This is a genomic window from Erwinia sp. OLFS4 (genome assembly GCF_002752165.1).
GTDB lineage: Bacteria > Pseudomonadota > Gammaproteobacteria > Enterobacterales > Enterobacteriaceae > Izhakiella.
Window position 1 is genome coordinate 57,672 of sequence record NZ_MOMB01000049.1, and the last position, 57,671, is coordinate 115,342.

General features: G+C 53.1%; 44 protein-coding genes, 4 tRNA genes and 1 pseudogene (2 of these 49 cut by a window edge). 31 read left to right on the forward strand and 18 right to left on the reverse strand.

Annotated features, from left to right (window positions below; genetic code table 11):
- Nucleotides 1-101: the beginning of a ShlB/FhaC/HecB family hemolysin secretion/activation protein gene (locus tag BL249_RS10620; protein WP_446717693.1), read on the reverse strand. Its footprint begins 1,636 nt before the window's first position; 101 of the gene's 1,737 nt are visible here — the first part of the coding sequence; its start codon is at nt 99-101; the stop codon falls past the left edge of the window.
- 590 nt (nt 102-691) lie between these two features.
- On the opposite strand from BL249_RS10620, the gene BL249_RS10625 reads away from it, so the two are divergent.
- The 7 genes from BL249_RS10625 (at nt 692) to bcsD (ending at nt 12,515) form a co-directional block, all read left to right on the forward strand.
- Nucleotides 692-1,687 (forward strand): glycosyl hydrolase family 8, encoded by a 996-nt coding sequence (locus BL249_RS10625; RefSeq protein ID WP_099705762.1) that lies wholly within the window; start codon nt 692-694, stop codon nt 1,685-1,687.
- Between the two features lie 399 nt (nt 1,688-2,086).
- Nucleotides 2,087-2,815 carry a cellulose biosynthesis protein BcsO gene (gene bcsO / locus BL249_RS10630; RefSeq protein WP_099705763.1) on the forward strand — a complete coding sequence of 243 codons (729 nt, stop codon included), beginning with the start codon at nt 2,087-2,089 and terminating at the stop codon, nt 2,813-2,815.
- Nucleotides 2,806-3,594: a cellulose biosynthesis protein BcsQ gene (bcsQ, locus tag BL249_RS10635; protein WP_099705764.1), complete on the forward strand. Its 789-nt coding sequence runs from the start codon at nt 2,806-2,808 to the stop codon at nt 3,592-3,594. Before bcsO ends, bcsQ begins: the two co-directional genes overlap by 10 nt.
- A 70-nt stretch (nt 3,595-3,664) precedes the next feature.
- The gene (gene bcsA / locus BL249_RS10640; protein ID WP_099705765.1) at nt 3,665-5,764 is read left to right on the forward strand and encodes a UDP-forming cellulose synthase catalytic subunit; all 2,100 of its coding nucleotides are present in this window, start codon (nt 3,665-3,667) and stop codon (nt 5,762-5,764) included.
- Entirely contained in the window at nt 5,764-8,244 is a 2,481-nt protein-coding gene (gene bcsB, locus BL249_RS10645) for a cellulose biosynthesis cyclic di-GMP-binding regulatory protein BcsB (protein WP_099705766.1), read from the forward strand. The genes bcsA and bcsB overlap by 1 nt, the downstream gene beginning before the upstream one ends.
- On the forward strand, nt 8,222-12,046 hold the full coding sequence (locus BL249_RS10650) for a cellulose synthase subunit BcsC-related outer membrane protein (RefSeq protein ID WP_446717694.1): 3,825 nt from the start codon (nt 8,222-8,224) through the stop codon (nt 12,044-12,046). The genes bcsB and BL249_RS10650 overlap by 23 nt, the downstream gene beginning before the upstream one ends.
- A 1-nt stretch (nt 12,047) precedes the next feature.
- Entirely contained in the window at nt 12,048-12,515 is a 468-nt protein-coding gene (bcsD, locus tag BL249_RS10655) for a cellulose biosynthesis protein BcsD (RefSeq protein ID WP_099705768.1), read from the forward strand.
- Between the two features lie 79 nt (nt 12,516-12,594).
- On the opposite strand, the gene mntP is transcribed toward bcsD, so the two are convergent.
- Together mntP and BL249_RS10665 are read right to left on the reverse strand one after the other, a co-directional pair.
- Complete coding sequence (gene mntP, locus BL249_RS10660) at nt 12,595-13,170, reverse strand: manganese efflux pump MntP (RefSeq protein ID WP_099705769.1); 576 nt, start codon at nt 13,168-13,170, stop codon at nt 12,595-12,597.
- Between the two features lie 461 nt (nt 13,171-13,631).
- Nucleotides 13,632-14,228, reverse strand: a complete 597-nt coding sequence (locus tag BL249_RS10665) for a short chain dehydrogenase (protein ID WP_099705844.1) — start codon at nt 14,226-14,228, stop codon at nt 13,632-13,634.
- A gap of 98 nt (nt 14,229-14,326) precedes the next feature.
- Between BL249_RS10665 and BL249_RS10670 the strand changes: the two genes are divergently transcribed.
- Both BL249_RS10670 and BL249_RS10675 read left to right on the forward strand, forming a co-directional pair.
- Nucleotides 14,327-15,214, forward strand: a complete 888-nt coding sequence (locus tag BL249_RS10670; protein ID WP_099705770.1) for a LysR family transcriptional regulator — start codon at nt 14,327-14,329, stop codon at nt 15,212-15,214.
- Between the two features lie 61 nt (nt 15,215-15,275).
- Complete coding sequence (locus BL249_RS10675) at nt 15,276-15,518, forward strand: DUF1158 family protein (RefSeq protein ID WP_099705771.1); 243 nt, start codon at nt 15,276-15,278, stop codon at nt 15,516-15,518.
- Between the two features lie 122 nt (nt 15,519-15,640).
- On the opposite strand, the gene mgtA is transcribed toward BL249_RS10675, so the two are convergent.
- The gene (gene mgtA, locus BL249_RS10680; protein WP_099705845.1) at nt 15,641-18,304 is read right to left on the reverse strand and encodes a magnesium-translocating P-type ATPase; all 2,664 of its coding nucleotides are present in this window, start codon (nt 18,302-18,304) and stop codon (nt 15,641-15,643) included.
- An 874-nt stretch (nt 18,305-19,178) separates the two neighbouring features.
- Here mgtA and BL249_RS10690 point away from each other — a divergent pair.
- A complete protein-coding gene (locus tag BL249_RS10690; RefSeq protein ID WP_099705773.1) occupies nt 19,179-20,504 on the forward strand; it encodes an MFS transporter in 1,326 nt (441 codons plus the stop codon).
- 52 nt (nt 20,505-20,556) lie between these two features.
- On the opposite strand, the gene BL249_RS10695 is transcribed toward BL249_RS10690, so the two are convergent.
- Nucleotides 20,557-22,623, reverse strand: a complete 2,067-nt coding sequence (locus BL249_RS10695) for an AsmA family protein (RefSeq protein WP_099705774.1) — start codon at nt 22,621-22,623, stop codon at nt 20,557-20,559.
- A gap of 319 nt (nt 22,624-22,942) precedes the next feature.
- Here BL249_RS10695 and BL249_RS10700 point away from each other — a divergent pair, with 319 nt between their 5' ends.
- Both BL249_RS10700 and BL249_RS10705 read left to right on the forward strand, forming a co-directional pair.
- On the forward strand, nt 22,943-23,887 hold the full coding sequence (locus BL249_RS10700) for a sugar kinase (RefSeq protein WP_099705775.1): 945 nt from the start codon (nt 22,943-22,945) through the stop codon (nt 23,885-23,887).
- 69 nt (nt 23,888-23,956) lie between these two features.
- Nucleotides 23,957-24,595, forward strand: coding sequence for a glutathione S-transferase family protein (locus BL249_RS10705; protein WP_099705776.1), 639 nt, complete (start codon nt 23,957-23,959; stop codon nt 24,593-24,595).
- A 68-nt stretch (nt 24,596-24,663) separates the two neighbouring features.
- Here BL249_RS10705 and BL249_RS10710 read toward each other — a convergent pair whose 3' ends face one another.
- From BL249_RS10710 to hmsP, 3 genes and pseudogenes are all read right to left on the reverse strand, one after another.
- Nucleotides 24,664-26,154, reverse strand: coding sequence for a M16 family metallopeptidase (locus tag BL249_RS10710; RefSeq protein WP_099705777.1), 1,491 nt, complete (start codon nt 26,152-26,154; stop codon nt 24,664-24,666).
- Nucleotides 26,155-26,394: 240 nt separating this feature from the next.
- A pseudogene (locus BL249_RS10715) lies at nt 26,395-27,682 on the reverse strand (dicarboxylate/amino acid:cation symporter).
- Between the two features lie 193 nt (nt 27,683-27,875).
- Nucleotides 27,876-29,891: a biofilm formation regulator HmsP gene (hmsP, locus tag BL249_RS10720; RefSeq protein WP_099705778.1), complete on the reverse strand. Its 2,016-nt coding sequence runs from the start codon at nt 29,889-29,891 to the stop codon at nt 27,876-27,878.
- 254 nt (nt 29,892-30,145) lie between these two features.
- Here hmsP and azuC point away from each other — a divergent pair, with 254 nt between their 5' ends.
- Nucleotides 30,146-30,223, forward strand: a complete 78-nt coding sequence (gene azuC / locus BL249_RS19495; RefSeq protein ID WP_446717695.1) for a stress response protein AzuC — start codon at nt 30,146-30,148, stop codon at nt 30,221-30,223.
- Here azuC and BL249_RS10725 read toward each other — a convergent pair.
- Complete coding sequence (locus BL249_RS10725) at nt 30,213-31,130, reverse strand: LysR family transcriptional regulator (protein ID WP_099705779.1); 918 nt, start codon at nt 31,128-31,130, stop codon at nt 30,213-30,215. The genes azuC and BL249_RS10725 overlap by 11 nt on opposite strands.
- 111 nt (nt 31,131-31,241) lie before the next feature.
- Here BL249_RS10725 and BL249_RS10730 point away from each other — a divergent pair, with 111 nt between their 5' ends.
- Complete coding sequence (locus BL249_RS10730) at nt 31,242-31,979, forward strand: SDR family oxidoreductase (protein WP_099705780.1); 738 nt, start codon at nt 31,242-31,244, stop codon at nt 31,977-31,979.
- Between the two features lie 69 nt (nt 31,980-32,048).
- Here BL249_RS10730 and BL249_RS10735 read toward each other — a convergent pair whose 3' ends face one another.
- The 4 genes from BL249_RS10735 to rhlB form a co-directional block, all read right to left on the reverse strand.
- Nucleotides 32,049-32,444 carry a polyketide cyclase gene (locus tag BL249_RS10735; protein ID WP_099705781.1) on the reverse strand — a complete coding sequence of 132 codons (396 nt, stop codon included), beginning with the start codon at nt 32,442-32,444 and terminating at the stop codon, nt 32,049-32,051.
- A gap of 75 nt (nt 32,445-32,519) precedes the next feature.
- A complete protein-coding gene (locus BL249_RS10740; protein ID WP_446717696.1) occupies nt 32,520-33,455 on the reverse strand; it encodes an acyltransferase family protein in 936 nt (311 codons plus the stop codon).
- A 226-nt stretch (nt 33,456-33,681) separates the two neighbouring features.
- On the reverse strand, nt 33,682-35,169 hold the full coding sequence (gene gppA, locus BL249_RS10745) for a guanosine-5'-triphosphate,3'-diphosphate diphosphatase (RefSeq protein WP_099705783.1): 1,488 nt from the start codon (nt 35,167-35,169) through the stop codon (nt 33,682-33,684).
- A 7-nt stretch (nt 35,170-35,176) separates the two neighbouring features.
- Nucleotides 35,177-36,466 carry an ATP-dependent RNA helicase RhlB gene (gene rhlB / locus BL249_RS10750; RefSeq protein WP_099705784.1) on the reverse strand — a complete coding sequence of 430 codons (1,290 nt, stop codon included), beginning with the start codon at nt 36,464-36,466 and terminating at the stop codon, nt 35,177-35,179.
- 117 nt (nt 36,467-36,583) lie between these two features.
- Between rhlB and trxA the strand changes: the two genes are divergently transcribed.
- Nucleotides 36,584-36,916, forward strand: coding sequence for a thioredoxin TrxA (gene trxA / locus BL249_RS10755; RefSeq protein WP_099705785.1), 333 nt, complete (start codon nt 36,584-36,586; stop codon nt 36,914-36,916).
- A 119-nt stretch (nt 36,917-37,035) separates the two neighbouring features.
- Here trxA and BL249_RS19000 read toward each other — a convergent pair whose 3' ends face one another.
- The gene (locus tag BL249_RS19000; RefSeq protein WP_158233095.1) at nt 37,036-37,197 is read right to left on the reverse strand and encodes a hypothetical protein; all 162 of its coding nucleotides are present in this window, start codon (nt 37,195-37,197) and stop codon (nt 37,036-37,038) included.
- A gap of 79 nt (nt 37,198-37,276) precedes the next feature.
- Between BL249_RS19000 and rho the strand changes: the two genes are divergently transcribed.
- The 15 genes from rho to BL249_RS10830 all read left to right on the forward strand — a co-directional run bounded on the left by rho (nt 37,277) and on the right by BL249_RS10830 (nt 50,288).
- Entirely contained in the window at nt 37,277-38,536 is a 1,260-nt protein-coding gene (rho, locus tag BL249_RS10760; RefSeq protein ID WP_078004063.1) for a transcription termination factor Rho, read from the forward strand.
- Between the two features lie 290 nt (nt 38,537-38,826).
- Complete coding sequence (wecA, locus tag BL249_RS10765; protein WP_099705786.1) at nt 38,827-39,918, forward strand: UDP-N-acetylglucosamine--undecaprenyl-phosphate N-acetylglucosaminephosphotransferase; 1,092 nt, start codon at nt 38,827-38,829, stop codon at nt 39,916-39,918.
- Between the two features lie 9 nt (nt 39,919-39,927).
- Nucleotides 39,928-40,983 (forward strand): ECA polysaccharide chain length modulation protein, encoded by a 1,056-nt coding sequence (gene wzzE, locus BL249_RS10770; RefSeq protein ID WP_099705787.1) that lies wholly within the window; start codon nt 39,928-39,930, stop codon nt 40,981-40,983.
- Nucleotides 40,980-42,110: a non-hydrolyzing UDP-N-acetylglucosamine 2-epimerase gene (gene wecB / locus BL249_RS10775; RefSeq protein WP_099705788.1), complete on the forward strand. Its 1,131-nt coding sequence runs from the start codon at nt 40,980-40,982 to the stop codon at nt 42,108-42,110. Before wzzE ends, wecB begins: the two co-directional genes overlap by 4 nt.
- Nucleotides 42,107-43,369, forward strand: a complete 1,263-nt coding sequence (gene wecC, locus BL249_RS10780; protein WP_099705789.1) for a UDP-N-acetyl-D-mannosamine dehydrogenase — start codon at nt 42,107-42,109, stop codon at nt 43,367-43,369. Before wecB ends, wecC begins: the two co-directional genes overlap by 4 nt.
- 19 nt (nt 43,370-43,388) lie before the next feature.
- Nucleotides 43,389-44,075, forward strand: a complete 687-nt coding sequence (gene rffC / locus BL249_RS10785; RefSeq protein ID WP_099705790.1) for a dTDP-4-amino-4,6-dideoxy-D-galactose acyltransferase — start codon at nt 43,389-43,391, stop codon at nt 44,073-44,075.
- A 4-nt stretch (nt 44,076-44,079) separates the two neighbouring features.
- Nucleotides 44,080-45,210, forward strand: a complete 1,131-nt coding sequence (gene rffA, locus BL249_RS10790) for a dTDP-4-amino-4,6-dideoxygalactose transaminase (RefSeq protein WP_099705791.1) — start codon at nt 44,080-44,082, stop codon at nt 45,208-45,210.
- On the forward strand, nt 45,210-46,460 hold the full coding sequence (gene wzxE, locus BL249_RS10795; RefSeq protein ID WP_099705792.1) for a lipid III flippase WzxE: 1,251 nt from the start codon (nt 45,210-45,212) through the stop codon (nt 46,458-46,460). Before rffA ends, wzxE begins: the two co-directional genes overlap by 1 nt.
- Nucleotides 46,457-47,530, forward strand: a complete 1,074-nt coding sequence (locus BL249_RS10800) for a TDP-N-acetylfucosamine:lipid II N-acetylfucosaminyltransferase (protein WP_099705793.1) — start codon at nt 46,457-46,459, stop codon at nt 47,528-47,530. The genes wzxE and BL249_RS10800 overlap by 4 nt, the downstream gene beginning before the upstream one ends.
- Nucleotides 47,527-48,879, forward strand: a complete 1,353-nt coding sequence (gene wzyE, locus BL249_RS10805) for an ECA oligosaccharide polymerase (RefSeq protein ID WP_099705794.1) — start codon at nt 47,527-47,529, stop codon at nt 48,877-48,879. Before BL249_RS10800 ends, wzyE begins: the two co-directional genes overlap by 4 nt.
- Nucleotides 48,880-48,904: 25 nt before the next feature.
- Nucleotides 48,905-49,645 carry a lipopolysaccharide N-acetylmannosaminouronosyltransferase gene (wecG, locus tag BL249_RS10810; RefSeq protein ID WP_099705846.1) on the forward strand — a complete coding sequence of 247 codons (741 nt, stop codon included), beginning with the start codon at nt 48,905-48,907 and terminating at the stop codon, nt 49,643-49,645.
- A 175-nt stretch (nt 49,646-49,820) separates the two neighbouring features.
- Nucleotides 49,821-49,897 (forward strand) — tRNA-Arg (locus BL249_RS10815).
- Nucleotides 49,898-50,009: 112 nt separating this feature from the next.
- A tRNA-His gene (locus BL249_RS10820) sits at nt 50,010-50,085 on the forward strand.
- A 13-nt stretch (nt 50,086-50,098) separates the two neighbouring features.
- Nucleotides 50,099-50,185, forward strand: a tRNA-Leu gene (locus tag BL249_RS10825).
- A 26-nt stretch (nt 50,186-50,211) separates the two neighbouring features.
- Nucleotides 50,212-50,288, forward strand: a tRNA-Pro gene (locus BL249_RS10830).
- A 556-nt stretch (nt 50,289-50,844) separates the two neighbouring features.
- Here BL249_RS10830 and hemY read toward each other — a convergent pair.
- The 4 genes from hemY to hemC are packed head-to-tail and all read right to left on the reverse strand — an operon-like array spanning nt 50,845 to nt 54,876.
- Entirely contained in the window at nt 50,845-52,035 is a 1,191-nt protein-coding gene (gene hemY, locus BL249_RS10835) for a protoheme IX biogenesis protein HemY (RefSeq protein WP_099705795.1), read from the reverse strand.
- Between the two features lie 2 nt (nt 52,036-52,037).
- On the reverse strand, nt 52,038-53,174 hold the full coding sequence (hemX, locus tag BL249_RS10840) for a uroporphyrinogen-III C-methyltransferase (protein WP_099705796.1): 1,137 nt from the start codon (nt 53,172-53,174) through the stop codon (nt 52,038-52,040).
- Between the two features lie 23 nt (nt 53,175-53,197).
- Nucleotides 53,198-53,938 carry a uroporphyrinogen-III synthase gene (hemD, locus tag BL249_RS10845; protein ID WP_099705797.1) on the reverse strand — a complete coding sequence of 247 codons (741 nt, stop codon included), beginning with the start codon at nt 53,936-53,938 and terminating at the stop codon, nt 53,198-53,200.
- Nucleotides 53,935-54,876 (reverse strand): hydroxymethylbilane synthase, encoded by a 942-nt coding sequence (hemC, locus tag BL249_RS10850; protein WP_099705798.1) that lies wholly within the window; start codon nt 54,874-54,876, stop codon nt 53,935-53,937. The genes hemD and hemC overlap by 4 nt, the downstream gene beginning before the upstream one ends.
- A gap of 298 nt (nt 54,877-55,174) precedes the next feature.
- Here hemC and BL249_RS10855 point away from each other — a divergent pair, with 298 nt between their 5' ends.
- Nucleotides 55,175-57,671, forward strand: the 5' portion of a protein-coding gene (locus tag BL249_RS10855; protein ID WP_099705799.1) for a class I adenylate cyclase. It continues 56 nt past the right edge of the window; only the first 2,497 of its 2,553 coding nucleotides appear in the window; the start codon lies at nt 55,175-55,177; the stop codon falls past the right edge of the window.

Consider the following 57,671-nt stretch of genomic DNA (forward strand, 5'->3'; position numbering starts at 1 on the left):
GGTGGTGCGACAGGGGGAGCCGCCAATGCCAGCGCAAAAGGAGAAATAAGCAGCATCGCACAGACGATGCGCCCGACTTTTCGGTAATTCATCAATGACATTCCTTTGTAAGTTAAACTGGCCATCCTGGCCTGTCTGGTTGGGGAAGCTTAATGATTTGTCACGAAAAGATAAATAATATCCGATGATAAAAAAATATTTAAATCGATATAACAGCTTACTTAAGGTCATTTTTTTCATTGGCAGCCGTCTCAGGTTAGTCGGTTGCCGGTCAGGTCCGGTCTTGTGACCCGGCAACAGCAGCAATCTTATTTTCTTTTAATTTTTTTGCCGGTTGTGAAATGGCACTACGCCTGTTAATGAGGGCGGCGATGTCACTTTGCTGCCGGTCAGCGTTATTGGGCGCCCGACGGCCGATCTGTTGCTAAATAAACCGGTTGAAATAGCCGAAAATAAACGGCGGAGAATCGCTAACATATTCATCAGCACAGTCTGGCGTGTATTACTCCGCTCACCGACGGTTAGCCTGAAGGGGCTATTATTGTTCACTGTGCCGTTTTTTCGCCATCAGGGCTGGAAGCGAAATATAGGGTTGCCCGCGGCCGGTTTTTTTCACGTGCGACGGTAGACATTGCGCCTGTGGCGGGCGATGATCAAATCAGGCTGTGCTCACACGATTAGAGATAAATTAATGCGAAAAAACATCCTGTCCGGTTTTTTGTTAATGGTGGTCATGGTCAGTACAGCGCAGGCGGCAGAGGGATGGAGTGCCTTTAAAGCCCGTTTTATGTCAACCGAAGGCCGCATTATTGACAGCGGTAATAACAATGTCAGCCACACTGAAGGGCAGGGGTATGGCATGCTGATGGCGGTGGCATGGAACGATCGTGCCAGCTTCAGCTTACTGTGGAACTGGACGCAGAAGAACCTGAAAAATAATGACAACGGATTGTTTTACTGGCGATATGTTCCCAACGCTACGCCGCCGGTAAGCGATAAGAACAACGCCTCTGATGGTGATGTTTTGATCGCCTGGGCATTGCAGAAAGCCGGTGAAAAATGGCATGTCGATGCCTGGCTGCAGGCATCTGATGCTATTCAGCGCGCGATTATTGCGCAGAACGTTACCCGCTTTGCCGGTTATACCGTTATGTTGCCGGCGGCCCGGGGGTTTAATAAAAACAGTTATATGGTGTTAAACCCGTCCTATTTTCTGTTTTCTGCCTGGCGAGATTTTGCCCGTCGCAGCCATCTGGGCGTGTGGAATACACTGATTGCCGATGGCATGACGTTACTGGAAAAAATGCGTTTTGGTGATGCCGGCCTGCCGGTGGACTGGGTGGCACTGAATGCTGACGGCAGCGTCGCACCCGCGAGCGGTTGGCCACCTCGCTTCAGTTATGATGCCGTGCGTATTCCTTTGAATCTTTATGCTTATGATGCCAGCAGCCTGCGCCTGGTGCCGTTTCAGCACTTCTGGATGCAGTTTCCACGTCAGCAAACTCCGGCCTGGATCGACGTACTTAACAACAATAAGTCACCCTATAATATGAATGCCGGTTTACTGGCTGTGCGTGACCTGACGCTGGGTGATAATGGCCAGCTCAGTGGCGTATTGAGTGAGGGCCAGGATTATTACACCTCCAGCCTGCAGTTGCTGGTATTAATGACACAACGTGGCCTGTGAATTTTAATGCCGGCCAGGCTGTAAAAGCCAGTGACTAACAGGCGGAGATTTAACCCCGTGATGGCAGTCATCCTGGCATGGACATATTTTTGGCTCTAATTTGCATCAATGAGCGGTGACAGTGAGATATTGCCGGGATAATATTTAATTAATGTACCTTGCTTTTTTAGGAAAAATCTTAAAAAATCGCAGTGACACCGCGCGAGGCCAAGTATTTATCCTGATAATAAAACGGATTATTTTTCACTTAGTGGGTATATCACGGCTATTATTATTGAAAATAACTATAAAGAAAAATAGCGGTAAAAAGTGAGTTTTTCCCTTAAGTTACCAGCAGACAGGCGGGATACACATGGGCCTATTACCATCATCCGATATCAGTTGTGCGCGATTATTCCTATGAAAAATTATGATGATCTTCAGCGATTTAAAGAAAAAACGCAGACAAATCATATTCAATTTAAGGATATGTCAGATCAATTGCTAAAAAGAAATCGCGGTGCTGACTGGGTCATCATCCGCCAGCTGACACAGCCTGGCGAAGGCCGCATGCTGGAAAACGCGGCCTCGGTAACGCATGCGCCACCCCAGGCGGTAGACCCTACCCTTTTTGCCCGGCAAGGGCCGTCTTCGCCGGCGCAGGATCCTGCGCCGCAGTCAGCCAGTATCCCAGCCCCCACCTCTGCGATGAGCGGTATTTCTGTCGGCGGTTTACTTAATGCTTTATCGGCGATTGCCCCTGCCAGTGCGGCGCCTTCACCCGCTGCGCATAATCCGGTACAGGCGACGCCGTCAGCATTATCGAGTTCCGGCCCATTGGCGGGTCCGGGCGCCGTTGTTCATCCTGCCGCGGCGGTACAGGCGGCACCGTCGGCATTATTTAACGCCGGTACATTGCCGACAGCAGGGGCGTTCAAGGCTGCGCCCGCTGCAGATAGCCCGGATAGCCGTGTGGCCACCGGGATGGCGGATTTTCTCCGCAGCACACCGCCGCCTGCTGCGCCGACGGCGAATCGCCCTCATCAAGGGACGTTTCGCCAGCTATTTAGCGCACAGTCTGGTAGCGCCCCGGATAGCAAGGATGTATTGCTGCAACCTCTGCTGGAGAAAATTGCTTCATGCCGTTAGTGTGTATTTGTTCTCCAAAAGGTGGGGTAGGAAAAACGACGCTGACGGCCAATCTGGCTTTCAGCCTGGCGCGTTCAGGCATCAAGGTGCTGGCGATTGATTTTGACGTACAGAATGCGCTGCGGCTGCATTTTGGCGTACCGCTGACGGACGGACGCGGCTATGTTGCTCAGTCGGCACACAGTGCGGACTGGAGTCAGTCGGTGCTGACCACCGGAAGTAACATTTTTGTATTGCCTTATGGCGATGCGACTGAAGAACAGCGCATTGCCTTTGAGCATAACCTGATGCACGACCCGCAATTTTTGCTGCGCGGGCTTAATACATTACTGAATTATCCGGGACTGGTGATTATTGCCGATTTCCCTCCCGGGCCAGGGCCGGCGCTGAAAGCAGCCAGCGCGCTGGCCGATTTGCACCTGATTACGTTACTGGCGGATACCGCGTCGGTCTCTTTGTTGCCGCAAATTGAAAATCAGCGTCTGACTGGCAGCACGCTCAATCAGCGGCTCGGATACTATTTTTTACTGAATCAGAGCGACAACCGCCGCAATATCAGTCGTGATGTGACCGCTTTTATGGAGCAGCGGCTTGGTGAGCGGTTGCTTGGGGTGATACACCGTGATGAGAGCGTGGCAGAAGCCAATGCGTCGCAGCAGTCGATATTTGATTTCAGCCCGGTTTCTGCTGCCGCCTTTGATATTGAACTGATAGGAAAAAAAGTGGCCAGCCTGCTGAATGTTCAGGTTGGTACCGGCGAGGTTTATACGCCGGTATAACGCTTAAATGATGTATCCCACGGGAGCCGCCAGCGGGAGAGACCTGTTAACGACGTCGCCTGGGTTTTATATGAATAAAAGTGTGTATTACCTCTCATTGCTGCTGCTGTTACCGGTGGCTGGCGTGATCGTTATTACCCCGATGGATAGCCAGAAACAATATATTTTTGGCCTGATTAGTATTGCTATTTTATTTATCCTTGGCCGCAGTAAGCGTCGCAGTATCACCATTATCATGCTGTTTTTTTCGGCGCTGATGTCAACACGTTATATCTGGTGGCGTGCCACGCATACCCTGCATTTTTATTCACAAATTGAGGCGGTGCTGGGGATCGGTCTGTTCCTGGCTGAGCTGTATGTCTGGATTATTTTGCTGCTTGGCTACCTGCAAACCGCCTGGCCACTGAAACGCACCATTCAGCCCTTACCCGATGATGTTTCACTGTGGTCGACCGTGGATATCTATATTCCCAGCTATAACGAAAGCCTTAGCGTGGTGCGTGATACGGTGCTGGCGGCTCAGTGTATCGACTATCCCCGTGACAAACTCAGGATTTACCTGTTGGATGATGGCAAACGCAGCGAGTTTGCGGTATTCGCGGCCGACGCCGGGGTAGGTTATATCACCCGTGAAGATAACCGGCATGCAAAAGCCGGCAATCTGAATCATGCGATGAAAATCACCAAAGGCGAGCTTATTTGCGTCTTTGATTGTGACCATGTTGCTACACGTACCTTCCTGCAGGCCACGGTGGCACCTTTTATGACCGATGCCCGGCTGGCGCTGTTGCAGACGCCGCATTACTTTTACTCTCCCGATCCTTTTGAACGTAATCTGGCGGCGGCGCGTCATATTCCCAATGAAGGCGCACTGTTTTATGGCCCGGTACAGCAGGGCAATGATAACTGGAATGCTACTTTCTTCTGTGGCTCCTGTGCGGTGATCCGGCGCTCGGCGTTGGAGGAAATTGGGGGGTTTGCCGTGGAAACGGTGACCGAAGATGCGCACACCGCGCTGAAAATGCAGCGCCGTGGCTGGAAATCAGCCTTTCTGTCTATTCCGCTGGCGGCAGGGCTGGCGACTGAACGTCTTGGTCTGCACGTTATTCAGCGAACCCGCTGGGCGCGAGGCATGACGCAGATTTTTCGCCTTGATAATCCCTTGCTGGGACGCGGCCTGAAGTGGCAGCAGCGGTTATGTTACCTCAATGCCATGCTGCACTTTCAGTTTGGGCTGCCGCGGGTGGTATTTCTCACTGCGCCGCTGGCTTATCTGCTGTTTAATTTCAATATTATCCACTCTTCAGCCAGCCTGATATTTGCCTACGTGCTGCCGCATCTGGTGATGTCACTGTATATTAACTCACGGATGAATGGCCGTTTCCGTTACACCTTCTGGGGTGAAATTTATGAAACGGTGATGGCTTTCCATCTGGTGATACCGACGCTGCTGACGTTGATCTCGCCCAAACACGGCAAGTTTAACGTCACCGATAAAGGCGGGCTTCTGGACACCGGTTTTTTTGATTTTAATATTGTGCGCCCGCATCTGATATGCGCGCTGCTGCTGGTGGCGGGGATTATTTATGGCATTGTGCGGGCGGTGGCGCACACCTGGTTTGCGGTTGACCCTTACGTGGTTGCGCTGAACGTTGCCTGGGCGACCTTTGGTCTGATTATCCTGCTGGCGGCGATTGCCGCCGCCCGCGAGACCCGCCAGACCCGCAAGTCAATCCGTATTGACGTGGCGGTACCGGCTATTTTGCACTATGCCAGTGGCATCTCTTCACGTAGCCAGACGATTAACCTGTCAATGGGCGGGGTTCAGGTTTCAGTACCCGATAAGCGCCATGAAAACGATACCATTGAAGCGATTGATCTGATCCTGCAATCCGGGGCAATCAATATCCCGGTTAGCCTGGTGCGTGCGGATGAGAAAGCGATACGCTTGCAGTTTGACGAGATCCCCCTGGCGCGCCGGCGTGAGCTGGTCAGGGTGGTGCTGGCGCGTGCCGATGCCTGGGTACGGCCTCCGGCCGCACAGGATCGGCCGCTGCATTCGTTGCTGACCATCATTCGGACGGTGTTTGAGCTGTTCTGGCTGAGCTTTAAAGACTGGCGCGCGGATAAAAAGCAGCAGAAAATTCAGCCGCGCGGGGAAGAAGTCTGATGAGTAAACGCTTGCTGCTGCTGGGCGCACTGCTACTGACTGCCGTTGCCCGGGGAGAGACCAACAGTCTCCCTCCGGTCAATCCGGCAGCGGCGCCTGCCGGCCCGGCTCAGGATAGTCCCGCTTCTGTGCCTGGCGGTGCGGCGGTGCTCAGCCCTTCTCCTGGCCCGGCCGCGTCGGGTCCCGGCGAAACGGCGCCAGGCCAGGCTGAAACGCTACCGCCTTCTGCTGGTGGTGATTTGCCGCCGTTGCCGCCGGTAGTATCACCGGATACTGCGCCAGCGCAAGCAGGCGGTGATGTTTTCAACCTGCCTTTTTCCGGATCAATGACGGTCGCGCAGATGGGACAGCCCCAGGGGATTACCCTTGGCAGCGGTCAGCTACAAGCCGGGATGATGTTTACCCTGCCAACCGATCAGGTCGTGACGCACGCCAGCCTGGCGTTGTCACTGAAAATCTCTCCGGCGCTGGCTGCCCGTAATGGCTCACTGCAGCTGATGCTCAATGGTCAGCCACTCGGAACCCTGCCGCTTAATGCATCAGATACCGATACCGTTGATTACCAGCTTGATATTCCTGCTGCGATGGTGGTGGCAGAGAATAATCTCAGCTTTAAGGTGAACGACAGCGGCGGTCTGCAATGTGAGCGAGACACAAACCGCCAGTACCAGCTGACCATATTGCCTGGCAGCCGTCTGTCACTTGAAGGGCAACAGCTGGACATTGTTAATAGCCTGCAAAATTTTCCCCGCCCTTTTATTGACCCGCTGCGCATGACCACCGCCGAAGTACCGGTGGTGTTTAGCGCGACTCCGACCCCGGGAGAGGTCAGTGCGGCTGCCATTCTGGCTTCCTGGTTGGGAATGCAAACCGATTACCGTGGTATCCGCTTTCCGGTTAGTCATGACAGGCTGCCGGAAGGCAATGCGGTGATATTTGGTCATCCCGGTGAAAATATTGCCGGGGTGCCGTTGCCACCGTCGACGCAACCCCTGATTAAACTGGTCAATAACCCGGCTAATCCGGTGGGCAAACTGTTACTGGTGGTCGGCAATGATGACGAACAGTTGCGTCAGGCGGCCTGGCGCCTGGTTAACGGGCCAATGAAAGTTGAAGGTGACTCGTTGACGGTCACGCCGCAAACCGTCGCTGTTCATCGGCCTTATGATGCGCAACGCTGGATTAATACCCAACGACCGGTAAAGCTTTCAGAACTATTACGTGATAATCAGTCGCTGGTGAGCAGCGGTATGTCTCATGGCGCTTTACAGCTGTCGTTTCGCGCCGCGCCGGATCTGTTTCTGTGGGACGGCGAAACGTTCCCGCTGAATATCCACTACCGCTTTCCCAGTGAAAGCTGGCTGGATGATGAAAACTCTTCGCTCAGCGTATCGCTTAACGGAACCTTTTTACGCGATCTGACGGTGAATAAACAGGGAATTCTGGAAACGCTCTGGCGCCAGCTGGGGGGCGATGCCCGTCAGGAGCGCTACATTTTGCAACTGGACCCCTATCTGATATACGGTGATAACCAGCTGCAGTTTTATTTTAATATTCAGCCGAAGGCCAGCGCGCCCTGTAATGTACTGGACAATGACAATATCCGCAGTCAGATTGCGCCAGACTCGTCGATAGATCTCAGCGATACGCGCCATTTTACTCTGTTACCCAATCTTTCCTATTTTGTCGGTGCTTCGTTTCCTTTTTCCCGGCTGGCAGACTATGCAAACACGCTGCTGATGCTGCCGGAAAAGCCGACCGATGCACAGATTGCTACCCTGCTGACGCTGGCCGCCCGCTCCGGCAGTGCGACCGGTGTTGCTTTGACCCGCAACCGGGTACTGTTTGGCGTGCCGCCAGGCGGCATGCTGCATGAGCAGCTCAGGCAGAACGATTTGCTGGCAGTGACCACACTTGACGGCAATGACTTTAACCGTCAGATGTTCAGCGGGTCGCCGTTCAGCCTGAATAATAATGACCGGGCATTAGGGGTTCCACCGCCATCGACGCTGGAAAAAGCCCAGGCATGGCTGACCGGCGACTGGGATCGTCATCAGCTTGATGCCGATCGCTATCTCTCTTCCAACGAACAATGGCGTGGATTTGTCAGCTATCGTTCGCCCTGGAGCCCGGGCAATCTGGTGGTGATGGCGCTGGCGACCGATGATACGGAATTGCTGAAGCTCAACCACGATCTGCGGCAGCCAAAGCTGAATGCCGGTGTCCGGGGTGACAGCGCGATTATTACCGATGAGAACGGTGTGCGCAGTTTTCGCGTTGGCGCGCAATTTCCCAGTGGTCAGATGCCCTGGTATATGATGGTGGTGTGGTATGCCAGTCAGCATAGCGTGATGCTGGCGCTGGTGGCGTTACTACTGGCGATTATCGCTGGTAGTGGAACATTTATGATGCTGCGGCGGCATGCCCGTAAACGGTTGCAGGATGCGCATCATCATGATGAGGGTAATAAAAATGACTAATGCCCTGTCTTTTCATCGCACCGCCCGACGGTTGAAGCGAGCGCTGCTATTCACCGGTTCTTTGTTAACAACGCTGTCGGCAACAGCGGCGAATAATCCGGCCATCCAGGCACTGCTAGATCAGGCCAGCTACTGGCATCAGAAAGCCCATGATGAACTTGCCCGTCAGTCACTGCAAAAGGTGCTGATGCTGGAACATAATAATCCGGATGCGCTTTATATGATGGCGCTGATGGCGCAGCAGCAGGGAAACAACGCGGAAGCCGAACGCTGGCGTGCGCGGCTGGCGGAGGCTTCGCCACAGGACAGCCGCCTGAGCCAGCTTGAATACAGCCGCGAACAGCAAAAAATCCCGGCGGCGCAGCTGGCGCTGGCCCGCCAGCAGGCGCGTAGCGGTAATACCAGCGCTGCGTTGCAAACCTGGCGCAATTTGTTTAACGGCAATCAACCCCCCGCAGCGGTGGCTGCCGAATATTATCTCACCATGGCAGGCGATAAAAACCTGCTACCTCAGGCCATTGATCATCTGCGCCAGTTTGCTGCAGACCATCCCCAGTACACCGATGCCCGACTGGCATTGGGCAAAGCACTTACCTATCAGCCCGCCACCCGACGCGAGGGATTAACCTTGCTGGAAAATCTCGCTGACGGTAACGCCGAGGCCGATCGTGCTTTGCGGCAGGGACTATTATGGCTGAACGTTCAGCCGACGGATGGTGGATTTTATCAGCGCTGGCAGCAGCGGCATCCCCGCGACAACGAGGTGCTGACCTACTATCAGAAACATGCCGGTGGCCAGGCCGTTAACAGCGGTTTCAGCGCGCTAAACAAGGGGGATATCAGCACGGCGCAAAGCGCATTTAATCAGGTACTGCAGGCTAATCCGCAGGACGCCGACGCGCTAAGCGGGCTGGGTTACGTGGCGCAGCGTCAGGGCGATTTCGCCAGGGCGGCAGAGTATCTTGAGCGCGCCGCGAAACTTGGCGGCGAAAACAGTGCCGAGCGTCAGCAACAGGCGGATGATGCCCGGTTTTATGCACAGCTGGCCAGGGCGCAGGCGGCGTTTAAAGCCGGCGATAATGCCAGCGCGCTCAGTCTGAGTGAAGCGCTGGGTAATGCCGACGGTGACAAAGGCCTGGCGGCGAATCTTTTCCGTGCTGATGTACAGCGCCGTAGCGGCAATCTGTCGGAGGCCGAGCAGACTTATCGCCGTATCCTGCAGAGTCATCCGGATAACGGCAATGCTAAAGAAGGATTGTTCTACGTGTTGCGTCAGGAAAATCGCAGCGGCGAAGCCAGCCAGCTACTGGCCTCCCTGCCGGCCAGTGTTAAAGCCAGCGTGGCACCACGGGGTGGCAGCAGCGATCCTGTACGCAACCAGGCAAAGCAGGCGGTGAGTGCCGGCAATCCGCAGCGGGCGATAGCATTGTTACAGCAGGGGGTGCAGCGTTATCCGACGGATGGCTGGCTGCGACTGGATTTGGCCAGATTGCTGCAACAGCAGGGAGATTCGCGTCAGGCGGCCAGCGTCATTGAGCCTGCCATGCGCCAGGGAGCCAGTCGCGATGAGCTGACGGCGGCGGCACTGTTTGCCAGCGAAACCGGCGCCTGGCAACAGGCACAGAGTTTGTTAAATCGCCTGCCGTCCACCAGCCGCAATGCCGGGCAACGGGCGCTGGCTGCACGGGTCAATTTTAATCTGCAAATGGCTATTGCCAGCCAGTATCTGGCCCAGGGGGCGAAGGCTGCCGCGCTCAATACTTTACGCGCGCTGGCAGTTAACCCGCCGAAAGCCCCGGCGGATGCCGGTAACCTGGCGCAGGCGCTGATGAAGGCGGGCGACGCCAGCGGTGCGGTAGCGGTGGCGCGAGGCAATATGCAACTGGGCGTCCAGGGTAACGCCGGCGATTACGCTGCTCAGGTGGCGGTGCTTAATCAGGCTGGATTTAGCGACGAGGCTCAGCGTTTTCTTAGCGATCCGGCATTACAGGCGCGCAGTACTTCAACCCAGCTGGCTGGCTTGCGTAATGGCTATATTATTAATGAAGCTGACCGGCTGCGTGAACAGGGGCAATATTCGGCGGCTTACGATAAGTTAATTACCGCACTGCAAAATGACCCGCAAAATCGTGATCTGATGTTTGCCATGGCCCGTCTGTACCAGTCGGGAAAAATGAACAAAGAAGCGGGTGTGGTGTATGACTATCTGATGACGCGCGACACGCCGGATCAGGCGGCGCGTGAAGGGGCGATAAATGTTGCCCTCGCCCGTCACGATGTGGAAAAAGCCCAGCAACTGACGTCCGGTTTGCGTGGTGAGCAGACGCCGGATCGCTTGCTGCTGATGGCGCGGGTGGCGCAAGCTTCGGGGGATAAACAACAGGCGCTGGCTTATTTGCGTACCGCCCGCAGTAAAGCCGTCGGATTGCAGGATGTGCAGTCCGCTCAGGCACCGGTGATTGGTGGTCTGACGCTGGCTGATAATCCGTTCAGTAGCCGCCGCAATGTTCCCGCCGCGAACCCTTCCAGCTATGGTAGCGTAATGCCCTGGCAGCAATCACCGCAGGATAGCGCGGGTGGTGGACAACTGGCGATGAATGGCAGTGCGTCGGTGGCCAGCAACCAAAGCCGGACGTTACATCAGATTGATACCATGATGGACAGTTTGCAGGATGAAGCCGGTAACTGGGTGCAGGGTGAGGTACAGGTACGCGGGCGGGATGGGGAATCCGGCCTGAGTAAACTGACCGAAGCCAGGGCACCGCTCACCTGGTCAAGCGTGCCGTTTGGCGATACCCGTTTTGATTTTAGTCTGACGCCGGTCACCCTCAGCGCCGGTAGTGCATCCAGCGACAGCATGACCCGCTTTGGTACGGCCTCCCTGCTGCGTGGCCAGATCGCACAGCAAAATAACCTCGATCCGGGAGAAGTTAAGCTCGACTCGGCAGGATCACAGAATGCTTCGGGGGTGGAGATAGGACTCGGATTGCGCAACAACCAGTTTAAAGTCGATCTTGGTTCAACGCCGCTGGGTCAGGATCTCAGTACCCTGGTCGGTGGCATTCAGTGGTCGCCAAAGCTGACGGACTATCTGACCCTGATTCTCACCGGGGAGCGACGGGCAATGACCGACAGCCTGCTGTCTTACGTTGGGGTACAGGATAAACTTTCCGGTAAACGCTGGGGCCAGGTGACCAAAAATGGCGGCAGCGCCATGCTGAGCTATGACAACGGTGATGCCGGATTTTATTTCAGCGGCGGCGCTTATAGCTATATCGGTAACAACGTGCAAAGTAACCAGAGCCTGAATGCCGGGGCTGGCATCTATGTTCGTCCGTATCATGATGAAAGCGGTGAGCTGAAAACCGGGGTTAACATTAGCTGGATGGACTTTTCGCACAACCTGAGTTATTTCAGCTATGGGCAGGGCGGCTATTTCAGTCCACAAAATTATGTCTCCGTATCGGTGCCGGTCGATTTTAGCCGCCGTTATAACGACCTCGATTTACGCATCGGCGGGGCCGTGGGTTACCAGTCTTATTCTCAGGATCGCAGCGCTTACTTTCCCACCGACCCGGCTCGTCAGGCACAACTGGAGGCGTACTATAACGCCGGTTATATTGATGAAGCCTACTATCCGGGCGCCAGTAAAAATGGCATTGGGTACAATATTCATGCCGGTGCAGATTATAAGGTTAACCGCAACGTGACTATCGGTGGTCAGCTGAGTTATGACACCTTTGGGGACTATAACGAAAGCACGGCACGGCTTAATTTCCGCTATATTTTTGGGGACCATTGAGATGACCGATTTTGAAACGGTGGCTAGCGACTATTATCGCCAGCAACAGCATCAGCCTGGCTGGTGTGATTTATTCAGCGTGGTGGTTGAAGGAATGTTTGCTAACGCCAGTGAGCCGGAAAGCCTGGCCTTTTTACGCCAGATGGGTGAGCAGCTGGCGCAGCGTTATCCGCTGGCGGCGGCAACCACAGTGGCCGTACTGGAGCGGGATATTAACCTGTTGCTGGCCCGTTTTCATTGGGGAAGGGTAGATATTCAGCCGGCGGGAGCCGCGCTGATTATCACGCATCTGGCTCTACCACCCGGTGATGGCGTGATGGCTGCGGCGCGCTGGCACAGCGTGCTGACGGCGATTTTTCAGGGACTGTATTCCGGCTGGTTGCAAGCGCAGGGTGGTGATCCGACCATGACCGTCACGCCGCAAGCGACTGAACGCAACGATATGCTGTGTTTTCGCTATCAGCGTTAATCATTCATTGCACCTGACCGGCGGCTGGTGGATGGCTGTTATTAGCCAGCCGCTGCCGGCTGGCAGGCACAGAGGCGCGTCAGTTTAGCGCCGTAAGGTGCTCGACCAGAATAGAGCCGCCAATGCCAATTAACACCAGCCCTCCGGTGATTTCAGCCCATTTCCCCATCACCGGACCGAGAAAGCGGCCAAGCAGTATGCCGGTTGCGGCCATAATCGTGGTTGCGGTGCCAATCGCCAGCGCGGTAGTGACGATATTAACCTGCAGAAAGGCCAGGCCGACGCCAACCGCCAGCGCATCCAGGCTGGTTGCCACTGCGGTGGTTGCCAGCAGTAAGAAACCGTGGCGCTGGGGAATGTCCTGCTGTTCACCCGGGGTTTTCTTGCGCAGTCCTTCCAGAACCATGCGGCCACCGAGCATAAATAACAGGAAAAATGCCACCCAGTGATCCCACGCCATCACGTACTGGCTGGCGACAATCCCAATACTCCAGCCAATTAACGGGGTCAGTGCTTCAATTACGCCGAAAATCAGGCCGGTACGTAACGCTTCTTTCAGACCCGGGCGATACAGCGTAGCCCCTTTGCCAAGTGCAGCAGCGAAGGCATCCATTGACATGCCAAGGGCCAGAATAATAGTCGCGTAAAGATTCATGTTATTTATACCAGCCAGAGCATGTAACCGTTCTCCGACGCATAAAAGTAGGTCTTATCCCGCGATAAAATCGCGGCATATCGCATAAGTGGGGTGAATCCTAGCACGCTAATTTTGTAAAAAAAAGACAATAAAATCATGGTTTTAAGTATAGCATCGGCTATACTTTTTAACAGTTGCTAATTTCATTGCTGTCGTGAAGATGAAAACTTTAAAAGAATGACCTGGTTAGCGCAGGTATAGCCTGAGCAATCTTTCTGCTGCTGCTGATGACTGTGGCAACAATTCAGTAAAAAAAATTTCTGCGCTCTGCTGGCGCTGGTCCGATTCTGCGACGAATGTCGGCGCCAGGCGCTGGTGGAACGGTGGCAACGCAGAAAACAGACCTTATCACCACCGGCACCAGGCGACAGAAATGTGGCATGCGGCAGGAAAAGACTTTTTTGCCGGAGACAGGGGGATTACCAGACGCGGTATACCTTACCGCTCTCGATGCCTTCGATACTGCGACGATAGGCCAGGGCGACTCTGGCGGCACTGGCACTTTCAAAACCGGGAAAGAAAGGGCCATAGCTTGTCACGGCTTCCGTCAGTATTGTCGGGCTGACGGCATTAATACGCTGGCCGGAAAGCTCCAGCGCCGCCGACTGGACAAAACCTTCCAGCGCCCGGTTAACCGTCATGGCACTGACGCCACCCCGGATGGCCTGCTGTGCCAGAATACCGCTGGTCAGGGTAAAAGAACCGCCGGGATTAAGATAATCTTTACCCAGCATGACCAGCCGCACCTGGCCCATCAGTTTATCTTCTAATCCGCTGAAAAATTGCGTGCTATTCATTTCACCAAGCGGGGCGAAATGCACCTTGCCGGTGGCTGCTACGATAGCATCGACCTTGCCGCTACGGCTAAACAGCTGCTGTATGCTGTGGCTATCGGTGAGATCTACCTGCAAATCACCGCTGTGGCGGCCGACCGCAATGATCTCATGATCGGATTGAAGATTTTCGACAATACCTTTGCCCACGGTGCCGCTGGCACCAATCACCATAATTTTCATGTTAACTCCTTTGACTTCCGGTATTGCATCATCAGGGAATATAATCAGATGATAAAGCAGCATTAATTTAAATCACTTCAAACCCAGAGTTTGTAATCATGGATAAATTACGCAGTATCGAAGCGTTTATTGTGGCGGCAGAGTGCGGTAATTTTAGCGAGGCGGCGCGCCGGCTGGATATCAGTGCGGTGATGGTTGGTAAGCATATACGCCAGTTGGAAAAGGCGCTGGGTATGCGTCTGATCGAACGCAATACCCGCCGCCAGCATCTGACTACCGCCGGGCAGACATTTTACCACAGCAGCCGTGAGGCTTTGTCACAACTGCGCTGGGCGGAAAGTCAGGTTGAAAGTCTGCGGCGTTTTCCGTCCGGTACTCTGCGGATCAGTGCGCCGGAAAATCTCGGCAGTAGCGTACTGGCACCGATACTGGCGCGTTATCAGCAGGCCTGGCCGGCGGTGCGTATTGAGCTGGTGCTGGATGATCGCTTTGTCGATTTAATTGATGAGGGGTTTGACTTTGCATTGCGTATTGGTGCACTGGCGGACGATTTGGCTCTGGTGGCGCTGGCGCTGGGAGAGTACCAGATGGTGGTCTGTGCTTCGCCTGATTATCTGGCGCACGCAGGCATACCGGCATCGCCACAGGATCTCAACGCGCATCGTTGCCTGGGTAATATGCACTGGAATAAGCGTAACGCCTGGCTGCTGGGTGATACCTTCTGGCCGTTGCAGACGACCTTCAGTTGTAACGATGGTCAGAGTCTGCGCCAGGCAGCACTGGCCGGTGCCGGCCTGCTGCTTCAACCGCGCGTGCTGGTGGCAGATGATTTGGCCTGCGGACGCCTGTTACCGCTACTGAGCGATTGGTTGCCGCAGGCCAGACCGGTCCATCTCTTGTTCCACCCCGGTCAGCAGACCTCGGCAACCCATAGTAGCGTTGTCGAGTGGTTACGGCGTGAAATACCGCTGGTGCTGGCACGCTGACGATTGTTTCATTAAGGAAATTGCCGGAGAATGGCCTTTTACCTGTCATGTCGCGAAGGTTATGAAAACACCGTTTGAACTGTTTCTGATGCCGCTGTCCACCCTGCTGCTGGGCATGCTGTCGGCACTCTTGCTGCCGGCACCCCAATTTGGTTTGTCGCTGAGTCATCAGTTAATGACGTATTTCCACCTCAGTGATATCAACCAGTTGTACACGCTGGTATTTTGCTGCTGGTTTCTGCTGCTTGGCGCCAGTGAATTTTTTATCATCCGTTTCATCTGGCGCCGGTTTATTAAAGTCTGAAGCCGCGTTCGTGGTGCGCCTTACTAGTGCAGGATCATGCTCAGACCACTGCTGAGAATAATTAAGCCGATCATAAATAAAACGATCAGGGCATAGATATCGAAGTTTTGCATCGTTCCCCCTTAAAACCATTGGCCAAACAAACGGATATAAAGCAGTTTCGCCCCCTGGGCGACCAGGCAGTAACCTGCCAGAATAGCCACCAGCCAGGGAAAAAAACTGAGTGGAAGCGGCGTCATGCCGACCATCTGGCTAAGTGGCGAAAAAGGAATGAGAATGCCGGCTATCATGACTAATCCGGTCATCACCAGCACCGGCAGCGTGGCGCAGCTCTCCACGAAAGGGATACGCCGGGTACGCAGCATATGCACCACCAGCGTTTGTGACAGTAGTCCTTCTACAAACCAGCCGGACTGAAACAGCGCCTGATGTTCCGGTGAGTGGGCGGCGAATACGTACCACAGCACCAGCCAGGTTGCGATATCAAAAACGGACGAGGTCGGGCCGATAAACACCATAAACCGGCCAATATTGCGGGCATCCCACTTACGTGGCCGGCGTAAAAAAGAGCGGTCCATCTTGTCCCAGGGCAGTGACAGCTGGGAAATGTCATACAGCAGATTTTGTATCAGTAACTGAATGGCCAGCATCGGCAGGAAAGGCAGGAAGGCGCTGGCGATCAATACCGAAAACACGTTGCCAAAGTTGGAACTGGCGGTCATGTTGAGGTATTTGATGATATTGCCGAAAGTTTCCCGGCCTTTCAGCACCCCCCGTTCCAGCACCATCAGGTTTTTTTCCAGCAATATGATATCGGCAGACTCTTTGGCGATATCGGTAGCGCTGTCGACTGAAATGCCAATGTCAGCACAACGCAATGCTGGTGCATCGTTAATCCCGTCGCCGAGAAAACCAACGGTATGCTCATTATGCTGTAGCGCCTGTAGCACGCGCGATTTCTGCTGCGGTGTCAGGCGACAGAACAGGTTACGCTGTTCTACGGCGCAGGCCAGCGCATGATCGCTCATATGGTCAATCTCCGGACCACACAGCGGGTCACCCGGGTCTATGCCTACATCGCGACAAATTTTGCTGGAAACCACCAGGTTATCCCCGGTCAGTACTTTGACCGCAACCCCTTGTTCACGCAGGGCGTACAGCGCACAGGCCGCACTTTCTTTTGGGGGATCAAGAAAAGTCAGCAGACCGGCAATAACCAGATGGTGTTCATCTTCTTTGCGTAACGGTCCGTTCAGCGGCTGATCTGCCAGGTCGCGTTCAGCAATCAGCAGCACGCGAAACCCCTTTTTGCTCCACTCTTCAGCCTGTTGCTGAATCATGGCAATGACGGCGGCATCCAGAGGAAGCTGTTGTTGTCCTTCACGAATATGGCTGGAGACCGCCAGCATTTCATCCACGGCCCCCTTACAGATCAGGTACTGTTTTTGCCGTTCGTCGGCCACGACAATTGACAGGCGACGACGTTCAAAGTCGAACGGCAGTTCATCGACTTTTCGGTAACGCCACATACTGGTTATTTCGGCTTTACCCTGACTAAAACGCAGAACAGCCCGGTCGATCAGGTTCTTTACGCCACTCTGATGGCGACTGTTGAGCCACGCCAGTTGCAGAACATAATCATCATTTTTGCCGGCAAAATTCAGGTGGTGGGCCAGAATAACGTTGTCTTGTGTCAGGGTGCCGGTTTTATCGGTACAGAGTACGTCCATGGCACCGAAGTTTTGAATAGCATTGAGATGCTTAACCACGACTTTGCGGCGCGCCATTGCCATGGCGCCTTTCGCCAGATTTGCACTGACGATCATCGGCAGCATTTCCGGCGTCAGACCGACGGCCACGGCCAGCGCAAACATCAGCGTTTCATTCCAGTCACTATGGGTAAAGCCATTGATAATCAGGACCAGCGGCACCATCACCAGCATAAAGCGGATCAGCAGTTTACTGACGCTGTTAACCCCGTGATCGAAAGCGGTTAGCGGTCGCTTACCCAGTAGTGAAGTGGCCAGATGGCCATACCAGGTGTCGGCACCGGTAGCTACCACCACGCCGGTGGCTGTCCCACTGGTTATGCTGGTGCCCATCAGGCAAAAACCCGGCAGGGCCAGCAGGGTCGATTCGTCGCAGGGGGTCTGCAGGGCTCCGGGTGTGGCAAATTTTTCCAGCGGTAGCGCTTCACCACTGAGCGCCGCCTGGCTGACAAACAGATCGCGGCTCTCCAGTAAGCGTACGTCGCCGGGTACCATATCACCGGCAGATAACCTGATGATATCGCCGGGTACTACCTCTGTCAGCGGAATGTCCATGACCACCGCTTCAGTGCTTGTGGCGCCGCGACGCATCACCGCTGCCGTTATGCGAACCAGTGACTGCAGGGCAGCGGCGGCTTTATTAGTGCGATATTCCTGCACGAAACGCAGCAGAGCGCTCAGTACAATCATGGTCAGCATAATTATCACGCTGCTCAGACTGGTGGCCTCCCCACGAAGATGTGGCCGCCAGAAATCGGTGACAAAGCTGATCGCTGCCAGTACGCTAAGGAGCGCGATAAACGGATTTTTAAAGGCGCAGGCCAGTTGCAACAAGGCGTGGGGAGCTTTTTCGCTGGCGACCCGGTTCGGGCCATATTCATCCAGACGATTGAGCGCGTCGTCGTGCGTCAACCCCTGACGGCTACAGCGTAATTGATTAAATGTACCTTCCAGCGTTTGCTGAGCGTGATGACTGACAGCAAACAGTTGTGCGAAAGTTTTATTGGGTTTTTTCATTTTCTCGCCCATCACATTAATTCGATCAGTTCTTCAGGCATACGCCTGTAGCATCGCTGAGATGGGCAGAGCATCCGGGAGACTGAGGATAAAAATCAGCAGATTATCCGTTCCCGTTTTGCGGTCCATCCCACCTTCGCCGGGGTGCGCCAGGAGGTTCCTTCATGTTTTTTCTCCGCAAAATTCAGGCAAGAACAGGCGTCACCTGCCGGGATCGTGAAAGGATGCCAGTCAGGGGGCCCGGCATTGCCAGGTTAAAAAATCTCGGGAATGGATCGCTCAGAAAGAGGGAGTGCATTGCCCGCCGTGTTATGGAACGGCAGGCGAATAAAAGCCTGCCTTTAGAAGACGTAACCGTCAGGTTGACTGTCCAAAAAGGGTATCTCCAGTGGAAAATTCGTCGAAACTATAGACCTGTTTATACGGCTTGTAAATCGTTTGTCTTTTTGTGTGTTAACCGTGTCTTATTAAAATAAATTGATATAATTCATGGCATTAAGTTATTTATTTTTAATTCTTCGGCGGCTGTTTTCCTAAACTGATTATCAACAAATGCCATAAACTGGCCCTGGCCGGCTGCTGGTTACTGGCGCAAACGGCCACAAAGCGAAAAGTCAGAGTTAAATTCCGTTATGTGATTAAAAATTACCCTGAATGGCGGCAATATATTTACTGGATGACTTTTTTTTGCTGATTTTTAATGATTAACACTGAAAAAGTGCTTTTTTACCCTGACATCAGCCAGCCAGCGTCATTAACTGGATATTATCCTCTTTTCCAGGCGGGATGCCGCGTGCTGCGGGCTTTTAGCCATTGAATGCCCGCAATCTGATGCGTAAGATTCTGTGATTCGATTTACAAATAAGAAACAATTATGCAAGCCTCCATCGCAGAAACACTGAACGCTGATCATCAGCAGCCTGTAAATTCCCGCAGCCGGGTAGTGATTGCCTCGTTAGTTGGCACGGCTATTGAATTTTTTGACTTTTATATTTACGCCACGGCGGCGGTGATCGTTTTCCCGCATATTTTTTTCCCGCAGGGTGATGCCACGGTAGCGACGTTACAATCTCTGGCGACATTTGCTATTGCGTTTGTTGCCCGGCCGATAGGTTCGGCGTTGTTTGGGCATTTTGGCGATCGTGCCGGCCGGAAAGTCACCCTGGTGGCGTCATTGCTGACGATGGGTATTTCCACGGTACTTATTGGTTTGCTGCCTGGCTACGATATGATTGGAGTATTTGCACCGCTGTTGCTGGCGCTGGCCCGTTTTGGCCAGGGACTGGGACTGGGTGGCGAGTGGGGCGGTGCGGCGCTGCTGGCAACGGAAAATGCGCCGGCGAAAAAGCGGGCGCTGTACGGCTCTTTTCCCCAGCTCGGCGCGCCGATTGGCTTCTTCTTTGCTAACGGAACCTTCCTGTTGTTGTCCTGGTTGCTGAGCGATCAGCAGTTTATGTCCTGGGGCTGGCGTGTGCCGTTTATTCTCTCTGCGGTGCTGGTGATTATTGGTCTTTATGTGCGCGTTTCGCTGCATGAATCGCCGGTTTTTGCCAAAGTAAAAAAAGAAAACAAGCAGGAGCGCGTACCGATTGGCACCCTGCTGACCCGGCATCTTAAAGCCACCATTCTTGGTACTTTTATTATGCTGGCAACCTATACGTTATTTTATATTATGACTGTGTACTCAATGAGTTATGGTACCGCACCGTTGCCATCGGGTCTGGGTTTTCCGCGTAATACCTTTCTGTGGATGCTGATGCTGGCCGTGATTGGTTTTGGCGTGATGGTACCGATTGCCGGCGTACTGGCGGATCGCTTTGGCCGGCGGCGTACCATGACCATTATTACGCTGTTAATTATCGGCTTTGCTTTCCTGTTCCCTGCGCTGCTGGGTTCCGGTAATGCACTGCTGGTGATGGTATTTTTGCTGCTGGGTCTTAGCATTATGGGGCTGACTTTTGGGCCGATGGGGGCACTGTTACCGGAGCTTTTTCCCACGGCAGTGCGTTACACCGGCGCCTCATTTTCTTATAACCTGTCATCGATTCTCGGCGCGTCGGTGGCACCTTATATTGCCGCCTGGCTGACGCATACTTACGGCCTGTATGCTGTTGGGCTGTATCTGGCCGCGATGGCGTCGCTGACGCTGATTGCTGTGCTTTCCTGTAAAGAAACCCGCCACGAATCTCTTTACGATTAATATCCGTTAAACCCGTAAACTGTTTACAGTTTACGGGCGGATAACCTGACTTTTATTTTTGCGATTTCATCTGTTGTAATACCTGGGTGCACTGGTTGTCTTCATTATCACTGGGTGAGACCAGCGCCAGCAGTGCCGCTGCCGGTGCCACCACCGCACCCAGCGCAACCGCGGCTGCGCCACGCGCAATTAAGGGGCCGGGCTTCACTCCGGCATCCGGGTTTTTAAATGTGCCGCGGAGGTACAGCGGTGAGCGCAGCGTCACAATACGTACGCCTTTGCTTTTCGGATCGATGGTCAGATCCATGCGTTCATTGGCAAAATTCGTATTACCGGTAACGTTGATGACGGCGTTTTCGGTATCAAAGACAAACAGACGCGGCGTAGCAAGGCCGTTTTTCAGATTCAGATACGTGGCGGCACAGTTAATCCGTACCTGGTCGTCGCCAAACAATTTGCCTACCAGGTAGTTACCCACATTCAGACCGGCGATTTCCATCAGACTGCGGCTAATCACACCGCTGTTCATTAACAGCTTCAGATCGCCATTGCTGGTGGCCAGCAGATCGGCGACGGAATTGCCGCGACCGCTTAGGGTGGCATCGCCATTCAGCTGGCCGAGGCTGCTCTGCATGGCCTGTACATCGGGTGCCAGCTGACGCAATTTTAGTTTGCGGGCGTGCAGGTCAGCACGTCCCTGCATCGGTGAGGTATTTCCTGCGAGATGAATGCTGGCGTTAAGGCTGCCCCCCGCAATACCAAAACGCAGCGGATCGAGCCGGAGATCGCCATTTTTCAGGGTCAGATGGGTAAAAAGATCGCTTAGCGGGAGTTTGTTCCCGTGCTCAATACGCTGGCCGCTAAATCTGACGTCAGCATCCATGACGTCCCAGTTTTTGGTATCAAATTTATCGTGGGGCAGTACCCGATCCGCCGGCTGTGTTGACGCCTCGCCGCGTGCGGCTTTTGCCTGCTCGGTTTTATGACTTCCTTTGCCGGAATTTACACCAATTAGCGGGCCGAGGTCAGCCATGCGCAGCTGACGCGAATTGAGATCGCCAACCAGTGAGGGCCGCGGTTTGCCCTGGGTATAGGTCAGCGAACCATGAATATCACTGTCGCCGATATGGCCGTTAAATTTTTCATAGCGGAACTGCGGACCGCCTTCACGCTGGAAACGGGCGATAAGATGACCGTCTGTTTCATAAGGAGGCGTATCGGGCAGCAGTACTCCGGTCAGGCCGTAGAGATTGGCCAGGGTATCGCCGGAAAAGCGCAGACGGATATCCAGGCCGCCAAGGTTAAGCGGATCCTGTAAGGTCCCTTCCACCCTGACGCGGGTGGTGCCATTGCGCAGATCGGCCTGCAGCGGAAAAGGATCGGTTTTACTGCGCAACGACAGCATGCCGCCAATTTTACCTTCGCCATTCAGCGGCTGGTTGTTATAGCGCCCTTCGGCGCGCCAGCCAAACACGAAATCAGAGGCACCGGGCTGACCGCTGTGACGCTTGTCGCCGGCAACCTGCACATAAGGAACCGGTTTACCCAGGGGATCGACACTGACCCGTACGTTGGCTTTGTTGATCGCGTCCTGATATTGCAGGGTGCTGCGATCGAAAATAATGTTATCCAGCCGAAATGACCAGCTGGAAGGCTGGGTATCGGCCTGGGGGTTTTTGCTGCTGGCGAGATCAAAAGTCCAGTTATTTTTACCTTCAGCTGTCTGCACCAGGCTGGCATCGGGCCGCTGTAATTTGATCCACGGCAGGTAGACTTGTTTAGCCAGCAGCGCCAGCGGTGAAATCGTGGCATCGACCCGCTGTAAATGCACCATGTTTACTTCAGCAAAACCGGGCGGATTACCGAGCATAATGTCCTGGGCATGAATATGTGGCCAGGGCACCCAGCGTCGCCAGCCTGGCTCATCACGATGGCGTTGCCAGTTAACGCCTAAATCACCCCGAATGGCAAACGGACGATTAAGTTCGGCCGTCACCTTTTTATTAATGGTCGGTTTAAGGCGATTCCAGTCGAAGGTACTGATGACCACGATAAGCAGAACCAGTAAAGCAATAATAATTCCAGCAACCCAACTGACTATTTTTCCGGTACGCGACATGTCCGCCTCCTCGCCTGTCCTTTACTAAGGATAGACGAGGCAGGCGGAAGCGATCGGCGCAACTGCAATCACCGGCGATTGACCGGCCAGTAAACAGGGCGTCGATCGCTGCGAGCAACTTGTTTTTAGCCGCCACCCGCAAAGGATGCGGCCTGTCTTTGTGCCATTTTTTAGCGGGTAATAAGCGTTCCAGGGGCGTGGTTGTTGGCGGGATGAAGCAAAAATAGCGGATAAATTAAAACGACGTTTTATTTTTGTTGACGGCTTTTTGTGCAGACGGGAAACTTAATCTTTAATTGCAGGCTGGCAGGGAGTGAAGATGAAAAAGATCGCCGTAATCGGTGAATGTATGATTGAGCTGACGCAACGTGGCGGTGAGCTCACGCGTAGTTTTGGCGGCGATACCCTCAATACGGCGGTATATATGGCCCGCCAGGCGGCAGCTGCAACGCTGCAGGTATCCTATGTCACCGGTCTGGGGAACGACAGTTTCAGCGCGGAAATGCAGCAAGCCTGGCAACAGGAAGGGATCGCTGTCGATCTGATCCAGCATCTGCCCGACAGACTGCCGGGCTTGTATCTGATTGAAACCGATCCGCAGGGAGAACGGACTTTTTACTACTGGCGCAGCGAAGCAGCGGCGCGCTTCTGGCTGGAAAGCGAGGGGGCGGATGCGGTCTGTCGCCAGCTGGCCGGATTTGACTACCTGTATCTCAGCGGCATCAGTCTGGCCATTCTGAGTGAGGCCAGCAGAGAAAAGCTTTTTCGTTTACTGGCTGGCTGTCGGGGGAAGGGCGGCAGGGTGATTTTTGATAATAATTATCGTCCCAGGCTATGGGCAGATACCGCCAGCGCCCGACAGATCTATCAGTTAATGTTAGAGCAGACGGATCTAGCCTTTCTGACGCTGGATGATGAAACCGCGCTTTGGGGGGATGAAGCGGCAGCGGCAGTGCTGGAGCGGACTCATCGTGCCGGTGTACATGAAGTGGTTATCAAGCGCGGTGCCGACCCTTGTCTGGTTTCACTGGCCGGCGAGCCTGTGCTGGAGGTGCCGGCGCTGACCGTGGATAACACGCAGGTTATTGATACCACCGCCGCAGGCGATTCGTTCAGTGCCGGTTATCTGGCGGCACGTTTGTCTGGCACATCGGCCCGGCGGGCGGCACAACAGGGCCATCTGCTGGCCAGCCACGTGATTCAGCATCCGGGGGCCATTATACCGCGCGAGGCGATGCCTCTTGCGAACGCTGACAACCGCTAACCGCGCTTGCTGGCGGACGCTGCGCAGGCTAGATTGTCCTGTGGCATCAGCCGAAGTGAGGAAAATCGTATGCTTAAAATCTGGGGACGTAAAACCTCTTCTAACGTTCAGGCGCTGATGTGGTGCGTCGGCGAACTGGGGCTGGCGTATGAACGCTATGATATCGGCCATCGCTTCGGCGGTAATGACAGCGCTGAATTTCTTGCCATGAATCCCAATGGGCTGGTGCCGGTACTGCGTGATGGTGACAATTCGCCTGTGTTTGAAACCGGGGCGATTTTGCGTTATCTGGCCGCACGCTATGCCGATGGGTGCTTCTGGCCACAAGACCTGGCGCTGCGTGCCAGGGTTGATATGTGGGCAGAGTGGGCGAAAATTAATGTTGCGCTGGGTTTTACCGCGCCGGTTTTCTGGCAGGTGGTGCGCACGCCGGCTGCACAACGAGATAATACGGCAGTTTCACAGGCACTGGCCCGGCTGACCCACTTTTTGCGTATAGCTGAATCGCGGTTTGAGCAAGACCCGTGGCTGGCAGGAAACGATTTCACTCTGGCGGATATCCAGTTTGGTCATCTGCTTTACCGCTATTATGATATTGCTATTGAGCGCCCGCCGTTGCCGGCACTGGCGGCTTATTATCATCGTTTACAGCAACGCCCGGCCTATGTGGAACATGTGATGGTTTCTTACGAGGAGCTGCGCGCCTGATTGCGGTGCGCCAGGGGATTTTTCCCGTTATGCCGCTAGCCCCTGGTGCCGGCACCAGGGGCGGTAACTTACTGGCTGGTTTTCGGGATATCGGACACTTCGCTTTTAGCGTCATCACTGGCGCTGGCATTTTTCACCGTCGGCGTCATGATTTTTTGCCAGCTGTCCTGCAATGCATTCATATTCACTTCGGCTTCACCCTCAGGCTGCATCAGTACCAGCGTCAGATCCTGTGAAAGCTGCTGACGTAATTCCTGATTCATCATGGTTAACGTTAGGCCGGATAAAAAGTCCTGGCGGAGTTTCTGATACTGCTCCGGTGCGATGTCCACCACCGAATTTTGCTGAGAGCGCAGGCGCTGGCTGATTAATACGCTGGTGTCAGTACGGGCATAGGTGGCAAACAGTTTATTCAGTTCGGTGGTTTTTTGCGCCATCAGCGCGTCGAACTCTTCCTGCGGCAGGCCATCATCGCGAATTTTTGCCAGTTCATTAGCTATCAGCTCAAAATTTTTATTCAGCGTGGCGTTATCGGAATCCATATTAATGGCACACTGCGCACGCTGATACAGCACCCGGCAGTCAAAGCCAACCTGCACACTTTCCGCTTTGCTTTCGCTCAGTGCACGCTGTACATGCCAGAACAGTGCTTCACGGGCCAGGTCACTTAGCCAGTAGTGCTGCATGTTTTGCTCATCGCGAATGGGTTGCCACGGGGTATCCCACATCAATGACAGACGGTCGTGATTAAGGTTTTTCTTCACCAGAGTGACCGGCTGGTGTGGCAGCGGGGACAGCGTGGGTACCGGCGAGGGCATCTGTCGTTTTCCGGTCAGTGATGAAAAGGCTTTACCAATTTGTCCCGAAAGATTGCGCCCTTCCACATTGCCGACGACAAACAGCGTCATTGCATCAGGGGTATACCACTGCTGATAAAAGCTTTTTAACTGAGCGATGTCCACCGGGGTTGACGTACGAGCCGCCGGATCGTGCCCCAGCAGCACGGAACCTTTCAGGCGATAACGCCACCAGGGGTCCTGCGGATTAGCCGGCCAGGTTGCGATGGGATCGCCTGCGCCTAATGCGCTCTTAATCACCTCTTCACTGATATTCATATTGCTGGCGGTAGCCGCCAGCCAGCTGAGCGCTTCTTTAAGCAGTTCCGGCCGATTGTTAGGCAGGCTGAGATTATATTGCGTAAAGTCATAGGACGTGATTGCCGGAGCCAGCGCGTGATCAGGGTCCATGCCTTGTTGCCAGAGTGCGCGTTGCTGGCCAGGATTGAGCGCAGTGTTATGAACCAGCGCCATCCGGGATAGCAGATGGCTATAACCGGTTTGCTGCGTATTTTCCACCAGCGAACCGGTATTAACAATCAGCCGTAACTCAATGCGATCGCTGGGTCGCTGAGGAGTGGAGAGTATCTGCCACTTAAAACCGTTATCCAGTTTGCCCTGTTGCCAGGCCGGATCGGGTTGGAGTACGTCTGCCTGCACAATACTGGCAGATGCCGCCAGTGCGACACCACCGGCCAAAAGACAAATCCTGGAAGCCTGCATGTGAACCCCTACTCAATCACAATCCAAAATAGTAACAAAGGCTGGTGTTTTCCGGTCAGTACAGATGGGTACATAACCTTATGTAGCGATTGATTTTTTCACCAGCTGCTTTGTTAGACCACGTAACGGCAACAATGTCACGTAATCTTGAGAATAATAAGTTGGGGTTATTATGCAAATGCCCGTTGCAAGAGCAAGTCACAACGGGCAAAGGTGATAAATTTTAATGTAAATCCGGTATCAACTTTGTGCTTCGCCAGCGTTATTAGGCTTCCGGCCTGAGGACAGGGTGGTTTTCAGCTGGTTTTGGTCAAGCTGATCGACCCATTTGGCCACGAAGATGGTTGCCACGCCATTTCCCACCAGGTTGGTTAACGCGCGCGCTTCCGACATAAAACGGTCAATCCCCAGAATCAGTGCCAGACCAGCTACCGGCAGATGACCGACGGCGGAAATTGTGGCAGCCAGAACGATAAAACCGCTGCCGGTGACCCCTGCCGCGCCTTTTGAAGAGAGCAACAGCACCACCAGCAGGGTGATCTGATGCCAGATATCCATATGGCTGTTGGTGGCCTGGGCAATAAATACCGCCGCCATTGTCAGGTAAATAGAGGTCCCATCAAGGTTAAATGAATAGCCGGTGGGAATCACCAGGCCGACGACCGATTTCTTACAGCCGAGCTTCTCCATTTTATCAAGCATGCGGGGTAGCGCAGATTCTGAAGAAGAGGTACCGAGCACAATCAGCAGCTCTTCTTTGATATAGCCAATAAATTTAAAAATATTAAAACCGGTCATGCGGGCGATGGTGCCGAGCACCAGCACTACGAACAGAATACAGGTCAGGTAGAAACACAGAATCAGCTGACCAAGCTGCACCAGCGAGCCGACGCCATATTTGCCGATGGTGAAGGCCATAGCGCCAAAAGCCCCCAGTGGCGCAAGGCGCATGATCATATTGATGATGCCAAAAATCACCTGAGAAAAGTTTTCAATGACGTTGAAAATCAGCGTGCCTTTATCCCCCCAGCCGGTGCAGGGCAAAGCCGAACAGGATAGCGAACATCAGTACCTGTAAAATATTACCGCTGGCAAAGGAACCGATGACGCTCGCTGGAATGATATCCAGCAGAAAAGCGATAACGCCCTGTTCTTTGGCCTGGGCGGCGTAGGTGGCGACGGCCTGCGCATCAAGTGAAGCCGGGTCAACGTTCATGCCGGCGCCGGGCTGAACCAGATTGACAATAATCAGGCCGATAATCAGGGCCAGGGTGCTGACAATTTCAAAATAAAGCAACGCCACTGCACCGGTACGTCCGACGGCTTTCATACTCTCCATACCGGCAATACCAGTGACCACGGTACAAAAGATAACCGGTGCGATGACCATTTTAATCAGCTTCACAAACGCATCACCCAGCGGCTTCATCTGTGCGCCCAAATCAGGATAGAAATGGCCAAGAAAAATCCCAATGGCGATAGCGATGAGAACCTGAAAATAAAGACTTTTAAATAACGAGGTTTTCATAAGAAGATGTCCAGTAAAAGCGGGAAAACAGGCGACCGCCGTAGTAATTATTTATGACCGCGCAAAAATAACATTGCACTAACATGATTGGTACAGGACGAATCTCAGCCCAGCCTTCCGGGATGTTTTTTTAAGAGCTGAATCACTTCAGCGCGTGATTTTTCAGGGGTTTTGAAAGTTTTGTAATTAATAATCAGTATAATGATTCGCCCGCCTGAACCGGCAGGAATCGTTGTGAGAAGCGGTGCAGTGGCAGGGGTTCCGAATACAGATAGCCCTGACCGATATGAATCCCCCTGGCTAGCAGCCAGTCACGTTGTGTTTCTGTTTCTACGCCTTCCGCAACCACGTCCAGGGTAATAATGTCGGCGATGGCCGCCACAATGCGCACCATGGCATCATCTTCCGGTAAGCCGGCAACAAAGCTGCGATCCATTTTTAGCTTACTGATCGGCAAATCTTTAAACTGATGCAGCCAGTTAAGATTGGCATAACCCATGCCAAAATCATCCAGCGCCACGGGGATACCGGCCTCACGCAATTTTTGCAGCAGCAATAATGCCTGTTCAGGTTCACCCACCTGCGCGGTTTCTGTTATCTCCAGAACCAGACTGCCGGGTTTAATCTGGTGTTTGCCGATCAGCTCCTGTAAATGATTGACCATACCGGTTTCACGTAGCTGCAAAGAGGACAGATTGACGCTTAACGGTAGATCGATTCCCTGTTTTTGCCAGTCCGCCAGCAACCGGCAGGATTCTTCCAGCACCCAGCGTCCCAGTATGTTGATCACGCCAAGTTGCTCGGCGTTGGCGATCAGGTCTTCCGGCAGGCTCCAGCTGCCATCCGGCTGGCGCATGCGTAACAATGCCTCGGCACCGACCAGTACGCCATTTTTCATATTGATCTGAGGCTGGAAAAACAGGGCAAAGTTCTTTTCTTCCAGGCCCTGTAAAATATCATGTTCCTGCGTCAGACGGCGCTGTGCCCGTTCGGTCATCGTTTGTTCAAAGAACATGATCTGGTTTTTACCGTGATGATGTGCCGATAACATCGCTGATGACGCGCGGTCCAGCAGTTCTTCGGCATGCTGAAACTCTTTTTCACGCAGGGTAATACCAATGCTGGTTACCGGCCTTAACTGAAGCTGTTCAAGAGTGACCGGCTGGATTAGCTTTTGTGTCAGATTACGCGCCAGACGCATGGCGCGGAACAGGTTATTGGCGCGTTTCACCAGCAACGCGAAGTCACTGTTGCTGATTTGTGCCAGCACGCTATTGTCATCCAGACAGTCACGAATGCGTTCTACCAGCGTTAGCAGCAATATATCGCGCTGATCTTCAGTGACTATCCCGTTGGTTTCCTGCAACGTTTCAATACGTATGACGATAATGGTTAACGGGCCAAGCGTCCTGACAGAGTTGAGCTGTTGCTCAACCAGCGCCAGAAACAGGGTCTTATTGGGTAATCCCGTCAGAGCAAAATGGGTAGTCAGGCGGCTCATTTCATTATAAATGCTGCCGAGCGTCTGCTGATTCTGGTTGTAGTTAAGTATCAGCTGGCCCAGTTCATCGTCGCGATGCCGGGCAGGCAGTGTCAGCTGATGAGTAATTAAATCCTGTGGCGTCAGTGATTCAAGGTCCTGTGACAAACGGCGCAACGGACGCACCATCAGGCGGTTAATGCACCAGCTCAGCGACACGGTTAGCATGAGCACCAGAAGCAGGTAAGCAATTAGCATGGTGGTGACAGTGGCGCGAATAAACTGGTAGACCCGTGCCGAATCGGCCTGCAGTACCAGCGATGCCAGCGGACCGGGCATCGCCCGCTCAGGAGAATAGAGGGGAACGCGGATGGTGACCGGTAGCTCAAACAGCTGGGCTATCAGCGTTGGCACCGGTTTCTCCACGGCAAATTCACTGTGTAATGCCGGAATATTATTGGGCAGAACGATTTCAGCACGGGCGATGACACCGGCGGGTTTCAGCGTTTGCAGAATACGTTCAACCTGGGGAATGTCTGCTTTCAGAACCGCTTCAGAAAGCGGCTGGCGAATGGTATGCGCGACGTTTTCCATTTGCTGAGCGTAGTCAACCCTGCGCTGCTGCACAAAGTGGAAGAGCTGGAGCAAGATGAACAGACTGACAATGACCAGGGTGACTGCTGAAACCGTTGCCATCTGTTTAATCGTCAGGGAGCGGGTGACGCGCAATCCGGGCCTCCGAAGTGCTTTTACCTGTCAGGGATGGGGATGATGGCTCTGCACAGAGTCTATCTTATCCCGACAGCATAGCGATTTAAGCTGCTGATGCCATATTTTTTAACAAATTTTTCATCACTTTATCGCGAATGCCTGCGGTCAGATAGCGAAAAATTGTGATCTACTTCAAAATAATTTGCCTGCAAAAGAGTGCAGGTGTATATTTTTTTGCGTTATTAAAATTATTTTTATTGAGTGACGCCCGCATGCGCAAATTTTTTAGCTATATCTTCCATTGCTATGTTGAAACCTTTAAACATGTTCCGCCAGGTGCTATGCACTGAGGTGTTTCTCTGAGTGGGGAAAAATCTGCGCCATGCGGGTGCTGACCCATTCAATAAATACAGCCACTCTGGAAGAGACATGTCTTTTTTGCGGATAAAGCAGCGAGACCGGCATCGGGGCTGGCGGCATTTGCGGTAGGATTTCCCGCAAGGTTCCCGCATTCAGCGCTGTCTCCACCCGATAACGCGGTACCTGAACTATTCCCATTCCTGCTTCGGCGGCACCGGTATAAAGATCGGCGCTGTCTACCGCTATTTTACCCGGCAGCGACACCGTTCGCGGCTTGCCCTGTTCATAAAATACCAGCGGCATTGCCTGGCCACTGACACTGGAAATGTAGCTGACGGCAAAATGGCCATCCAGTTCGGCGAGCGTTTTCGGTTCGCCATAGCGGGCCAGATAGTCGGGGCTGGCTACGGTTGCTTCAGGCATCAGCGCTACACGGCGCGCAATTAAGGTTGAATCCTGTAAATTTCCTGCCCGTAAAACGCAGTGAAAACCTTCACGTACCATATCCACCAGCCGATCGCTGTCACTAATGTGCAAGGTAATATCGGGATAACGCTGAGTAAATTCACTGATTGCTGGCATGATAAAGTGTTGCGCAAGGGTACGCTGCATGTTGACCCGAAGCAGCCCTTTTGGCATAGCGGGACGAAACTGACTTTCCGCTTCTTCAATATCCGCCAGCAGTCTGAGGCAACTCTGATAAAACTGCTGTCCATCATCAGTGAGCTGCACGGTACGGGTGGTACGTGCCAGTAAACGGGTACCTAAACGTGCCTCAAGCTTTTTTATCATATTGGTCACTGTGGCCTGTGGAATCATTAAGTCCTGGGCGGCGTGGGTAAAGCTGCTACGTTCAGCAATACGAACGAAGATCTGCATTTCCTGAAAACGATCCATTCCGGCGCCCTATTGTTAATAAAAATGGAATAATGATGCGGCTCTGACGGTAATTATCTTTGCTGAAATATCAATCATAGTAAAAAACACCAAACGACAGAGGATAATGTGATGTCTGATCAGACTAAAGTGGCAATTATAACCGGTGGTTCGCGTGGTATTGGCGCGGCGATTGCTGAAACGATGGCGCAAGCGGGTTTTGATGTGCTGATAAATTATGTCAGTAATCAGGCCCAGGCAGAGAGTGTCCGGCAGGCGGTTACGGCATCAGGCCGCAGGGCAGTCATTTTTCAGGGGAATGTTGCTGTGCCCGCCGAGGTCAGCGCGATGTTCGATTATGCCGAACAATCGCTGGGCAAGGTTCATACGGTGATTAACAGTGCCGGTATGTTAAAAACGCTGCCGCTGCTTGAGCATAGCGATGAGCTGTTCGCGCGCACTTTTGCCATTAACACCCAGGGCAGTTTTAATGTGATGCGTGAAGCCGGTAAACGGCTGATCGACGGTGGCAGAATTATTATGCTGTCCACTACCGCTATCAGGATGAAGATGCCGGGTTATGCTATTTACAATGCCTCAAAGGCTGCGGTGGAAGCGCTGGTGGCGACTTTTGCTAAAGAACTGCGTGGCCGTGCGATCACCGTGAATGCGGTTGCTCCAGGTCCGGTGGCGACCGAATTGTTTTTTAATGGTAAAAGTGAACAACTGATTGCCCAGCTGGCCAATCAGCCGCCGCTGGGACGGCTTGGTCAACCTCAGGATATTGCCGGCGTGGTCTGTTTCCTCGCCAGCGAACAGAGCGGCTGGATCAATGGTCAGGTGCTGTGCGCGAATGGCGGCGTTGCCTGAAGCGGCGGGACGATTTAGCTCCTGGTGCCGTCATCGCTGGTCTGGCAATCAGCGGTGCCATTGTCTGTATCAGCCAGTCATTAGCTGGTTGAGGGTTTGCAGGTCGCGTTTGACGGCAGCAACGTCATCGGCAAAGCGGGCTTCGGAGGTCAGATCATCGCGGAACAGGGTGATCATCACCTGGGCTCCCAGCTGATTGGCAATGACGCGCATCGGAATGTAAATCTCTTTCCCGAGGCCACTGCCGACATAATGATCCATGATGCCGTAGACATTGTGATCGGTGAAACGAATCAACACGTCGCCGTCGGGACCCCGGCTTTTCCAGCGATCCCCTTGCGCTACCATTTCCCCCTGACTGAGTCCACTGGCCCAGCGCGAAAAAAAGGGAGGTTGCCAGATGGTTTCGTAGAGATCGACCCAGTTCCTGGCAATGGTTTGCGTAACAACATATGACGGTAACATCCGGCCTCCGGCAAAATAAAAAGGGCAGTGTGTTGTTATAACAAACTGCCCTTGCCGGTGCAAAAAAGAGCCTGCTCAGGCAGGTTCCGGCCGCGACGAAGGAAAAACAATTTTTTTCAGCGACGTATAAAGGCCGCTCATAATGACGCTGGTCAGCCAGCTCAGTGCAATCAGCAGTGCATAAATGGCCAGGGTGTAATGCGGCGAATAAATAAATGGCTGGAGGAAGTAATAGCAATAAAAAGAGTGGGTCAGCCACATGAAGCCGGAACGATGGCCCAGCGAGTAAATGACCTGGCGCACCGTTTGTGGCAGAACGTTATGCAGCTGGATGATGCAAAAGGCCAGTGGCGGAACCATCAGGCACAGTGAGACAAAAAAGTATTTGCTCAGCCCGTAGCCAATGACGACTATTGCCACAAGACATAGCGGCGTCATCAGGCGCCGGACAATCTCATGCTGCCTCAGCCATGTGTTAATTTGTTCGCGGTGCCTGCCGAGCATCAGGCCACTGGTTAACGGTAATATCCAGATGAGGTAAGCAATCATGTCTTTCAGGTACCAGGCCTGAAAGTTATACCAGTACAAGCGGGTACCTATTACCGAGGCAACCAGTGACAGCGTCAGTAGCAGAAGAGGCGGGATTTTTAACAGCAGTGGATAAGAAAACAGATAGTCGACGTACAGAAACAGAAACCACCATTCGAGGTTCCACGTGGTATCCAGTCCGCTGAGATTAAGCAGTAGCGTCTGCAGGCTGAGTGTATAACGGCCATCATCGTTAAACAGCAGCAGGCCGATGGGGACAAACAACAATGCAACCAGCCAGGCCTGACTGTAGATGGAAACGGCTTTTTTACTCAATGCCGTGAGGCTCTTTCTCTTACTGAAGGCAAAACCATAGCCAGAGAGAAACAGGAAGATAGGGACGCAAATTTTGCAGTACTGAGCAATGTTGAGTTCAATATTTATCTGCTGGCTTAGCGGGATGATAACAATACCGGGATCGATGCGGTCAGGAAACGCAAACAGATGATGAAACAGCATCATCAGGATGGCGATTCCCTTAATAAAAGCGGTTTGTTCCCGTGTGATGGTCATTATTTTCCCCCCGAGATAGTGATACGACTATAGGGAGCGGGGTGGGTCAACAAAAGTAAATTATGCGCTTTGAGCCGTAAATCAGATAAAGCCGAGGCGCGTGCCGTCTGCGCTGCACTATGAAAAAACGCGGGTATCAGGAGACGGTCAGCGTCCAGTGAACATAGGACTGATAATGGCTTTCCTGGTCGAGCAACTCTTTACGCAGCGGATGGGCGTCCAGCCAGCCGGCGGGTAAAGTAAGGTGCAGCGCTTCTTCATCTGCCCGCAGACCAACCGCCGGCAAGGTGTTATCACCTCGCCGGCTGGCGAAAATAATGGCCAGTCGTAGCAGGCGGCAGAGTCGTTCTGCCAGACGCAGCGGAATGGCATTCTGCTGACTAAGCTGCGCCAGATCGATATTACCACTCTGATTTTGCAGCAGAGTGGCCAGCAGATTTTTTTGCGCCGGAGTGAAGCCGGGAAGGTCGAGGTGGCGAATCAGGTAAGCGGCGTGCTGAGGGGCATGTTTAAAATCAACGCTAAGACCGATTTCATGGGTCAGACAGGCATCTTCCAGTAACAGCCGACAGCGTTCATCCAGCTTCCAGCGTTGATTCACCTGATGCAGAAAGCGGAGTGCCAGCTGACGGACGCGTTCGGCTTGCGCTACATCAATATTAAAACGGCGTTGTAAACTGGTCAGAGTACGCAGGCGGATATCACGGTCAACCGGCAAATGCAGCATGCCATATACTAACCCTTCACGCAGCGCGCCGCCGGCCAGGGTCATACCGTCAATCCGCAATTCTTTAAAGATGGCAATCAGAATTGACAATCCGCTGGGAAATACCAGCGCCCGTTCCAGCGTGAGGCCTTCGATTTCCAGCTCTTCTAATTTGTCACACTGAATGGCCCGCTGTTTTAGCTGCTGCAGTTTGCTTAAGGTGATGCGTTCATCCATCCCCTGCGCCATCATAATTTCCTGCAATGCCTGGACGGTACCGGATGCTCCCACGCAGGTTTCCCAGCCCTGATTGCGCAGCGTATCTGCCACCGGTTGCAGCATGTCACGTGCGGCCTGTTCGGCCTGGTCAAAGTTATTCTGGCACAGGCGACGATCGGAAAAATAGCGTTCCAGCCAGGTAACGCAGCCCATGGAAAGGCTGAATAATTTTGTTGTCTGGGCGCCGGATCCGGTTACCAGCTCCGTACTGCCACCACCAATATCGACCACCAGACGTTTATCCGATCCGCCGGTAGTATGGGCAACGCCGTAATAGATCAGGCGGGCTTCTTCTTCTCCGCTAATCACGTTTACGGTACAACCGAGAATTTGTTGCGCCTTTTCAAGAAAGATTGCGGCATTACTGGCAATTCTTAAGGTGGCGGTGGCCACCACGCGAATTTGTCCGCTGGGGATATCCTGTAGCTGCTCTGAAAACAAACGCAGACATTGCCAGCCCCGGTTCATGGCCTCTTCAGAGAGCTGGTACGTGTGCTGATTGAGGCCGGCGGCGAGGCGCACTTTACGCTTGATGCGTGCAACCGTCTGGATAGTGCCGGACACTTCCCGCACTACCAGCATGTGGAAACTGTTTGATCCCAGGTCGATTGCCGCATACAGCGAGGAAGTGCTTAACATGAAAGCGTTAACCCGAGCGTTTACGATTGTTACGTGGCGCACCGCCCCGACGGTTGTTGCCACCGCGGCGTGGTCCGTTGCCGCCCGAGCGGTTGCGGGTCAATCTTTTCGGCGGCGGCAGTTCCTGCAGCAGCGCATCGCTGTTGTAACGGCTGACGGGAATGCCGTGACCGATATATTCTTCAATAGCCGGCAGGTTAAGCGCGTACTCTTCACAGGCAAGGCTGATTGAGTGGCCACTGGCTCCCGCCCGACCGGTACGGCCAATGCGATGCACATAGTCTTCGCGATCGTCCGGCAGGTCATAGTTGAATACATGCGTCACCGCAGGAATGTGCAACCCACGGGCAGCGACATCGGTTGCCACCAGAATGTCGACATCACCCTTAGTGAAATCATCGAGAATACGCAAACGCTTTTTCTGCGCCACGTCGCCGGTCAGTAAGCCAACCCGATGGCCATCGGCGGCAAGGTGGCCCCAGATGTCTTCACAGCGGTGTTTAGTATTGGCAAAAATAATCGCTCTGTCTGGCCATTCTTCTTCGAGCAGAGTTTGTAGCAGCCGCATTTTCTCTTCGTTTGAAGGATAGAAAAGCTCTTCTTTAATACGATGGCCGGTTTTTTGCTCGGGTTCCACTTCCACGTATTCGGCATTATTCATGTGTTCAAACGCCAGCTCACGCACGCGGAATGACAAGGTAGCGGAAAACAGCATATTCAGTCGCTGACTGGCAGGAGGCATACGGCGTAACAGCCAGCGAATATCTTTGATAAAACCAAGATCGAACATACGATCGGCTTCATCAAGAACCACAACCTGGATTGCCGCCAGGTTGATGTAGTTCTGCCGGGCATAATCAATCAGGCGTCCGGTGGTGCCGATAAGAATATCAACGCCGTTCTCCAGCACCTTCAGTTGTTTATCATAGCCGTCGCCGCCGTAAGCTAATCCCAGCTTCAGTCCGGAGGCCTGCGCCAGGGGTTCCGCATCCGCATGAATTTGTACCGCCAGTTCACGGGTGGGGGCCATGATAAGCGCGCGAGGTTGATTGACCTGATGGCCTTCCAGCGCGGGGTGAGAAAGCAAATAATGAAACGTTGACGTCAAAAACGCCATCGTTTTGCCGGTTCCGGTTTGCGCCTGACCCGCAACGTCCCGCCCGGCCAGGGTGAGGGGAAGTGCAAGTGCCTGAATAGGCGTGCAGTTATGAAACCCTTTTGTTTCAAGGGCTTCAATGACTTTCGGGTGCAGGGCGAAGTCGGAAAACTTCTGTTCTGTTAAATGTGTTTTGCTCATAGTGTGATAGAATATCAGCTTACTATTGCTTTACGAAAGCGTATCCGTTGAAATAAAGTCATCCTAAGTTGGCAGATTTTTCGCCAACCAGCCAGGGTTAATCTTGTGGAGTAAGACATGAGCAGCGATAAAATCGTTCATCTGACTGACAGCAGCTTCGAAACTGACGTTCTGAAAGCCGAACGTCCAACACTGGTAGATTTCTGGGCCGAGTGGTGTGGGCCGTGCAAAATGATTGCGCCAATCCTCGATGAGATTGCAGAAGAGTACCAGGATAAGCTGACGATTTCCAAGTTAAACATTGATGAAAATCCCGGTACCGCGCCAAAATATGGTATCCGTGGTATCCCGACGCTTCTGTTGTTTAAAAACGGTGAAGTTGCCGCCACAAAAGTGGGCGCGCTCTCTAAAGGTCAGCTGAAAGAGTTCCTGGACGCAAATCTGGGCTAGGCGGTACTATTCTGGCGTTAACAGGACAGCTTTTTTTCATCGTTGCTGGACGCCAGAAATTTCGCGTGTTATGTTACCTTCACTGCATTATGAACTTACCTGTAGTCTGAATCTAAGAATTATCCCTTGTTGAGCGCCAGAGTAACCAGTCGGTTTTTCACGGTATCAGCAATCTGACGGTTTGTACCAACGGTTTCGGCAAGCTTTTCCACCGTCTTCTCGCAGCAGACCGACCTGTTCTGTCTGAGATTGTCGAGCAATTCGGAAATAAAGTATGCCATTAGACAGGCATGGATTCTTTTGCCATACCATCCACGATTAATAGTTCGAGATTTACCCCGAGTTTAAGAACCCACCATTATGAATCTTACCGAATTAAAAAATACGCCGGTTTCTGATCTGATTACTCTCGGCGAGAACATGGGGCTGGAAAACCTGGCGCGCATGCGCAAGCAGGACATTATCTTCGCCATCCTCAAGCAACATGCAAAAAGCGGCGAAGATATCTTCGGCGACGGTGTGCTGGAAATACTGCAGGATGGTTTTGGATTCCTCCGTTCTGCAGACAGCTCCTACCTCGCCGGTCCCGATGATATCTACGTTTCTCCCAGCCAAATCCGCCGCTTTAATCTGCGCACCGGTGACACAATCGCCGGAAAAATACGTCCGCCGAAAGAAGGTGAGCGTTATTTTGCCCTGCTGAAGGTCAATGAAGTCAACTACGATAAGCCGGAGAACGCGCGTAGTAAGATTTTGTTCGAAAACCTAACGCCACTGCACGCCAATTCCCGCCTGCGTATGGAGCGTGGGAACGGTTCAACCGAAGACCTGACGGCCCGTGTGCTGGATTTAGCCTCACCGATTGGCCGCGGCCAGCGCGGGCTGATTGTTGCGCCGCCAAAAGCCGGTAAGACCATGTTGCTGCAGAATATCGCGCAGAGCATTGCCTACAATCATCCTGACTGCGTACTGATGGTGCTGCTGATTGACGAACGTCCGGAAGAAGTGACCGAAATGCAGCGTCTGGTAAAAGGCGAAGTCGTGGCATCCACCTTCGATGAACCTGCCTCCCGTCACGTTCAGGTTGCAGAGATGGTGATTGAAAAGGCTAAGCGTCTGGTTGAACATAAGAAAGACGTGATTATCCTGCTTGACTCCATCACCCGCCTGGCGCGTGCCTATAACACGGTTGTTCCTGCATCCGGCAAAGTGTTAACCGGTGGTGTTGACGCTAACGCTTTACATCGCCCTAAACGTTTCTTTGGTGCTGCGCGTAACGTTGAGGAAGGGGGCAGCCTGACCATTATCGCCACGGCGTTAATTGATACAGGTTCGAAGATGGACGAGGTTATCTACGAAGAGTTTAAAGGTACCGGTAATATGGAATTGCACCTTTCGCGTAAGATCGCCGAAAAACGCGTATTCCCGGCAATCGATTATAATCGTTCCGGTACCCGTAAAGAAGAATTGCTCACTTCACAGGAAGAGCTGCAAAAAATGTGGATCCTGCGCAAGATTATTCACCCTATGGGAGAAATCGATGCTATGGAATTCCTCATCAATAAGCTGGCAATGACCAAAACCAACGATGAATTCTTCGATATGATGAAGCGTTCATAAAACGCGCTGTTTTGCTGCTGATGCGACAGCCGGGTCTGTGGCATCAGTCACAATGCGCCTGTTGTTTTATCAAAAAAAAAGAAAAGCTGATAAACGCCACGTACAATCGTGGCGTTTTTGTTTCATGGGCTTTAGGATACTTGCAGTAAACTGGGTGTTATTCCCATATGAAACAAACCCGGTTATTGCGCGCTGGTTTAGTGGGAAGAGAATCAGAATTGCATGGGTGGCTTTAGCATGACCATTCCTTACAATAATGATGCAGGATTCATAGCAGAGAGCGGATTAATGTGAATTTACTCAATGTGAGTACTGACCTTGTCATTGTTTTTATTGCGACGTTAGTATTTATCTTTTTCGCTCGTAAAGTTGCAGAGAAAATCGGTCTGGTAGATAAACCAAACTACCGTAAACGCCATCAGGGCGTTATCCCGCTGGTCGGTGGTATTTCTGTTTTTGCCGGGATCTGTTTCACCTTTGCTGTCACTCATCTCTATATTCCCAATACGTTGCTTTATCTTTGCTGTGCTGGCGTGCTGGTGCTGGTCGGCGCCCTGGACGATCGCTTTGATATCAGTGTAAAAATCCGCGCCTTTGTGCAGGCGGTTATTGCGCTGGTCATGATGTTTGTGGGGAAGCTTTATCTGCTGAGCCTGGGGTTTATTTTTGGTCCCTGGGAAATGATTGTCGGTCCGTTTGGCTATGTCCTGACGCTGTTTGCCGTCTGGGCCTGTATCAATGCTTTTAATATGGTAGACGGTATTGATGGGCTGCTGGGCGGTCTGTCATGCGTCACTTTTCTCGCGATGGGAATTATTCTGGTGCACAGTGGTCAGTACAATCTGGCAATCTGGTGTTTCGGAATAATTACCGCCATTATACCCTATATTTTACTTAATCTTGGCCTGATGGGTCGGCGTTATAAAGTCTTTATGGGTGATGCCGGTAGTACGCTTATCGGTTTTACTATTATCTGGATTTTACTGGAAACGACGCAGGGGAAAGATCATCCTATTACGCCGGTGACGGCACTCTGGCTTATTGCTATTCCGCTGATGGATATGGTGGCGATAATGTATCGCCGTCTGAGCAAAGGGATGAGTCCTTTCTCCGCCGACAGGCAGCATATCCACCATCTGATTATGCGCGCCGGTTTTACCTCCCGTCAGGCTTTTATGCTGATTACCTGCGCGGCCGCATTGCTGGCCGGCATTGGCGTGCTGGGGGAAAGTCTGTGGTTTGTGCCAGAGTGGCTGATGTTATTGTTATTTTTACTGGCATTTATGTTTTATGGCTACTGTATAAAGCGCGCATGGCGGGTGGCCCGCGTGATTAAACGTATAAAAAGGCGCCTGCGCCGTCAGCAACCAAAAAGCCAGTGAGGATGGGTGATGCTACACGTTGAAACCGAAGAAAATAGCCTCGATTTACGCACGCTTTGCTGTGCGCTGTGGCGTGGTAAGGGCTGGATTATTGGTGGCGCCCTGCTGCTGGCGATTGTTGCGCTGATTTATTCGCTGTTGGCCCGCCAGGTCTGGAGTGCAACCGCAGTTACCGAGCGCCCGGCTATTACCCAGTTAGGAAACTATTTTGCCCGGCAGCAATTTATTAATGACCTGTCGCCGGGAGGCAATGCTGACCATCATCTGCCAGCACAAGATATTGCCGATGAGGTGTACAGCGAGTTCATTGCTCAGCTTGCTTCCTGGGATACCCGACGTGATTTCTGGTTGCAAAGTGCTTATTACCAACGCCTGAAAACCAACAAGGCGGCTGATGATGCCAGAATGCTCGATCGCTTAATCAGTAATATTCAATATCAGCCCGCCGATCCGGCTAAGAATCAGGCAGACAGTATCAAACTGATGGCCGAAAATAGTCACGATGCCAGTCAGTTACTGCGTGACTATATTGAATTTGCTAATCAGCGGGCAAGTACCACGCTGCGGGAAGGATTAAACGCGGCCTGGCAGGCGCGTCGGATGCAGTTGCAAAGTGAGGTTGAACGTCAGCGGGCGGTTGCCAGCGCGTTGTATCAGCGTGAACTGGCTAACGTTAAGCAGGCGCTGGTGATTGCCCGTAAGCAAAATATTAACAAAATGCAGACCACCAGCCCGCCGGATCAGCTAGCGGACTCCGCGCTTTTTTTACTTGGCGCCCCGCTCTTGCAGGCGCGGCTGGACACTCTTCAGGCTATCGGTCCGCATTACGAATTGAGTTATGATCAGAATCAGGCATTGCTGGCAACGCTGGCCGCCGGGCCGCAACTGAATAAAACGTTCAGCTGCTGGCGTTACCTGCGCACCCCCGAAGTGCCGGTTAGCCGCGATAGCCCGCGTCAGGGGTATTTGATGGCGGTGTGGGGCGTGGTTGGTGCCTTAACCGGTGCCGGTATTGCGCTGGCCCGCCGGCGAAAACCTGCAGCTCATACCAAGGATATATCGTGAAAGTATTAACCGTATTCGGCACGCGTCCTGAAGCGATAAAAATGGCGCCGCTGGTCCATCAATTGGCTCAGGATGCAGAAATAGAATCGCGCCTGTGCGTTACCGCACAACATCGGGAAATGCTCGATCAGGTTCTCAGTTTATTTGCGCTGACGCCGGACTACGATCTCAACATCATGCGGGCTGGTCAGAATTTAACCGATATTACCTGCCGTATACTGGATGGTATGCGCGGCGTGCTGGCTGATTTCCGGCCTGATGTGGTGCTGGTACATGGCGATACCACTACCACGCTGGCCGCCAGCCTGGCCGCCTTTTATCAGCAGATAACCGTGGGACACGTTGAGGCCGGCCTGCGTACCGGTAATATGTACGCGCCCTGGCCAGAAGAAGGTAACCGGGCGCTGACCGGGCGCCTGGCGCGCTGGCACTTTACCCCCACCGAGAATGCCCGACAAAATTTGCTGCGGGAAAACGTGCCGGCTTCACAGATTATCGTTACCGGCAACACCGTGATTGACGCACTTTTCTGGGTTCGTGATGGTATTCTGCGCGATGCTCAGCAAAATAGCGCAATGGCCAGTCGTTATCCCTTTCTGGATGCCCGGCGTAAAATGGTGCTGGTGACCGGTCATCGTCGAGAAAGCTTCGGGGGCGGTTTTGAACGCATCTGTCAGGCACTGATGCAGCTGGCTCACCTGCATCCCGATTGCCAGATTGTCTACCCGGTCCATCTGAACCCAAACGTCAGCGAACCGGTAAACCGGATATTGCGGGGCATTGACAATATTACGCTGATTGAACCGCAGGAATATCTGCCTTTCGTCTGGTTAATGGATCGCGCCAGAGTGATCCTCACTGACTCTGGCGGCGTGCAGGAAGAAGCGCCTTCATTAGGCAAACCGGTATTGGTCATGCGGGAAACCACTGAACGGCCCGAAGCCGTTGATGCCGGCACGGTGCGCCTGGTCGGAACAGACAGCGCTAAGATAGTGGCCGAAACCTCGCGTTTGCTGACCGATGATGACGCCTGGCAGGCGATGAGCCGGGCGCACAATCCTTATGGCGATGGCCAGGCCTGCCAGCGCATTGTTCAGGCATTAAAAGCAAGTCGGATTGATTTATGAAGTTAACTACCCTGTCTGTTATTGGATTGGGCTATATAGGGCTGCCTACCGCGGCTGCTTTTGCCGCCCGCGGAACGCCGGTAATCGGCGTGGATATTAATCCGCACACGGTAGAAACCATTAATCGCGGTGCGGTGCATATCATCGAGCCCGATCTGGATAACATTGTTAAGCAGGCGGTAGCGGATGGCATGCTAAAGGCCGTTGGTCAGCCAATGGCAGCGGATGCTTTTCTGATTGCGGTACCCACGCCTTTTAGTGAAGGCTATCAGCCCGATTTGACGGCAGTAAAGGCGGCGGCGGATGCTATTGCACCGGTGCTGAAAGCCGGCGATCTGGTGGTACTGGAGTCGACTTCGCCGGTAGGCACTACCGAGCAGATGGCTGACTGGCTGGCTCAGTCCCGCCCGGATCTGCGTTTCCCACAGCAGGCCGGCGAAGCGGCGGATGTGATGATTGCTTACTGTCCTGAACGTGTTCTGCCAGGGAAAGTGATGGTTGAGCTTATTAAAAACGATCGGGTGATTGGCGGTATGACGCCACGCTGTTCACAGCGAGCCTGTGAACTTTATGGCCTGATTCTGGAAGGGGAATGCATTGTCACTAATGCCCGTACTGCGGAAATGTGTAAGCTCACTGAAAACAGTTTTCGCGATGTGAATATTGCATTTGCCAACGAGCTGTCACTGATCTGCGCCGAACAAAATATTGATGTCTGGCAGCTGATTGCGCTGGCTAATCGTCATCCACGCGTGAATATCTTACAGCCGGGTCCTGGCGTGGGCGGGCACTGTATTGCCATCGATCCCTGGTTTATCGTGGCCCAGAATCCCCAACAGGCGCGTTTGATTCGTACGGCGCGTGAGGTGAATGACAGTAAACCGGCCTGGGTGATTGAGCAGGTGAAAAAAACGCTGGCAGAATGCCTGGCCGCCACTAACCGGCGGGCTGGTGACATCACCATAGCCTGCTTTGGCCTGGCGTTTAAGCCGGATATCGACGATTTGCGTGAAAGTCCGGCAATGACTATCGCCTGGCAGATTGCAGACTGGCATCGGGGCACCACTCTGGTCGTCGAGCCCAATATTGAAGCGTTACCGTCTCAACTAGCGTCCCGCGCCACTCTGGTAACCGCTCAACAGGCGATAGCCGGAGCGGACATCCTGGTGATGCTGGTTGATCACACGGCGTTTCGTAACCTGGATGTCAGAACCACGGATCGACGCTGGCTGGTGGATACCAAAGGTATCTGGCGTTAAGGCAACGCGGGGGGCAGAGATGCAAATGACAGCACGGATTGAACCCCTGCCCTGGGAAAGTGAGTTCTTCGGTATTCGCTGTGGTCGTCTGATACTGGATGGCGGATTACCGTTGAGCGGGCTGTCCATGGCGGAGTATGCGCTGGTGCAGGCAAAGGTACCGGCGCAGCGCAGTGCAGAGCTGGATGCCCTGAGTAATGGCGGTTTCCGGCTGGTTGATGGTGAAATCGATTTTCTGTTTTCTACCGATTCTGCCGTCCGGCCCGCTGCCATCAAAATTGCGCGTAGTGACAATATTCCGCTATTACGTGCCGCGGCAGCGCGGCTTTTTGTGCATAGCCGTTTTCGTCCCCCCTGGTTTAAGCTGGACGATTGTCAGCGCTTTTATGCCTGCTGGATTGAGAACGCGGTGACAGGCTGTTTTGATGACCAGTGCCTGCTGGCGCTGGATCACAGCGGTGATATTGCCGGTTTTGTTTCACTGCGACGGCTTGATGATGACACTGCCCGCGTAGGTTTGTTGGGCGCTCTGATATCAGGGCAGGGCACCGGGCAACGGCTGATCGGTGCCGCACTTGACTGGGCGCGTGCGCAGCGCTTGAGCCGTTTGCGTGTGGCCACGCAGACCAGCAACCTGGCGGCGATGCGTCTCTATACCCGTTGTGGCGGCGTGCCGGACGGCAGTAGCTGGTGGCTATACAGGTAACATTATGATTCCATTTAATGCACCACCCTGTGTGGGCAGTGAAAGCAAGTATATTCAGATAGCGCTATCCAGCGGCAAGCTCAGTGGCGATGGCGATTTTAGCCGTCGTTGTCAGCAATGGCTGGAACAGCGATTGGGCTGTCCGAAGGTGTTGCTGACGCCTTCCTGTACCGCCTCGTTAGAAATGGCGGCGATGCTGCTGGAACTGCAGCCCGGTGATGAAGTTATCATGCCGAGTTTCACTTTCGTTTCCACGGCGAATGCCTTTGTGCTGCGAGGCGCAACGGTGGTTTTTGTTGATGTGCGTGAAGATACGCTGAACCTTGATGAAAATAAAATAGAAGCAGCGATTAGCGACAAAACCAAAGCCATCGTGGTGGTGCATTATGCCGGGGTAAGTTGTGACATGGATGCCATTATGGCACTGGCAGCCCGTTACCGTCTCAGCGTCGTGGAAGATGCGGCGCAGGGGATGATGTCCAGCTGGAAAGGACGGGCGCTCGGTACTATCGGGCACATTGGTTGTTTTAGCTTCCATGAAACTAAAAATTACACGGCTGGCGGTGAAGGCGGCGCCACGCTGATTAATGACCGTTCACTGATAGAACGCGCTGAAATCATCCGGGAGAAAGGCACCAACCGTAGCCAGTTTTTTCGCGGACAGGTGGATAAATACACCTGGCGTGATTTGGGTTCCAGCTACCTGATGTCTGATTTGCAGGCTGCCTGCCTGTGGGCGCAGCTTGAGGTTGCCGGGAGTATCAATGATCATCGGTTGTTGCTCTGGCAACGTTATTATCAGGCGCTGAAACCGCTGGCAGACAGTGGTCGTCTGGTGTTACCGGTCCAGCCGCCGGAATGTCAGCATAATGCACATATGTTTGCGATTCGTCTGCGTGATGAACAACAGCGTGCCCGGCTGATTGACTGGCTTAAAGACGATGGCATCCTCGCGGTGTTTCATTATATTCCCCTGCACAGCTCTCCCGCCGGACAGCGATTTGGTCGTTTTAATGGTAAGGACGAGGTGACGACGCGTGAAAGTGAACGCTTGCTGCGCTTGCCGCTTTTCTACAATTTGTCCGATACGGATCAGCAACGGGTGATCCAGTCGCTGCTGCGTTTTTTTTCCTGATGTCTCTGGCACGTGCGTCGTTGTGGACCGCGAGCTCCACTCTGGTAAAAATCCTTGCCGGCCTGGTGGTCATTAAGCTGATGGCAGTGAGTTATGGGCCGCAAGGGGTGGGGCTGGCCGGCAACTTTCGTCAGCTTATCACCGTTCTTGGCGTGCTGGCCGGCGCCGGTATTTTTAACGGCGTCACCACCCTGATAGCAGAACGACAGCAGCAGCCAGAGGCTTTGCGCGCGGTTCTTGGAAGTGCCTCGCTAATGGTGCTGGTTTTTTCGTTGCTGCTGGCGGCATTTTTTTTACTGCTGGCCGTCCCCGTCAGTCAGGTGCTGTTCGGCCGGCATGACTTCGCTGGCGTGATTCGGATAGTGGCCTTGCTACAACTGGGGATCGCCTGGGCGAACCTGATGCTGGCGATTATTAAAGGTTACCGTGATGCCACAGCCAACGCGCTGGCATTAATTGGCGGGAGTGTCGCGGGTGTTCTGGCCTGGATTTGCTGCCACTGGCTCGGGGGCTATCGTGGGGCGCTGGTGGGGCTGGCTATGGTGCCGGTGCTGGTGCTGTTACCCGCTAGCTGGCTGATGACAAGACGCGCACGTTTCCCCTGGCACTATCTTCGTCCCTGCTGGCAGCCGGCGGTGGTGATGACCCTGAGTAAATATACCCTGATGGCGCTGATTACCACGGCAACGTTGCCTGTTGCCTGGGTGATGATGCGTAATCAGCTGGCCGTTCAGGCAGGCTGGGATCAGGTTGGGATCTGGCTGGGTGTGACCAGTCTTTCCGATGCCTGGTTGCAGTTTATTACCGCGTCGTTCAGCGTCTGGTTATTGCCGACGCTGGCCCGTTTACACGACAAAACCGCCATCAGCCAGGAAATTGGCCGCACGCTTTTATTTGTCCTGCCGGTAGTTTCTGTGGTGGCCTGCTGTGTCTGGCTGCTCAGAGACATTGCTATCTGGCTATTGTTCTCCCCTCAGTTTTCACCTATGCGGGATTTATTTATCTGGCAGCTGCCAGGTGACGTGCTGAAGGTGGGGGCCTATGTATTTGGTTATCTGGTCATTGCTAAAGCGGCGCTGCGGATTTATATCCTGACTGAAATCAGCCAGTTTGTGTTATTGCTGGGGTTTGCGCACTGGCTCATTCCGCTGCAGGGTACCCGTGGGGCTGCACAGGCTTATCTGGCTACCTATGTGGTTTATTTTGTGCTTTGTGTCTGCGCTTTTTTAATTTACCGTTTTCGTAAATGACGATGCTTATCCATATTCTTGGGGCGGATATTCCCCACCATAATCAAACCGTGCTGCGCTTTTTTAATGACAAGTTAGCGTCGACGGCGCCATTCCGGCGACAATTTTGGGTTGTAAATTGTTCGCAGGAACTCTGTCGTCAGCTACCGGCACTGGATATTCACTCGTTTATGACCCAGGGACAGCTGGCGCAAGCAGTGATTGCGCATGCGCGTCGGCAACGTCAGGATCGTTTTTTATTTTACGGACAGTTTAATCTGCGAATCTGGCTGGCGTTGCTGAGCGGCGCCCTGCAATCTCATCAGATGCTCTGGCATATCTGGGGTGCCGATCTTTATGAAGATCGCCGTGGAATCGTGTTCCGGCTATTTTATGGCATACGCCGGCTGGCGCAGCGCCGGGTCGGGCAGGTGTTTGCTACGCTTGGCGATCTGTCGGTTTTTCATGGTCGCTGTCCGCAGGTGCCGGGCAGACAGCTCTATTTCCCCACCCGTATTCCCGCGTTGCCCGCAGCATCAACACCGCAACAAACCGCCACACTCAGGCTGTTGCTCGGTAACTCTGGCGATATCAGCAACCGGCATATTGCCGGTTTGCAGGCGATTCATCGCAGTTTTGGCGATCGCGTTCAGGTGGTGTTACCGATGGGTTATCCGCCGGGAAATGAAACCTATATCGCGCAGGTCGAAGCGGCTGGTTGTCGTCTTTTTCCGACCAGACCACCCATTATCCTGCGGGAAAAACTGGATTTTACAAGCTATATGGCGCTGATTTCGCAGAGTAATTTAGGCTATTTTATTTTCCAGCGTCAGCAGGGTATTGGTACGCTGTGTTTGCTGATTCAGGCAAATGTACCGCTGGTTATTAGCCGGCATAATCCTTTCTGGCAGGATCTGGCAGCGGCAAATATCCCGCTGTTATTTGCCGAAGACGATCTGAGTCAGCAGCAGATTGCCGGGGCACACCAGCAGTTGCTGGCGATGGATAAAACCAGGATCCCTTTTTTCGCGCCGGGTTATACTGCCGGCTGGAAAGGGCTGCTGCAACAACTTGAGGATCCAGGTGCATGACGCTTCCACAGTTTAGTGGCCTGCTGGTGGTGTATCTGCTATCACTAGGATTGGTATTAACCCTGACCTGGCGTGAATTCCGCCAGGTGCGTTTTAGTTTTCATATTTTCTTTTCTTTGGTGTTTTTGCTGACCTTTTATCTCGGCTTCCCGTTTTCCTGCATGCTGGTGTTTGTTTTCAATGTTGACATTGTGCCGCCGGCGCATCTGCTGGAAGCATTACTTTCAGCGACCGGTTTTTATGCGATTTATTATGTCTGTTACAAAACCCGGCTGCGCCCGCAGCACAAAGGCCGGCTTTCGTCAGGCTTCACCATTAATCGGGTGGAATTTCAGCTGACCGTTGGCTTGCTGATGTTGATTGCACTGGCTGCGGTTGCCATTTTTTTTGTCAACAATGGCTTCCTGATTTTCCGGTTGCAGGCATACAGCCAGATATTTTCAGCTGGCGTATCCGGCGTGGCGTTGAAGCGCTTTTTCTACTTTTTTATTCCGGCAATGCTGCTGGTGTATTTCAGTCGTGAAACCCGTGGTCAGTGGATACTGTTTCTGCTGGTAACGGTGGCCTTTGGCCTGTTAACGTACGCGATTGTGGGGGGAACCCGGGCAAACACGATTATGGCGTTTGCGATTTTCCTGTTTATCGGCATCATCCGTGGCTGGATTACCCTGTGGATGTTAATTGCCGGCGGTATAGCAGGCATTGTTGCCATGTTCTTTCTGGCACTGGGACGCTATAACCTTAATGTCAGCCGGGCGGAGGAATTTTATACCTTTCTTTATCTGACCCGTGACACCTTTTCGCCCTGGGAGAACCTGGCGCTATTGTTCAGTCACTATCATCAGATTACCTTCCAGGGGCTGGCACCGATAGTGCGTGATTTCTATGTCTTTATTCCCGGCTGGCTTTGGCCAGATCACCCGGCGGCGGTACTCAATTCGGCGAATTATTTTACCTGGGAGATACTGGATAATCATTCCGGACTGGCCATTTCACCTACGCTGATTGGTTCCCTGCTGGTGATGGGGGGAGTATGGATGCTTCCGGTCGGGGCGCTGGCGGTCGGCTGGATTATTAAATGGTTTGACTGGCTTTATCAGTCCGGACGTCGTGAAACGCAGCGCTATAAAGCCGCTGTGCTGCAAAGTTTTTGCTTTGGCGCCGTGTTTAACATCGTAATACTGGCGCGTGAGGGCCTTGATGCCTTCGTCTCACGGGTAGTGTTTTTTATCTTAATTTTTGTCGTCAGCGTGGTAGTAGCAAAATTACTTTACTGGCTGCTGGAGAGCGCCGGCCTGATCCGTTCGGTCAGGGTTATCGCGCTACGCCATCAGGATGAAAAGGCATAATGTGGAGTGTCAGACAAACTATATGATGCAGCAGGGCGAGGAACCGCCGGTATACACCATACGCGGGGTCAGACTGGCTGGTTTTGCCAGCCGGAAGGCATTTATTGCGCACCTGATAACGGATCGCCGCTGGCTACCGGGAATACTGGTTGCCATCAATGCGGAAAAGATGTTGACCATTGAACAGGATCGGCACATTGGCGCGCTGATTGATGCCGCTCGCTATCGCTATGCTGATGGCATCAGTATGGTGCGGGCGATCCATCGCAAATATCCTCAGGCGCGCGTTGAGCGTATTGCCGGGGCTGATTTGTGGGAAGGGATTATGGAGCGAGCCGGCGAGAATGGCAGCCGGGTCTTTCTGGTGGGAGCAACGCCAGAAGTGTTGCGCATGACTGCGGAGAAATTGCAGCAACGCTGGCAGGTTAACATTGTGGGGACGCAGGACGGCTATTTTGCCGACGATCAACAGGACGCTATTTTTGCCCGTATCGCTGCCAGCGGGGCGGAGATTGTCACGGTAGCAATGGGGTCGCCTAAGCAGGAAGTTTTTATGTGTGCCTGTCAGGCGCTATATCCCCAGGCGCTGTATATGGGGGTTGGCGGAACCTATGATGTCTTTACCGGCCGGGTCAGGCGGGCACCGGTAGTCTGGCAAAACTTAGGGCTGGAATGGTTATATCGTCTGATCCGCCAGCCGAGCCGCATCGGGCGGCTGATAAAAATGCTGACCTTTCTGCGCTGGTATTTTCGCAGAGAACTGTAAACGCCGGAAGTCAGCTATCTGGTTGCTTAACCGTCGTTTTCTGTCGTTAAGTCGCATAAATGAGCAGGCAGAAGACAGTGAGTGCGCAAAGCGTAATCAAACGCGTTTTTTTGTGCAAAAAGCACTGGACAGCATGGGAGCAAATCCGTACTATGCCCATCCGCAACGGCGCTACGCGCCCGTAGCTCAGCTGGATAGAGCGCTGCCCTCCGGAGGCAGAGGTCTCAGGTTCGAATCCTGTCGGGCGCGCCATTAAGTTGTGCGCAAGAGCTGCGGTGGTAACATTTACCGCGTTATTAAACAAATCATTGTTTCTCTGACAGAAACTGTCCGGTAGCAGTAAATGATTTGTCGTAAGACGATGGTGGCTATAGCTCAGTTGGTAGAGCCCTGGATTGTGATTCCAGTTGTCGTGGGTTCGAGTCCCATTAGCCACCCCAATTTTGATGGTAGGCGAAGGTGGCGGAATTGGTAGACGCGCTAGCTTCAGGTGTTAGTGTCCTTACGGACGTGGGGGTTCAAGTCCCCCCCCTCGCACCAATCAAAATGACAACATAGCAGTATTTCGGCGAGTAGCGCAGCTTGGTAGCGCAACTGGTTTGGGACCAGGGGGTCGGAGGTTCGAATCCTCTCTCGCCGACCAATTCAATAAACCTGCCTCTGGCAGGTTTTTTTCTGCAGTCGCCTGACGGATCACGGGGCGCTGTATGCGCTTTAGCGTCTCTCAGCAGTTTTTGCTGTTGATTGGCCATGTCGCCGTAGAGTGACACTTATCGCCTTGATTTATTTATGAATAGAGGACGCGCGTACAGGCTGTCTCCGCGTGGCGACAGCCGGGCAGACAGACGCCGCTCGTTCCGGCATCGTTTTACGCGATTGCTCTGAAAAAGATTTTTAAAAACAATATTTTGTTTTTTTATCTGGCGCTTTTATCTGTCTGGCACAGTAAATGCATTACAGGAGGGGTAGATGCTCATTCCGTTTGTTATGCTCGCTTCGGCTTCATAAAACCTGGGAATGATGCAGAGCCATTTACGGTACTTGTTGTCCACCCGTCAGCCATTATTACTGGCAGATGACCGGACATTACGTTGAGTCATGTACCCCCTGTTATCTTAACGACCCGATTTTACGCCTGCCTTATGGCAGGCGTTTTTTTGCCTGATGCCGGATAACCGCGTCGTCGGCTGTGTGACGTATCAGGGATCGTTTTTTAATGTTAACAGTAGTCCATCACGCCGCATTTGCGCTGCTTCCTGAGGCTTATGAAGCCTGTCGAGGGTATCCGCCAGCCAGGCATAGTCATAGGCATCGGGGCGCTGTTTCAGCGCTTCACGAAACGCCTCGCTTGCCTGTTGCCAGTCTCCGTGTTGCATCAGCAGCTGGCCCAAGGTACTCCATAGCAGCGGGGTAGCGCCATGCTGTTTTATCTGCTGACGCAGGGTTTTTTCCAGCCGCTCAGTCTCACCGTTTTTTAGCTTCGGCATCAGCAGGATCAGCCGTTCGTCATACTGGCGTTTTAGCCCATCAAGCACGATTTCTTCGGCGGCCTGATGATCATTACAGGCAATAAGATGTTCGGCGACCGCCACCTGTAACGTCATATCCTGACGGGTTTTTCGGCGCTGATTTTGCCACCATTGCTTGAGTCCTTCGCTGCCGTTATCAGCCATGGCCTGATTTATCAACCCGAGCCAGGCCTGCTTTTGCAGCGCGTCAAGCTGAGTGTCATCCGCCAGATTATTTTTCTCCAGCGCGGGTAAAATATCCAGCAGAGAGGCCCAGGCGCCGGTACGGATGTAGGCTTGTTCTGCCAGACGTAACACTTCGGGATGCCGCGGCGCCACTTCAAGCAGTTTATCAACACCATGGCGGGCTGCGTGATCCTCATTACGTGACAGCTGAATACGTACCCGGGTTATTTCTACCGGTAACCGATCGTTTTCCGCCAGCTCAGCGGCCCGTTCCAGATGCTGATTCGCCCGGATTTCATCTCCTCGCTGTTGTGCGGCTTCTGCTGCCAGTAAATAATTGACCACCGGCTGTTCTGCATGGTCGGCATGGCTGGACATCAGCTTTTCAACCTGCTTGTAGTCACCTTCTGCCAGCTTCATCAGCGCAATTTGCGTCTGCTTTTTTGCCCGGCTTCGCTTGCGGCCTTTAAACCAACCGTGGGTACGGTTGCCGGTTTTGAACAGGCGGCGTAGCAGCCATTCAACCAGCAGAATCACCACCAGTGAAATGAGGAGTATGATGACAAGACCGGTGACGCTGGTTTCAATATTCCAGCTGTCGGTCTGGATCAGTACATAGCCCTGATGACCGGCCAGCATCGGACCAAGAATAATGCCGGCCAGCAGTAACAGAAAAAGCAAAAGTACTTTCAGCATCCTTATTCTCCCTGCTGTGGTTGGGGCGCCTGAGGGTTGGCAGCAGCAGGCTGGGCTAACAGGTTGCGTACCCGGGTTTCCATAAGCTTATCCATTAACCGCTGGCTCTGCAGCGACACGGGGAGATCCACAGAGATATTTTCCTGACTCAGTTCGTCGAGCTGTGCCAGAAAGGCTTTTACCGCCGGGTTTTTAACGTCATACCACGCGCGTATCCAGGCAGAAACGGTATCCAGCGACTGTTTGTATATTTCATCCTGATGGCGAGGTACCGCCTGGGCGGCAATCAGCAGGCGCGAACGGATATTTTCGCGCAGGTAAATTTGCTGGTCAGGAGCCAGTAATGGCTGGGCCGTATTGTCACGCCGACGAATGGTAATAAAGTTATCCATAAAGGTATGCCAGCTTTTCACCAGGTTCTGGCGCCACTGATGCAGCGATGAGGAAAGCTCGTTACTGTCCGCATCCATGGGGGCTTCATTATCATTGTTGTCCGCTAGCGGCAGATTATCGATGTTATTGGATAGCTGATTCAGTTTCAGAATGATGCCATCGTAGTCAACCTGGCTGATTGCCGACAGCGTGCTGATATCCTGGGTAAGGGCGCGTCGTACCTCTATTGTGCTGGGATCGTTCATGTCAGCCAGAGTTTCATCTGCGCTTTTTAGCAGAGCGCCGGCGGTGGTGACATCCTGATCGCTCCACAGTTTACGTCCCGCCAGTTTCACCAGATAATCGGCCTGTGAAATCATCCAGGTGCGGACATCACTTCCGGTAATGCTGGTTACTTTCTGACGTAACTCATCCAGTTCTTTCGCGCTGGCAGCCTGCTGCTGATGCAGATTTTGTAACGTGCCGTCGGTGCGGGTAAGCTGCCCGGTTAATGTCTGTTTTTCGCTTTGCGCTTGCTGTTGCAGGCTATTGAGTTGGTCACGCAGTGCCTGGTTTTCTTTTGCCTGCTGTTGGGCCAGCTGACGTTGGTAGAGGTAAAGCCCGCCACTTAGCGCCAGTGCGATGACGATTGCCAGCGCCCCCAGCGCCGTACCTTTAGCGGTTTTTTCTTTACCTGCTGCTGATGGCGCCTCTGCCGACGACGCTGTTTCATCAACGATGGCGGAGTGTTGTTTTTGTTCCGTCATTGTAGCTTATCCCATTGTAAAGTTTATTGTAGCGCCCGCAATAACGCGTCGTTATCGGCACCCTCGGCTACTGTAATGTCGCGCCAGCCTGATTCCCTGGCCAGAGTAGCCAAACGTGCACTGATGACAATCAGCCGGCAGTGCAGCAGCCATTCCTCGCGATCGACTTCAGGAAATAGCTGATAAAGCTGTTGCAGCATATCGCCACTGGTGACCACCAGCGTCGCGATGTTACGTTCGCGCCAGCGTTTTCCTTCAACGGCGCCATCATAATGTTTGGCGCAGCGTTGATAACATTCGACTAATTTTACCGTTGCTCCGCGTTCAGTCAGCGTGGTGGCCAGTAATTCGCGGCCACCATTCCCGCGCAGAATCAGCGCTTGTTTACCGGCAACGTTCTGTAATGCCGGGAGTTGAATTAAGATTTCACTGGTCTCGCGTTCTTCAGGCCAGACAACAGGGCGTGCGCAGACGCTGTGCAATGCCAGTGCCGTCCGGCGCCCTATTGCATAATAGTCTACCGTTGCCGGCCAGCGAACCTTTGTTTTATCTAACGCGGGCTGCGCATAACTGACAGCATGCTGAGACAGCGCAAAAAGTAAATCACCGGCCTGCAAACCGGCGATAAGATGGGGTAATGCAGCCAGATCGTGGCCAGGGGTAAACTCAATCAGCGGCAGCGCCCAGGCGGCTCTGCCAGTGGCGCGCAAGCGGGTAACCAGTTCGTCACCGGCGGGTGAAGGTCGGGTTACCAGGATCGTCATAATGGTTTACTCTGCTGATAAACATCCGCGAGGATGCCACGCGCACCTTGCTCAAGTAATTCGTCGGCCAGTGAAATACCCATTTGCTCAGCCCGATCGCGCGGGCCGCGGCGTTCACCGCGAATCATTTTGCGACCGTCTGGTGAACCCACCAGCGCCCGTAACCACAGCTGGTCACCCTGCAACACGGCATAGCTGCCAATCGGAACCTGACAGCCTCCCTCCAGCCGGATATTCATTGCGCGTTCAGCGCGCACCCGGACATCAGTTTCATCATGGTTTAGCACCCCGATCAGCTGTCGGGTTCTGTCATCATCAAGCCGGCATTCAATGCCAACGGCACCCTGTCCGACTGCAGGCAGGGAGATTTCCGCCGGGATAATCTGGCGAATGCGCGATGCCAGGCCGAGGCGTTTCAGGCCGGCTACTGCCAGAATAATCGCATCGTATTCGCCATTATCAAGTTTGCTTAAGCGGGTACCGACATTGCCACGTAATGAGCGGATAATCAGATCCGGGCGGCGGGCGCTAATCTGACACTGACGGCGTAAACTGGACGTGCCGACAATGGCTCCGGCAGGCAGTGCATCAAGATTTTCATAGCGTGTTGAAACGAATGCATCGTGCGGATCGTCGCGTTCGCAGACCGCCACCAGCCCCAGCCCCTGAGGAAATGCCACCGGCACATCTTTCATTGAGTGAACCGCGATATCGGCACGCTGCTCAAGCAGAGCCAGCTCAAGCTCTTTAACAAATAATCCCTTTCCTCCGACCTTTGATAAGGGGGAATCAAGCAGAATATCGCCGCGAGTTACCATTGGCACCAGTTCGACCTGTAAGCCAGAATGGAGCGACATCAGCTGCTGCTGAACATAATGTGCCTGCCAGAGTGCAAGAGGGCTTTGTCTTGTAGCAATTCTTAAAATTTTGTCTAACATGCTTGTAACCGTTTTGATCGTTCACTGATTATCCTAACATCGATACAGGAAGGCTGTCAGTTTCCTGCACTCTGCGAAGACCGAACGATGAGGGTATTGTTGGAGAACAATAGTCGATCTGCAATAAAACGGTAAATCCATGCTAGACTATTAGCTAGTTCAACTTTCTTTACGGTCAACCTGTCAGGTGTTAGATTGATCACGTTTCCAGCAATAGTCCATCCATCTTTTTTTAAAATTTAAGTGATGGATCCCGGAAACACCGTTTTTAAGCACTGGGAAAATCAGGCGAAACGTCTTGTACCTCTATATAGAGACATTGAAACAGAGACTGGATGCCATAAATCAGCTGCGCGTTGACCGCGCGTTGGCTGCGATGGGACCTGCTTTCCGGCAGGTGTATAGTCTGCTGCCAATCTTACTACATCATCATCATCCGCAACTGCCGGGGTATCTCGACGGGAATGTTCCCCATGGCATCAGCTTTTTTGCGCCGGATGAAAACCAGCGGGCCTGGCTGGAAAGGCTGGGCAGCGCGCTGCCATCGGTTGAAGGGCCGGGAGAAATGCCGATTACCGGTGTGTACACCATGGGCAGCACGTCTTCCGTCGGTCAGAACATTACCTCCGATCTCGACATCTGGGTTTGCCATCAGTCATGGCTCGATAACGAAGAGCGCCTTTGTTTGCAGAAAAAATGCCATTTATTACAGAAATGGTGTGTGTCGCTGGGGGTGGAAGTCAGCTTTTTTCTGATTGATGAAAACCGTTTCCGGCATAACGAAAGTGGCAGCCTGGGCGGCGAAGATTGTGGTTCAACACAGCACATTTTGTTACTTGATGAGTTCTACCGTACCGCCGTGCGCCTTGCCGGTAAACGTATTCTGTGGAATATGGTGCCGGGAGAAGAAGAAGAGCATTACGACGACTATGTGATGTCACTGTATGCCCAGGGGGTGCTGACGCCTAACGAGTGGCTTGACCTCGGCGGATTAGGTACGTTGTCGGCGGAAGAGTACTTTGGTGCCAGCCTGTGGCAGCTGTATAAAAGCATCGATTCTCCCTATAAAGCCGTATTGAAAACGCTGCTGCTGGAAGCCTATTCGTGGGAATATCCCCATAGCCGCTTACTGGCGATGGATATTAAACAGCGTTTGCATGACGGCGAGATTGTCTCTTTTGGTCTTGATCCTTATTGCATGATGCTGGAGCGGGTCACCCGCTATCTCACCAGTATCGATGATCACGCCCGGCTTGATTTAGTGCGCCGTTGTTTTTATTTAAAAGTCTGCGAGCGTCTGTCAGTTGAAGAGGAAAAAGCCGGCTGGCGGCGTGAAATTTTGAGCCAGTTGGTGAAGGAGTGGGGTTGGGATGACGCCCGTCTCACCATGCTTGATAGCCGCCCGGCCTGGAAGATAGCCCGGGTACGCGAAGCGCATAATGAGCTGCTGGATGCGATGATGCAAAGTTATCGTAACCTGATTCGCTTTGCGCGTCGTAATAACCTGAGCGTGAGCGCCAGCCCTCAGGATATTGGCGTGTTGACTCGTAAACTGTATGCGGCATTTGAAGCGCTACCGGGCAAGGTAACGCTGCTTAATCCGCAGATTTCTCCCGATCTTTCTGAAACTAATCTGACTTTTATTCACGTGCCGGATGGCCGTGCCAACCGGGCGGGCTGGTATCTGTATAACCAATCGCCGGATATGGCATCAATTATCAGTCATCAGCCGCTGGAATATAACCGCTATCTTAATAAGTTAGTGGCCTGGGCCTGGTTTAACGGCTTGCTGACTGAAAAAACCCGGTTGCATGTTAAAGGTAACGGTGTGTGTGATCTGGCGAAGCTGCAGGAAATGGTAGACGATGTTGCGCGTCATTTTCCGCTTCGCCTGCCCGCCCCGACCCCTCGCGCACTTTATAGCCCCTGTGAAATCCGTCATTTAGCTATTATCGTTAATCTGGAATACGACCCGACGGCGGCTTTTCGTAATCAGGTGGTGCATTTTGATTTCCGTAAGCTGGACGTGTTTAGTTTTGGTCAGCAGCAACAATGTCTGATTGGCAGTATCGACCTTCTCTATCGCAACTCATGGAATGAAGTGCGTACCCTGCATTTTAACGGCGAGCAGTCGATGATTGAGGCGCTGAAAACCATTCTGGGTAAAATGCATCAGGACGCCTCGCCGCCGGATGCGGTGGAGGTTTTCTGTTACAGTCAGCATTTGCGTGGACTGGTTCGCACCCGTGTCCAGCAGCTGGTTTCTGAATGCATTGAGCTGAGGTTATCCAGCACGCGCCATGAGCCGGGGCGATTTAAAGCGGTGCGGGTTGCCGGCCAGACGTGGGGCTTATTCTTTGAACGGATGAGCGTTTCGGTGCAGAAGCTGGAAAACGCCGTGGAATTTTATGGGGCGATTTCTAATAACAAGCTGCACGGCCTGTCAATTAAAGTCGAAGCCAATCATACGCCGTTGCCAACGGTGGTGAACGGCTATGCCAGCGAAGGGATTATTCAGTTCTTTTTTGAAGATACCAGCGACGAGCAGGGTTTCAATATCTATATTCTCGATGAAACTAATCGCGTCGAGGTTTATCACCACTGTGAAGGAAGTAAGGAAGAACTGGTACGTGATGTCAGCCGTTTTTACTCATCATCCCACGATCGCTTCACGTTTGGTTCCAGTTTCATCAATTTTAACCTGCCGCAGTTCTACCAGATAGTGCAGGTAGAAGGCCGGGCACAGGTCATTCCCTTCAGAAGCCAAGCACTGGCTGAGCTGCACACCGTTGATT

Bases quoted from the DNA above. Each gene is read 5' to 3' on its own strand.
- BL249_RS10625 (WP_099705762.1), top strand. From the start codon at position 692: ATGCGAAAAAACATCCTGTCCGGTTTTTTGTTAATGGTGGTCATGGTC.
- bcsO (WP_099705763.1), top strand. From the start codon at position 2,087: ATGAAAAATTATGATGATCTTCAGCGATTTAAAGAAAAAACGCAGACA.
- bcsQ (WP_099705764.1), top strand. From the start codon at position 2,806: ATGCCGTTAGTGTGTATTTGTTCTCCAAAAGGTGGGGTAGGAAAAACG.
- bcsA (WP_099705765.1), top strand. From the start codon at position 3,665: ATGAATAAAAGTGTGTATTACCTCTCATTGCTGCTGCTGTTACCGGTG.
- bcsB (WP_099705766.1), top strand. From the start codon at position 5,764: ATGAGTAAACGCTTGCTGCTGCTGGGCGCACTGCTACTGACTGCCGTT.
- BL249_RS10650 (WP_446717694.1), top strand. From the start codon at position 8,222: ATGAGGGTAATAAAAATGACTAATGCCCTGTCTTTTCATCGCACCGCC.
- bcsD (WP_099705768.1), top strand. From the start codon at position 12,048: ATGACCGATTTTGAAACGGTGGCTAGCGACTATTATCGCCAGCAACAG.
- mntP (WP_099705769.1), bottom strand. From the start codon at position 13,170: ATGAATCTTTACGCGACTATTATTCTGGCCCTTGGCATGTCAATGGAT.
- BL249_RS10665 (WP_099705844.1), bottom strand. From the start codon at position 14,228: ATGAAAATTATGGTGATTGGTGCCAGCGGCACCGTGGGCAAAGGTATT.
- BL249_RS10670 (WP_099705770.1), top strand. From the start codon at position 14,327: ATGGATAAATTACGCAGTATCGAAGCGTTTATTGTGGCGGCAGAGTGC.
- BL249_RS10675 (WP_099705771.1), top strand. From the start codon at position 15,276: ATGAAAACACCGTTTGAACTGTTTCTGATGCCGCTGTCCACCCTGCTG.
- mgtA (WP_099705845.1), bottom strand. From the start codon at position 18,304: ATGAAAAAACCCAATAAAACTTTCGCACAACTGTTTGCTGTCAGTCAT.
- BL249_RS10690 (WP_099705773.1), top strand. From the start codon at position 19,179: ATGCAAGCCTCCATCGCAGAAACACTGAACGCTGATCATCAGCAGCCT.
- BL249_RS10695 (WP_099705774.1), bottom strand. From the start codon at position 22,623: ATGTCGCGTACCGGAAAAATAGTCAGTTGGGTTGCTGGAATTATTATT.
- BL249_RS10700 (WP_099705775.1), top strand. From the start codon at position 22,943: ATGAAAAAGATCGCCGTAATCGGTGAATGTATGATTGAGCTGACGCAA.
- BL249_RS10705 (WP_099705776.1), top strand. From the start codon at position 23,957: ATGCTTAAAATCTGGGGACGTAAAACCTCTTCTAACGTTCAGGCGCTG.
- BL249_RS10710 (WP_099705777.1), bottom strand. From the start codon at position 26,154: ATGCAGGCTTCCAGGATTTGTCTTTTGGCCGGTGGTGTCGCACTGGCG.
- azuC (WP_446717695.1), top strand. From the start codon at position 30,146: ATGCGCAAATTTTTTAGCTATATCTTCCATTGCTATGTTGAAACCTTT.
- BL249_RS10725 (WP_099705779.1), bottom strand. From the start codon at position 31,130: ATGGATCGTTTTCAGGAAATGCAGATCTTCGTTCGTATTGCTGAACGT.
- BL249_RS10730 (WP_099705780.1), top strand. From the start codon at position 31,242: ATGTCTGATCAGACTAAAGTGGCAATTATAACCGGTGGTTCGCGTGGT.
- BL249_RS10735 (WP_099705781.1), bottom strand. From the start codon at position 32,444: ATGTTACCGTCATATGTTGTTACGCAAACCATTGCCAGGAACTGGGTC.
- gppA (WP_099705783.1), bottom strand. From the start codon at position 35,169: ATGTTAAGCACTTCCTCGCTGTATGCGGCAATCGACCTGGGATCAAAC.
- rhlB (WP_099705784.1), bottom strand. From the start codon at position 36,466: ATGAGCAAAACACATTTAACAGAACAGAAGTTTTCCGACTTCGCCCTG.
- trxA (WP_099705785.1), top strand. From the start codon at position 36,584: ATGAGCAGCGATAAAATCGTTCATCTGACTGACAGCAGCTTCGAAACT.
- BL249_RS19000 (WP_158233095.1), bottom strand. From the start codon at position 37,197: ATGGCATACTTTATTTCCGAATTGCTCGACAATCTCAGACAGAACAGG.
- rho (WP_078004063.1), top strand. From the start codon at position 37,277: ATGAATCTTACCGAATTAAAAAATACGCCGGTTTCTGATCTGATTACT.
- wzzE (WP_099705787.1), top strand. From the start codon at position 39,928: ATGCTACACGTTGAAACCGAAGAAAATAGCCTCGATTTACGCACGCTT.
- wecC (WP_099705789.1), top strand. From the start codon at position 42,107: ATGAAGTTAACTACCCTGTCTGTTATTGGATTGGGCTATATAGGGCTG.
- rffC (WP_099705790.1), top strand. From the start codon at position 43,389: ATGCAAATGACAGCACGGATTGAACCCCTGCCCTGGGAAAGTGAGTTC.
- rffA (WP_099705791.1), top strand. From the start codon at position 44,080: ATGATTCCATTTAATGCACCACCCTGTGTGGGCAGTGAAAGCAAGTAT.
- wzxE (WP_099705792.1), top strand. From the start codon at position 45,210: ATGTCTCTGGCACGTGCGTCGTTGTGGACCGCGAGCTCCACTCTGGTA.
- BL249_RS10800 (WP_099705793.1), top strand. From the start codon at position 46,457: ATGACGATGCTTATCCATATTCTTGGGGCGGATATTCCCCACCATAAT.
- wzyE (WP_099705794.1), top strand. From the start codon at position 47,527: ATGACGCTTCCACAGTTTAGTGGCCTGCTGGTGGTGTATCTGCTATCA.
- wecG (WP_099705846.1), top strand. From the start codon at position 48,905: ATGCAGCAGGGCGAGGAACCGCCGGTATACACCATACGCGGGGTCAGA.
- hemY (WP_099705795.1), bottom strand. From the start codon at position 52,035: ATGCTGAAAGTACTTTTGCTTTTTCTGTTACTGCTGGCCGGCATTATT.
- hemX (WP_099705796.1), bottom strand. From the start codon at position 53,174: ATGACGGAACAAAAACAACACTCCGCCATCGTTGATGAAACAGCGTCG.
- hemD (WP_099705797.1), bottom strand. From the start codon at position 53,938: ATGACGATCCTGGTAACCCGACCTTCACCCGCCGGTGACGAACTGGTT.
- hemC (WP_099705798.1), bottom strand. From the start codon at position 54,876: ATGTTAGACAAAATTTTAAGAATTGCTACAAGACAAAGCCCTCTTGCA.